The sequence below is a fragment of the Sinorhizobium fredii genome, assembly GCF_002944405.1.
GTDB classification, from domain to species: domain Bacteria; phylum Pseudomonadota; class Alphaproteobacteria; order Rhizobiales; family Rhizobiaceae; genus Sinorhizobium; species Sinorhizobium fredii_C.
In genome coordinates this window covers 2,220,855-2,275,624 of sequence record NZ_CP024307.1, presented here as the reverse complement: position 1 = coordinate 2,275,624, position 54,770 = coordinate 2,220,855, and the positions used below count along the sequence as shown (strand labels likewise).

Annotated in this window: 57 protein-coding genes and 2 pseudogenes (2 of these 59 cut by a window edge); 33 read left to right on the top strand and 26 right to left on the bottom strand. The window is 63.0% G+C overall.

The features are described from left to right. A protein-coding gene (locus tag NXT3_RS11255) for a GlxA family transcriptional regulator (RefSeq protein ID WP_012708387.1) crosses the window boundary here: on the bottom strand, positions 1–902 show its 5' portion. 103 nt of this gene lie to the left of the window's left edge; only the first 902 of its 1,005 coding nucleotides appear in the window; its start codon is at positions 900–902; the stop codon falls past the left edge of the window. Between the two features lie 78 nt (positions 903–980). Here NXT3_RS11255 and NXT3_RS11250 point away from each other — a divergent pair, with 78 nt between their 5' ends. Beyond that, entirely contained in the window at positions 981–1,145 is a 165-nt protein-coding gene (locus NXT3_RS11250; RefSeq protein ID WP_158665338.1) for a hypothetical protein, read from the top strand. A gap of 244 nt (positions 1,146–1,389) precedes the next feature. On the opposite strand, the gene NXT3_RS11245 is transcribed toward NXT3_RS11250, so the two are convergent. Further along, entirely contained in the window at positions 1,390–1,587 is a 198-nt protein-coding gene (locus NXT3_RS11245) for a hypothetical protein (protein WP_037423570.1), read from the bottom strand. 114 nt (positions 1,588–1,701) lie between these two features. After that, positions 1,702–2,046: a hypothetical protein gene (locus tag NXT3_RS11240; protein ID WP_097525071.1), complete on the bottom strand. Its 345-nt coding sequence runs from the start codon at positions 2,044–2,046 to the stop codon at positions 1,702–1,704. A gap of 131 nt (positions 2,047–2,177) precedes the next feature. Between NXT3_RS11240 and NXT3_RS11235 the strand changes: the two genes are divergently transcribed. The 3 genes from NXT3_RS11235 to NXT3_RS11225 all read left to right on the top strand — a co-directional run bounded on the left by NXT3_RS11235 (position 2,178) and on the right by NXT3_RS11225 (position 3,992). Next, the gene (locus tag NXT3_RS11235; protein WP_037423573.1) at positions 2,178–3,092 is read left to right on the top strand and encodes a LysR substrate-binding domain-containing protein; all 915 of its coding nucleotides are present in this window, start codon (positions 2,178–2,180) and stop codon (positions 3,090–3,092) included. A 72-nt stretch (positions 3,093–3,164) separates the two neighbouring features. Next, positions 3,165–3,485: an ArsR/SmtB family transcription factor gene (locus NXT3_RS11230; protein WP_104839337.1), complete on the top strand. Its 321-nt coding sequence runs from the start codon at positions 3,165–3,167 to the stop codon at positions 3,483–3,485. A 39-nt stretch (positions 3,486–3,524) separates the two neighbouring features. Continuing rightward, the gene (locus NXT3_RS11225; RefSeq protein ID WP_097538197.1) at positions 3,525–3,992 is read left to right on the top strand and encodes an SRPBCC family protein; all 468 of its coding nucleotides are present in this window, start codon (positions 3,525–3,527) and stop codon (positions 3,990–3,992) included. A 12-nt stretch (positions 3,993–4,004) separates the two neighbouring features. On the opposite strand, the gene NXT3_RS11220 is transcribed toward NXT3_RS11225, so the two are convergent. From NXT3_RS11220 to NXT3_RS31960, 7 genes are all read right to left on the bottom strand, one after another. Next, positions 4,005–6,077: an ASKHA domain-containing protein gene (locus NXT3_RS11220; protein ID WP_104839336.1), complete on the bottom strand. Its 2,073-nt coding sequence runs from the start codon at positions 6,075–6,077 to the stop codon at positions 4,005–4,007. 161 nt (positions 6,078–6,238) lie between these two features. Then, the gene (locus tag NXT3_RS11215) at positions 6,239–6,577 is read right to left on the bottom strand and encodes a hypothetical protein (RefSeq protein WP_037423582.1); all 339 of its coding nucleotides are present in this window, start codon (positions 6,575–6,577) and stop codon (positions 6,239–6,241) included. A 395-nt stretch (positions 6,578–6,972) separates the two neighbouring features. After that, entirely contained in the window at positions 6,973–7,935 is a 963-nt protein-coding gene (locus tag NXT3_RS11210) for a methyltetrahydrofolate cobalamin methyltransferase (protein ID WP_037423585.1), read from the bottom strand. A gap of 121 nt (positions 7,936–8,056) precedes the next feature. Then, positions 8,057–9,148, bottom strand: a complete 1,092-nt coding sequence (locus NXT3_RS11205; protein ID WP_037423588.1) for a methylenetetrahydrofolate reductase — start codon at positions 9,146–9,148, stop codon at positions 8,057–8,059. Further along, entirely contained in the window at positions 9,145–9,726 is a 582-nt protein-coding gene (locus tag NXT3_RS11200) for a methylenetetrahydrofolate reductase C-terminal domain-containing protein (RefSeq protein WP_037423591.1), read from the bottom strand. Before NXT3_RS11200 ends, NXT3_RS11205 begins: the two co-directional genes overlap by 4 nt. Then, positions 9,719–10,021, bottom strand: coding sequence for a virulence factor (locus NXT3_RS11195; RefSeq protein WP_104839335.1), 303 nt, complete (start codon positions 10,019–10,021; stop codon positions 9,719–9,721). The genes NXT3_RS11200 and NXT3_RS11195 overlap by 8 nt, the downstream gene beginning before the upstream one ends. 438 nt (positions 10,022–10,459) lie before the next feature. Then, positions 10,460–10,636: a hypothetical protein gene (locus NXT3_RS31960; RefSeq protein ID WP_086022790.1), complete on the bottom strand. Its 177-nt coding sequence runs from the start codon at positions 10,634–10,636 to the stop codon at positions 10,460–10,462. A 68-nt stretch (positions 10,637–10,704) separates the two neighbouring features. On the opposite strand from NXT3_RS31960, the gene NXT3_RS33240 reads away from it, so the two are divergent. Next, positions 10,705–10,863, top strand: coding sequence for a hypothetical protein (locus tag NXT3_RS33240; protein WP_158254906.1), 159 nt, complete (start codon positions 10,705–10,707; stop codon positions 10,861–10,863). 54 nt (positions 10,864–10,917) lie between these two features. Here the strand turns inward: NXT3_RS33240 and NXT3_RS11185 are convergent, their stop codons facing one another. The 3 genes from NXT3_RS11185 to NXT3_RS11175 form a co-directional block, all read right to left on the bottom strand. Continuing rightward, on the bottom strand, positions 10,918–11,142 hold the full coding sequence (locus NXT3_RS11185; RefSeq protein ID WP_234819688.1) for a hypothetical protein: 225 nt from the start codon (positions 11,140–11,142) through the stop codon (positions 10,918–10,920). A 14-nt stretch (positions 11,143–11,156) separates the two neighbouring features. Then, a complete protein-coding gene (locus NXT3_RS11180) occupies positions 11,157–11,975 on the bottom strand; it encodes a formyl transferase (RefSeq protein WP_104839334.1) in 819 nt (272 codons plus the stop codon). Positions 11,976–12,100: 125 nt separating this feature from the next. Beyond that, positions 12,101–12,721 carry a DUF1638 domain-containing protein gene (locus NXT3_RS11175; protein ID WP_104839333.1) on the bottom strand — a complete coding sequence of 207 codons (621 nt, stop codon included), beginning with the start codon at positions 12,719–12,721 and terminating at the stop codon, positions 12,101–12,103. Between the two features lie 39 nt (positions 12,722–12,760). Here NXT3_RS11175 and NXT3_RS11170 point away from each other — a divergent pair, with 39 nt between their 5' ends. Further along, positions 12,761–12,919, top strand: coding sequence for an entericidin domain-containing protein (locus tag NXT3_RS11170; RefSeq protein ID WP_083854228.1), 159 nt, complete (start codon positions 12,761–12,763; stop codon positions 12,917–12,919). 106 nt (positions 12,920–13,025) lie between these two features. Here the strand turns inward: NXT3_RS11170 and NXT3_RS11165 are convergent, their stop codons facing one another. Further along, positions 13,026–13,724 (bottom strand): cobalamin B12-binding domain-containing protein, encoded by a 699-nt coding sequence (locus tag NXT3_RS11165; RefSeq protein WP_037386375.1) that lies wholly within the window; start codon positions 13,722–13,724, stop codon positions 13,026–13,028. A 518-nt stretch (positions 13,725–14,242) separates the two neighbouring features. Here NXT3_RS11165 and NXT3_RS11160 point away from each other — a divergent pair. From NXT3_RS11160 to NXT3_RS11140, 5 genes are all read left to right on the top strand, one after another. Then, positions 14,243–15,817 carry a trimethylamine methyltransferase family protein gene (locus NXT3_RS11160; protein ID WP_037423604.1) on the top strand — a complete coding sequence of 525 codons (1,575 nt, stop codon included), beginning with the start codon at positions 14,243–14,245 and terminating at the stop codon, positions 15,815–15,817. Between the two features lie 107 nt (positions 15,818–15,924). After that, the gene (locus NXT3_RS11155; RefSeq protein WP_097524963.1) at positions 15,925–16,629 is read left to right on the top strand and encodes a 4Fe-4S dicluster domain-containing protein; all 705 of its coding nucleotides are present in this window, start codon (positions 15,925–15,927) and stop codon (positions 16,627–16,629) included. Between the two features lie 158 nt (positions 16,630–16,787). Then, on the top strand, positions 16,788–17,555 hold the full coding sequence (locus NXT3_RS11150) for a phosphodiester glycosidase family protein (RefSeq protein WP_037423660.1): 768 nt from the start codon (positions 16,788–16,790) through the stop codon (positions 17,553–17,555). Between the two features lie 118 nt (positions 17,556–17,673). Beyond that, positions 17,674–18,201, top strand: coding sequence for an RNA polymerase sigma factor (locus NXT3_RS11145; RefSeq protein ID WP_097524962.1), 528 nt, complete (start codon positions 17,674–17,676; stop codon positions 18,199–18,201). Next, positions 18,201–20,198, top strand: a complete 1,998-nt coding sequence (locus NXT3_RS11140; protein ID WP_199773278.1) for a vWA domain-containing protein — start codon at positions 18,201–18,203, stop codon at positions 20,196–20,198. Before NXT3_RS11145 ends, NXT3_RS11140 begins: the two co-directional genes overlap by 1 nt. A 218-nt stretch (positions 20,199–20,416) precedes the next feature. Here the strand turns inward: NXT3_RS11140 and NXT3_RS11135 are convergent, their stop codons facing one another. After that, on the bottom strand, positions 20,417–20,761 hold the full coding sequence (locus tag NXT3_RS11135; protein ID WP_097538202.1) for a hypothetical protein: 345 nt from the start codon (positions 20,759–20,761) through the stop codon (positions 20,417–20,419). A gap of 304 nt (positions 20,762–21,065) precedes the next feature. On the opposite strand from NXT3_RS11135, the gene NXT3_RS11130 reads away from it, so the two are divergent. After that, positions 21,066–22,991, top strand: coding sequence for an acyltransferase family protein (locus NXT3_RS11130; protein ID WP_104839332.1), 1,926 nt, complete (start codon positions 21,066–21,068; stop codon positions 22,989–22,991). An 84-nt stretch (positions 22,992–23,075) separates the two neighbouring features. Here NXT3_RS11130 and bmt read toward each other — a convergent pair whose 3' ends face one another. After that, positions 23,076–24,092, bottom strand: a complete 1,017-nt coding sequence (gene bmt / locus NXT3_RS11125; RefSeq protein ID WP_097524959.1) for a betaine--homocysteine S-methyltransferase — start codon at positions 24,090–24,092, stop codon at positions 23,076–23,078. Positions 24,093–24,203: 111 nt separating this feature from the next. After that, a complete protein-coding gene (locus NXT3_RS11120; protein ID WP_179864699.1) occupies positions 24,204–25,067 on the bottom strand; it encodes a LysR substrate-binding domain-containing protein in 864 nt (287 codons plus the stop codon). Between the two features lie 106 nt (positions 25,068–25,173). Here NXT3_RS11120 and NXT3_RS11115 point away from each other — a divergent pair, with 106 nt between their 5' ends. Beyond that, positions 25,174–25,584 carry a tautomerase family protein gene (locus NXT3_RS11115; protein WP_037423625.1) on the top strand — a complete coding sequence of 137 codons (411 nt, stop codon included), beginning with the start codon at positions 25,174–25,176 and terminating at the stop codon, positions 25,582–25,584. Positions 25,585–25,636: 52 nt separating this feature from the next. On the opposite strand, the gene NXT3_RS11110 is transcribed toward NXT3_RS11115, so the two are convergent. The 4 genes and pseudogenes from NXT3_RS11110 to NXT3_RS11100 all read right to left on the bottom strand — a co-directional run bounded on the left by NXT3_RS11110 (position 25,637) and on the right by NXT3_RS11100 (position 28,533). Then, positions 25,637–26,683, bottom strand: a complete 1,047-nt coding sequence (locus tag NXT3_RS11110) for a quaternary amine ABC transporter ATP-binding protein (RefSeq protein ID WP_037423628.1) — start codon at positions 26,681–26,683, stop codon at positions 25,637–25,639. Then, a pseudogene (locus NXT3_RS32360) lies at positions 26,676–26,774 on the bottom strand (proline/glycine betaine ABC transporter permease); the annotation flags it as partial. The pseudogene NXT3_RS32360 and the gene NXT3_RS11110, both read right to left, overlap by 8 nt. 203 nt (positions 26,775–26,977) lie before the next feature. Further along, positions 26,978–27,976 carry a glycine betaine ABC transporter substrate-binding protein gene (locus tag NXT3_RS11105; RefSeq protein WP_104839331.1) on the bottom strand — a complete coding sequence of 333 codons (999 nt, stop codon included), beginning with the start codon at positions 27,974–27,976 and terminating at the stop codon, positions 26,978–26,980. A gap of 413 nt (positions 27,977–28,389) precedes the next feature. Next, complete coding sequence (locus NXT3_RS11100) at positions 28,390–28,533, bottom strand: hypothetical protein (RefSeq protein ID WP_086022791.1); 144 nt, start codon at positions 28,531–28,533, stop codon at positions 28,390–28,392. 241 nt (positions 28,534–28,774) lie between these two features. Between NXT3_RS11100 and NXT3_RS11095 the strand changes: the two genes are divergently transcribed. Together NXT3_RS11095 and NXT3_RS11090 are read left to right on the top strand one after the other, a co-directional pair. After that, the gene (locus tag NXT3_RS11095) at positions 28,775–30,229 is read left to right on the top strand and encodes a cobyric acid synthase (RefSeq protein WP_104839330.1); all 1,455 of its coding nucleotides are present in this window, start codon (positions 28,775–28,777) and stop codon (positions 30,227–30,229) included. A gap of 146 nt (positions 30,230–30,375) precedes the next feature. Continuing rightward, positions 30,376–32,544 (top strand): CHASE2 domain-containing protein, encoded by a 2,169-nt coding sequence (locus NXT3_RS11090; RefSeq protein WP_104839329.1) that lies wholly within the window; start codon positions 30,376–30,378, stop codon positions 32,542–32,544. A 53-nt stretch (positions 32,545–32,597) separates the two neighbouring features. On the opposite strand, the gene NXT3_RS11085 is transcribed toward NXT3_RS11090, so the two are convergent. After that, positions 32,598–33,575 carry a FecR family protein gene (locus tag NXT3_RS11085; protein WP_097524955.1) on the bottom strand — a complete coding sequence of 326 codons (978 nt, stop codon included), beginning with the start codon at positions 33,573–33,575 and terminating at the stop codon, positions 32,598–32,600. Between the two features lie 763 nt (positions 33,576–34,338). On the opposite strand from NXT3_RS11085, the gene cobU reads away from it, so the two are divergent. The 4 genes from cobU (at position 34,339) to cobO (ending at position 40,837) form a co-directional block, all read left to right on the top strand. Continuing rightward, a complete protein-coding gene (cobU, locus tag NXT3_RS11080) occupies positions 34,339–34,866 on the top strand; it encodes a bifunctional adenosylcobinamide kinase/adenosylcobinamide-phosphate guanylyltransferase (RefSeq protein WP_097524954.1) in 528 nt (175 codons plus the stop codon). A 3-nt stretch (positions 34,867–34,869) separates the two neighbouring features. Beyond that, positions 34,870–35,934 (top strand): cobalamin biosynthesis protein CobW, encoded by a 1,065-nt coding sequence (cobW, locus tag NXT3_RS11075; protein ID WP_097538210.1) that lies wholly within the window; start codon positions 34,870–34,872, stop codon positions 35,932–35,934. 225 nt (positions 35,935–36,159) lie between these two features. Continuing rightward, complete coding sequence (cobN, locus tag NXT3_RS11070) at positions 36,160–40,182, top strand: cobaltochelatase subunit CobN (protein ID WP_104839328.1); 4,023 nt, start codon at positions 36,160–36,162, stop codon at positions 40,180–40,182. A gap of 10 nt (positions 40,183–40,192) precedes the next feature. Further along, positions 40,193–40,837, top strand: coding sequence for a cob(I)yrinic acid a,c-diamide adenosyltransferase (gene cobO / locus NXT3_RS11065; protein ID WP_037423672.1), 645 nt, complete (start codon positions 40,193–40,195; stop codon positions 40,835–40,837). A gap of 54 nt (positions 40,838–40,891) precedes the next feature. Here cobO and NXT3_RS11060 read toward each other — a convergent pair whose 3' ends face one another. Next, complete coding sequence (locus tag NXT3_RS11060; RefSeq protein WP_104839327.1) at positions 40,892–41,677, bottom strand: TSUP family transporter; 786 nt, start codon at positions 41,675–41,677, stop codon at positions 40,892–40,894. 462 nt (positions 41,678–42,139) lie between these two features. Between NXT3_RS11060 and NXT3_RS11055 the strand changes: the two genes are divergently transcribed. The 14 genes and pseudogenes from NXT3_RS11055 to NXT3_RS31955 all read left to right on the top strand — a co-directional run bounded on the left by NXT3_RS11055 (position 42,140) and on the right by NXT3_RS31955 (position 53,704). After that, complete coding sequence (locus NXT3_RS11055; protein WP_097524950.1) at positions 42,140–42,598, top strand: cobalamin biosynthesis protein; 459 nt, start codon at positions 42,140–42,142, stop codon at positions 42,596–42,598. A 115-nt stretch (positions 42,599–42,713) separates the two neighbouring features. Continuing rightward, complete coding sequence (gene cobA / locus NXT3_RS11050) at positions 42,714–43,556, top strand: uroporphyrinogen-III C-methyltransferase (protein WP_097524949.1); 843 nt, start codon at positions 42,714–42,716, stop codon at positions 43,554–43,556. Next, on the top strand, positions 43,553–44,848 hold the full coding sequence (locus tag NXT3_RS11045) for a cobyrinic acid a,c-diamide synthase CobB (RefSeq protein ID WP_097524948.1): 1,296 nt from the start codon (positions 43,553–43,555) through the stop codon (positions 44,846–44,848). Before cobA ends, NXT3_RS11045 begins: the two co-directional genes overlap by 4 nt. A 2-nt stretch (positions 44,849–44,850) precedes the next feature. After that, complete coding sequence (cobD, locus tag NXT3_RS11040) at positions 44,851–45,852, top strand: threonine-phosphate decarboxylase CobD (RefSeq protein WP_097524947.1); 1,002 nt, start codon at positions 44,851–44,853, stop codon at positions 45,850–45,852. Next, a complete protein-coding gene (gene cbiB / locus NXT3_RS11035) occupies positions 45,853–46,833 on the top strand; it encodes an adenosylcobinamide-phosphate synthase CbiB (protein WP_097524946.1) in 981 nt (326 codons plus the stop codon). Positions 46,834–46,856: 23 nt separating this feature from the next. Then, the gene (locus NXT3_RS11030) at positions 46,857–47,609 is read left to right on the top strand and encodes a glycerophosphodiester phosphodiesterase (RefSeq protein ID WP_097525068.1); all 753 of its coding nucleotides are present in this window, start codon (positions 46,857–46,859) and stop codon (positions 47,607–47,609) included. Between the two features lie 177 nt (positions 47,610–47,786). After that, positions 47,787–48,065 carry an acyl carrier protein gene (locus tag NXT3_RS11025; RefSeq protein WP_012708338.1) on the top strand — a complete coding sequence of 93 codons (279 nt, stop codon included), beginning with the start codon at positions 47,787–47,789 and terminating at the stop codon, positions 48,063–48,065. A gap of 115 nt (positions 48,066–48,180) precedes the next feature. Further along, complete coding sequence (locus tag NXT3_RS11020; protein WP_097524945.1) at positions 48,181–48,657, top strand: 3-hydroxyacyl-ACP dehydratase FabZ family protein; 477 nt, start codon at positions 48,181–48,183, stop codon at positions 48,655–48,657. A gap of 1 nt (position 48,658) precedes the next feature. Next, the gene (locus NXT3_RS11015) at positions 48,659–49,858 is read left to right on the top strand and encodes a beta-ketoacyl-ACP synthase (RefSeq protein ID WP_037423697.1); all 1,200 of its coding nucleotides are present in this window, start codon (positions 48,659–48,661) and stop codon (positions 49,856–49,858) included. An 11-nt stretch (positions 49,859–49,869) separates the two neighbouring features. After that, positions 49,870–51,153 carry a beta-ketoacyl-ACP synthase gene (locus NXT3_RS11010; protein WP_037423700.1) on the top strand — a complete coding sequence of 428 codons (1,284 nt, stop codon included), beginning with the start codon at positions 49,870–49,872 and terminating at the stop codon, positions 51,151–51,153. A 43-nt stretch (positions 51,154–51,196) separates the two neighbouring features. Further along, positions 51,197–52,225 carry a zinc-binding dehydrogenase gene (locus NXT3_RS11005; RefSeq protein ID WP_037423703.1) on the top strand — a complete coding sequence of 343 codons (1,029 nt, stop codon included), beginning with the start codon at positions 51,197–51,199 and terminating at the stop codon, positions 52,223–52,225. 11 nt (positions 52,226–52,236) lie between these two features. Next, positions 52,237–53,160, top strand: a complete 924-nt coding sequence (locus NXT3_RS11000; RefSeq protein ID WP_037423706.1) for a lipid A biosynthesis lauroyl acyltransferase — start codon at positions 52,237–52,239, stop codon at positions 53,158–53,160. 55 nt (positions 53,161–53,215) lie between these two features. Further along, positions 53,216–53,416: pseudogene (locus tag NXT3_RS10995) on the top strand (cytochrome-c oxidase, cbb3-type subunit III); the annotation flags it as partial. A 108-nt stretch (positions 53,417–53,524) separates the two neighbouring features. Continuing rightward, positions 53,525–53,704 (top strand): hypothetical protein, encoded by a 180-nt coding sequence (locus NXT3_RS31955; RefSeq protein ID WP_162109160.1) that lies wholly within the window; start codon positions 53,525–53,527, stop codon positions 53,702–53,704. Between the two features lie 43 nt (positions 53,705–53,747). Here NXT3_RS31955 and NXT3_RS10985 read toward each other — a convergent pair whose 3' ends face one another. The 3 genes from NXT3_RS10985 to NXT3_RS10975 form a co-directional block, all read right to left on the bottom strand. Beyond that, on the bottom strand, positions 53,748–54,101 hold the full coding sequence (locus NXT3_RS10985; protein WP_176536538.1) for a VOC family protein: 354 nt from the start codon (positions 54,099–54,101) through the stop codon (positions 53,748–53,750). Next, on the bottom strand, positions 54,085–54,516 hold the full coding sequence (locus NXT3_RS10980; protein WP_104839326.1) for a polyketide cyclase: 432 nt from the start codon (positions 54,514–54,516) through the stop codon (positions 54,085–54,087). The genes NXT3_RS10985 and NXT3_RS10980 overlap by 17 nt, the downstream gene beginning before the upstream one ends. 78 nt (positions 54,517–54,594) lie before the next feature. Further along, positions 54,595–54,770 carry the 3' end of a helix-turn-helix domain-containing protein gene (locus tag NXT3_RS10975; protein WP_097538221.1) on the bottom strand. The gene runs 631 nt beyond the window's last position, so the window shows 176 of its 807 coding nt (coding positions 632–807); its start codon lies off the right edge, out of view; the stop codon is at positions 54,595–54,597.

Here is a 54,770-nt window from a genome sequence, read left to right as displayed (position 1 = left end):
AAACCGCAGGCGACGGCCACCTCGACCACCGGCATCGACGACTGGATCAGCAGATGCCGTGCGCGGTCAAGGCGAATCTCCAGGTAATAGCGCGCCGGCGAGCGGCCCATCTCCTGTCGGAACAGCCGCTCGATCTGGCGGCGCGACAGGTCGGCGCTTTCGGCGATTTCGAGGAGCGAGAGCGGCTCTGAGAGGTTCGCTTCCATCAGTTCGATGATCGAGAGGACCTTGGCGTTCTGGACCCCCAGGCGGGCGCGCAGTGGAAGCCGCTGGCGGTCATGCGGACCGCGCACGCGATCGGTCAAGGCCTGCTCGCAGACCCGGTTGACGAGGCTTTCGCCAAAATCCTGGTCGATCAGGTTCAGCATCATGTCAAGCGAAGCGGTGCCGCCCGCGCAGGTGTAGATGTTGCTGTCGATCTCGTACAGGTCGGCATATACCTCCGCCTGCGGGAAGCTCTCGGAAAAGCCGGGCAAATTTTCCCAGTGGATGGCGCAGCGCTTGCCCGTGAGCAGGCCCGCGGAGGCCAGCACATGGGCGCCCGTACAGAGGCTTCCAACGGCGATGCCGCGATTGTAGACCTCGCGCAGCCAGGCATTGACCGATTTGTTCTGGAACTCCTCGACATAGACGCCCGAACAGACAAGCACCATGGAGGGGCGGTTTTCGCCTGCCAGGAACTTGCGCTCGTCCGCAAGCGAGGTGTTGACCTCGAGGGCAATGCCGGCCGAGGAAAAGACCTTCTGACCGTCGGTTGAGGCGAGGCGCCAGGTGTAAGCCTCGTAGCCGAGCATGCGGTTGGCGATGCGAAGCGTTTCTATCGCCGCGGAGAAGGGCAGCATTGAAAAGTTCGGCACCAGAAAGAAGACGAGCGAGCGCTTTTTGGTCAGAGGCTTGTTCATGAGGCTTCCCATGCTGGACGAGGGTGTCTATTCGTCGCTTGTAATATGTCATCCGGCTTGTCTGTTTACGACATTGGCATGGAAAGCCGCGACCGGGAAGAAATTTCGCATTGCGACATCGAGCCGCGGGCTCTTCTCAGGCGGGAGGAGTTTGCTGATTGCACGAAAGCGACAGACGTCTTGGCTGAAGTGACGCATTTCGACAAGAAACGCCGCCAAGCGTCCGATGTGTACCGCTCATGACGTTGGTTGCACATTTTGTAAATTACGACTTTCTCGGGGAGGGGGAGACGATGTCGGTATCTGACAAGAGCCGAGCCGGGGCTGCCTTAGCGAGGGTCATGTGCGGGACCACACCTCCGATCCAGCATGATCGGATTGCCTCGGAAGGTGGCGCAACGCAAGAAGGGCACTCCGGTCGGGAATGCCCTTCTTCATTTCATCAGCCCCTGCCAGGCGCGGGGCTTTCGACAGGTCGTGTCGCTGTTCATTGTTCCGTCTTGTGCACCGCGTCGTCGACGGAAGGGAAGCCGATATCCTTCAGCGTGTCGTAGGAGAGGTTCTCCAAGATGCGCTCGTTACGGTGCCGCTTCCAGGCGGCCCAGGCGCGGGCGCGCAGGCTGAAAAGACCGGGCAAAGCCGCAAGGCTCTGGCTCGACGATGAAGAATGTTGGTTCATAGACATTGCTGGTTCCTTCTGAGCTTCTCAAAAGGTCGCGACCATGTCTTGGTTATGGCGCAACCTGATTGATCAATCAAACGAATATGTTTGATGTTTTCCATCAAACATGGTGATCTCTTACTGCTGCACGTAACAGCTTGTATCAGGGCTCCTGATCACCTTCTGTTCCGCTTGTAACAGGTCATTTCTGACCCTTGCCGGCAGTTTCGCCAATTGGCGCCGGGTTTCCACTCGGTTTCTGGCGAGCTTGGTCGCGCGCCTTCTCTCCGCGATCCGCTCGATGAAGACCTGGGCTCGCGACAGCATTGCGAGAACGAGATCGCCGTCGTCGCCTGCATGCCGGACGACGTGATTGTGTTGCGGCGCAGATCCGCCGATCGGGTCCTTCCCGAATGAAGGAGTGCCACTGATCCGTCGTGCGGTTGCGGCGACGTTGTCGATCGCCAAAGATAGGGCGGTCATGACCTTGCTCCTTTGTGTTTTGCGGGTGCTTCCCCGCTTCCTTGCGAGCTTGACTATCGCCCCGATGTAATATTCAATCAAACGAAATGGAGTTAAGCTATCTTTCAGTTTTTCTGAATGAGGAGGCCGCCATGAACATGATCCTGCGCCACGCGCTTCCGCTTCTCGAAATGGATGTGTTGAAGACCTTCGTCGCCATTGCCGAAACCGGCAATTTCACGACTGCGGCCGAAGCCGTGTACCGCACACCCTCCGCGGTCTCGATGCAGATCAAGAAGCTCGAAGAGACGCTGGGCTGCACGCTTTTCCTGCGCGACGCGCGGTCTGTCTCATTGACGCCGAAGGGCGAGTTGCTGCTCGGCTTCGCCCGCCGGCTCCTGTCGCTCAACAACGAGACCGTGTCTCGCTTCCTGCTGCCCGACATGAACGGCGTCGTCCGCGTCGGCGCGCCGGAAGATGTGGGCGAGCGCATCCTTCCGGATGTGCTGAAGCGTTTTGCCGAGACCTACCCGAATGTCACGGTCGACGTGTCGATCGGGATGAGCAACGCCATGCGCAAGCGGGTCGACGAGCACCGGCTCGACATTGCCATTTATAACAGCCTTTCCGACGAGGCGTCCAAGGACGGCGAAATCCTGATGCAGGAAAAGCTGGTTTGGGCCGGGGCCAAGTGCGGCAACGCGCATCTGCGCGATCCCCTGCCGGTGTCGATGTGGGAGGACGGATGCGTATGGCGCGCCGATGCGGTCGAGAAGCTGTCGCGGGCCGGGCGCAAATTCCGCGTGGCGTTCCTGAGCGCCTATACGACGGGACAACGTGCTGCGGTGCGCGCCGGCCTCGCGATCGCGCCGCTGCCGCGCTATCTAGTCCAAGGGGAGATGGTGCAGCTCGGCGAGCGAGACGGGCTGCCCGATCTCGGCCATTACGATATCGGGCTGAAGGTGGTTGAGGATGCACCGGCACCGGTACTGGCGGTTGCCGAACACGTCCGTGAGGCTTTCGCCGAACTCCAACTGCATACGGGCAGGATGGCCGAGGCCGTTTAGCCGAGGCTCTTGCGGCCTGCGACGAGGCCTCGTCCTGGCTTGACGGACATAAGTAGCAGCTTATAATAAGCCATGACTTATGAAGCTAGAGTCTTTGCTGCGCTGGCCGATCCGACACGAAGGGCGATTTTCGAGCGCCTTGCAGCGCGTGGGCAGTCCGTTTCCGAACTGTCGCGCACCATGCCCGTATCGCAACCGGCGATCTCGCAGCACCTGAAGGTCTTGAAGGAAACACGGCTCATTCGTGAGGAACCCGCGGGGGTGCGGCGGATCTACTCCATCGATCCCGTTGGGTTGGGACCCTTGCGGCAGTGGCTGGACCGCTTCTGGACTGACCAACTCGCCGCCTTCAAATCCAATGTCGAAGCGGCGGCCGATCAGGATAAAGACTGAACGACTATCTAAAAGAGGCACACGACCGGGAGAAACCTCATGCACAGGATCGAACCGGTCCCGGTCCGCAAATCGGTTGCCGTCCGCACGTCTCCGCAGAAGGCCTTCGAGTTCTTCGTGAACGGCATGGGTGGCTGGTGGATCAAAGAGCACAGCCTGACGGAGTCCGGACAGAAGACGGTGATCGTCGAGGCCAGAGCGGGCGGCAGATGGTACGAAGTCGGGAATGCCGGCGAGGAGCGCGAATGGGGCCGCGTCATCACCTGCGATCCGCCGCACCGCATTCTTCTCGCTTGGCAGCTCAACGCCGATTTCGACTTCGAGCCGAAATTCCAGACGGAAGTCGAAGTCTGGTTCGAGGCGAAGGGCGAAGGCGAGACGATCGTCACGCTGGAGCACCGCGATCTTGGCAATTATGGCGTTAAGGCCGAGGATCTGCGCGGCGTGCTCGACTCTGAAAAAGGATGGGGTGGGTTGCTGGCGTCGTTTGCCGCGAAGGTGGCATAAGCGGCTCTGCAGCTACTCCCGGCTCCTGCGCCTTCTGCGCCCACCGCCTTCGCCGTCATCGGCCAGCGCCTTGCGCTCCGGTAGCGCCACGACCTCGGAGAGCTTCGGAAAGGCGTCGACCTTGTTCGGCATCGCCATGGCGTTGACGAAGTGCTCCTGAAATTTCGATTCAAGAGCCGTTTCTATCTTCTCGATCTTTCTCACGGTTTCCTCGATCTCGCGGCGGTGACCGCGGTTGAGGAGGGCCATAAGGGCGCCGGTGCCGGCGGCATTTCCGACTGCCTTCACCTCGGCGAGGTCGCAATCCGGGATCAGGCCGAGCACCATGGCGTATTTCGGATCGATGAAGGAGCCGAAGGCGCCGGCAAAGCGGATCGTGTCGACATGCTCGACGCCCTGCTTTTCCATCAAGAGCTTGATGCCGGCATAGAGCGCAGCCTTGGCGAGTTGGATCGCTCGGATGTCGTTCTGCGTCACGGTGATGCGCGGTTCGCCGTCATGCAGCAGGTAGGAGAAGGTGCGGCCGTTCGGAACGATACGCGAGCTTTTAGCAGCCATCGCACCGTCGACGACGCCGTCCTGCGAGATGATGCCGGTGAGATACATTTCAGCGACCACCTCGATGATCGCCGAGCCGCAGATCCCGGTAACGCCCACCGCTGCGGCGGCCTCGCCGAAGCCCTCCTCGTCCGACCACTTGTCAACACCGATGACGCGGAAGCGTGGCTCGAGTGTCTCCGGGTCGATGCGGACGCGCTCGATCGCGCCGGGTGCGGCGCGTTGGCCGGAGGAAATTTCAGCTCCCTCGAACGCCGGGCCCGTCGGCGAGGAGGCGGCGACGACGCGGGCGCGGTTGCCGAGGACGATTTCGGCATTGGTACCGACATCGACGAGCAGCATCATCTTGTCCTGGCGATGCGGACCCTCCGAAAGCGTCGCGCCGGCCGCATCCGCCCCGACATGTCCGGCGATGCAGGGGAGCATATAGAGCCTCGCGCCGCGATTGACCTCGATGTCGATCTCATGCGCCCAATATTGCAGCGCGCCAGAAACCGCGAGTGCGAAGGGCGCTTGGCCGAGTTCCGTCGGGTCAATGCCGAGGAAAAGGTGATGCATGATCGGGTTGCCGACGACCACCATGTCGAGGATGTCGTGCCGATCGACGCCGCCTTCGCTGCAGACCTTGCCGATCAGCCTGTTCACCGCTTCCCGCACGGCCTTGGTCATCGCCTCGCGGCCATCCGGGTTCATCATCACATAGGAGACGCGGCTCATCAGATCCTCGCCGAAGCGGATCTGCGGGTTCGATGCGCCCGAAGAGGCAACGATTCGGCCGGAGAGCAGCGACACCAGGTGCATGGCGATCGTCGTCGAGCCGATGTCGCAGGCTATTCCATAGGCCTCGTTCTTCAATCCCGGCCAAAGGCCGACGATGAAGGGGCGGGAGGAATCCATGTCCCGATGGATCGCGGCGGTCACCGCCCAGTTGCCCTTGCGCAGGATGCCCTGAACCTGCGGGATCAGGTGCGGCGCGATCAGCAGATCCTTCCAGCCCCAGTCTTTCTCCAGAACCGCCTTCATCCGGTCGAGATCGCCGAGCGGCTTGTGCATGTCCGGCTCGTCCACTTCGACATAGCAGAGCTGGACGGCGGCATTGCGCTCGATCAACCGGTCGGTTGCGGCCTTGCGCACCACCTGGGCATTGATGACGGTATCCTGCGGCACGTCGATGACGAGATCGCCGAGGATCTGCGCCGAGCAGGAGAGGCGACGACCATCGGGCAGTTCGCGCACCGTGGCGTAGCGCTGCTCCTTGGGGCCGATCGGGGAGAGGTGTTCGTTCGAGGAAACGATCTTGTGCTTGGCGAAATTGCCTTCCTGCACGGACACCTGACAGCGTCCGCAGGTGGCGCGGCCGCCGCAGACGCTTTCGACATAAACGCCAAGCTTGCGCGCAGCATCGAGCACTGGGGTGCCGACCGGGAAGCGGCCGCGCTTGCCCGAAGGCATGAAAAGCACCAGAGGATCCTTCTGCGCGGCTTCGGTCATATTGGTCTCGATTTCGGAAGTGCTTTCGATGCGCATGCTGGTCGGTCTCTCGTCAGGTCCGCTTCAACCGGGGAGCGAAGCGCGGGTAGACCGCTTCAGACTGCACCGGAATGACGCCTGATAGTTGTCAGATCCCGACATGAAAAGATCTGTCAGCACATTTCAGGAGGGTTGCCGTGCGCTGGCGAACGGGACGGTTACGGTTTCCTGCGCGATAGCCGCCGGGCATTGCTGCGCACCCGCTTGCCATAGGGCTTGAGGGCGGCCGCGGCAATAGCCGTCCCATGGTGGGAACCGCTGCCGGTCATCAGCCGCATCGTGCTGTCGAGAGCGGCCTTCCAGAGGGCCAGGTTCACGGCCATCCCGCTCTCGGCCGCCGCTGCGACCTTTTCGGAAACCATGCGTTGGAGCTCGGCTACGTCGTGCGTCTTTCCGGTCATTGCCGCAAGCTGCATCTGCTGCAGCCGAAGCGCGATGACGAATGGAGCATCGAACCAAAGCGTGGCAGTGTCCAAGCGGAGGCGGCGCGGTGTCATTGGTTATCTCCACTCTTCGGCCGGATGCGAGTTCCGGATTTCGCTATGGTGCCACAGTTAGCTTCACGACTGCGAATGCATAGGCGACTGCCGTGGCCAACAACATCGAACCACCTCAAAAGCACAGGTTTATGACCCGTTCTTAAGATCGCAGATTGATTCTATTCGTAAAAGCCAAGCCAAATACAACGGCAAGCACCGCGAAGTTTAGAAACACAAGCGGCAGAACATAGTTCCAGAGTGCACCGTAGAACCTTCGAAACTCGTCCGCATCCTCAAACAGCATGTATCTGGCGAAGAGGATCAAGGGGATGAAAACCGCAAGGAACCGAAGATGGTTCCTGGTTCCTCAAGGCAATTCCCCTTGATAGGCAGTGCAGCGTCGAAGCAGGATATTACTCTCGCACCGCTGCGGCGCCAGCCCGCGCCGCACGTCCGCCACGACGTCCACCGCCGGCAGCCGGTGCCGCGGCGGCCGCCACATGTCCGCCTTCGGCCGGCTTGTGGTCGCGATAGGTCATGATCCAGTTGGTGCAGTTAGCGTCGGTACCGTTCAAGACGTTCGCGGCGCGCACCGCTTCCATTTCCTGCGGGCGGCAGGGGTTCATGATTGCCGACGTCATGCCGGCACCGATTACCATCGGAATGAAGCCGGCATTGATGCCGTGGCGATGCGGCAGGCCGAAGGAGATGTTGGAAAGGCCGCAGGTGGTGTTGACCTTGAGCTCTTCACGCAGGCGGCGGAGCAGCGCGAAGACCTGCCGGCCAGCATCGCCCAGGGCGCCGATCGGCATGACGAGCGGATCGACGACGATGTCGTGCGGCTTGATGCCGTGATCCATGGCGCGCTCGACGATCTTCTTGGCGACAGCAAAGCGGACGTCGGGATCCATGGAAATGCCGGTCTCGTCATTTGAGATCGCGACAACCGGAACGTCGTACTTCTTAACGAGCGGAAGGATCGCTTCCAGCTTTTCCTCTTCGCCGGTGACCGAGTTGACGAGCGGGCGGCCCTTGGCAACGCGCAGGCCGGCTTCGATCGCCGCCGTTACCGAGCTGTCGATCGACAGCGGTACATCGACGAGGCCCTGGACGATTTCCAGCGTCTTGACGAGCAGCGGCGGTTCGGTCTCGTTCGGGTTGACAGCTGTCACGCCCGCATTGACGTCGAGCATGGTCGCACCCGCGGCAACCTGCTCCAGCGCGTCCTTGATGACCGTCTCGAAGTTGCCCTCGATCATTTCGGCGGCGAGCTTCTTGCGGCCGGTCGGATTGATGCGCTCGCCGATGACGCAGAAGGGCTGGTCGAAGCCGATGACGATCTCGCGGGTGGCGGAAGCGACGATGGTGCGGGTCATATAAGATCCTCTGATCCTGGAGCCTGGGGCTATGTAATAGACCCCATTCGTGTTTGTCAGGCGCGGGACGAGCCGAAGCGCCGGTTTTCCTCTGTTAAAGCCGCTGGCCGCGGCCCTGTTCTCAATGCGGATGGTGTGCGGCGGCCTCCGCCATCTGCTGCTGGTTTTCCTCGATGCCCCCGCGAAGATGCTCGAGCCGCTCGGCCACAAGCGTTTCCGTCGGCGTCGCTTCGTGTTTCCATGGCTTGCGACCCTTCAGGACGCCGGACTCGTGGACGATCTCCGCCACATATTCCTCCTGGCGATAGGCCATCACGTGCACGCCCGAAACGCCCTCGATCTCCTTCACCTCGTTGATGATGTCGATGCAGAGCTGCTTGCCTTCCTTCTTCTGGTCCTGGGCGCCTTCAAGGCGCGTGATGATCGAATCGGGAATATGGATGCCCGGCACGTTGGAGCGGATCCAGCGTGCGGTCTTGGCCGAGGCCATCGGGCCGACGCCGACGAGGATGAAGCATTTCTCGTGCAGGCCGAGGTCGCGCACCTTCTTCATGTACTCGCGGAACATCGGCACGTCGAAGCAGTACTGGCTCTGGACGAATTGGGCGCCCGCTTCGATCTTCTTTGCCAGCCGGTAGGGCCGGAAATCGTAAGGCGGCGCAAAGGGGTTGATCGCGGCGCCGAGGAAAACCTGCGGCGGCGTCGTCAGCTTGCGGCCGGAGAGGAATTTCGAATTGTCGCGCATGATCCTGACGGTCTCGAGCAGCGACATGCAGTCGAGGTCGAAGACGGGCTTGGCACCCGGCTGGTCGCCGGCCTGCACACCGTCGCCTGTCAGGCACATGATGTTCTGCACGCCCATGGCCGAGGCGCCGAGCACGTCGCCCTGGATGGCGATGCGGTTCTTGTCGCGGCAGGCGATCTGCATGATCGGCGCATAGCCCATGCGCGTCAGCAGCGCACAAATACCGACCGACGACATGTGGCAGTTGGCGCCCGAGGCGTCGACGGCGTTGATGCCGTCCACCCAGCCGTCGAAGATCGCTGCCCGTTCGTAGACGTCCTGGGGATTGGCGCTGTCTGGCGGATTAAGCTCGGCCGTGACGGCAAATTCGCCGCGGCGCAGCACCCGCTCCAGCCGGCCGCGCGAAGAATGGCCGGGCAGGGGGTCGAGCGGCGCACCGGGGTCGAAGGGGTTGATATCCGGGCTCATCTCTGGCCTTCCTTCTTCGCCTCTTCGAGAGCCGCGGCCTCGGCCGTCACCCGCAACCACGACGAGGTTTCTCGCAGCGATTGGTTGACCGGTTTCTGGACATTCATGATCGCGTTGCCCTTCACCATGTTCTGCGAACCCTTCCACGCTTGCACCCAGACACAGGGCATATCCGGTTCGACCTCGCAGTTGCCGTTGGCACGGACGCCGCCGCAGGGGCCGTTGCGGAGCTGCTTCGGACAGTTCATCGGGCAGGACATGCCGGTCGAGGACAGCGCGCACTGGCCGCACATGCGACAGTCGAAGAGGAAACCCTTGACGTGGCGTTCGACGAAGGTCACCGGCCGCTCGACGCGGTTGTAGCCGATGGCGTTCCAGAGCGGATGGAGCATCAGGAACATGTCGGCAAAGCGGTTGTAGAACCATTCGAGAAAGCGCGAATGGCGGACCGCCCAGAGCCGGACCGTGTATTTGTGGCGCGAGCGGCGGCTCGGCGAGACATTTGTCGGCGTATAGGCGCCCGTGGCCGCCTTCTTGGCGGATTCGGCGTTGCCGGTGACGACCTTGGGGTCAGGCATTGTCCCGCCCTCCGGCTTTGACGAGTGCAACGAGCCGCTCCCTGTCGTAGGCGGCCTCCAGTTCGGCTGCTGCCTTGTCGGCCTCCGCCTCGAGATCGTCTGAAACCGGGACCGGATCGGCCCTGCGCCATTCGGCCAGGTAGTCGTCGGTCTCGGCAGCGCCGGTCCGCATGGCGCACATGTCGATCGCCTCGGTGAAGCGCAGCGAAAGCTCTCGCTTGGCACTCTTGCGGCCCTGTTTGATGATGACCTGGGCGGGGATATCGCGCCAGTAGACGATGATGCGGTCTGCCATGGGATTCCTGTTCTCCTCCACAGCCCCGCGCCTCTTGTCAGACGCGCAGAGGTCGCTGTAGCCCTTTGAATTACTGCATGTTTTTATCCTTACGTCGATCGCGATCCAAGGAACATGCAGAGCGCATGATGCCGAAGGCCGAAATCGGTCTTCGGACAGGCTTCTACGCCGAGTCAAAGTGTTGCAGCGTTCTTTGCGCGTCTGTTCTGACGAGCGGTGCTGTTATGCCGACAATGCGCATGTCTATGCGCCGTGGCTTACCTTGGCACGACGTCGGATATGTCAAAAAACGACGCTCCCCCGGTTCGCATGAAGAGCGGAATGCACCGCGGGTATCTTGACGCGGCCCTTGGCATTCGGAACGCGGAAGCAGGGTCCTGGCAAACACCTTGGCCGCAACCGTGCGATCGCGCCAAACCGGGCTCCTCGGCTACGGCCTCAATAGCCGGAGCTTCCGCTCCCCTGGCTGCCGCCGCCCATGCCGCCACCGCCGGAGGCGCCGGTTGAACTTGGTGGAGGAGGGGCGGCGTTCTGCTGGCTCGTCTGGTTGCTGACGCACCCGGCGATCGCCAAAAGTGCGATCAAGGCGATGAGTATCGATGGTCCGTGCGGCATTTTCTTCTCCAATCACGGATTGGAACTGCGCAGCCATGTTCTTCCCGTCGACTGTTGGAGGCAAGTGCATGCGTGCGCTTGATTTCGTACAAAAGCGCGTCATTTCCATCGAATGTGCAGATGCCCCGGAGAGTCCTGATGTCAAGAACAGTGATCGCAATGTTGTGCCTCGCGCTTCTCGCGCTTTCTTCCTGCGCGAACACGGCGCGCGGATTCAGGCAGGATAGCACCCAGACCGGCCACGCTGTGGATAGTGCTACCAAGCGCGTCCTGGGGGCTGCTCAGTAGGACAGCGCCTTCGCCATCCGGCGACTACGCCGCATCCTCGGCTGCGGTCGGGGCTTGCGCCCGACTGCGATGAGCACCCTGAGAGCTGCTTCCGCTTCAGCCTCGGTGAACCCGGCTAGTAGCTGGTCCGCAAATACCGCCGGGACACCGGTCAGGTTGTCCCACACGGTCCAATGGTCGGTTGGGTCGAGGATGAGTTCGTAGCGGTCCTGTTGCATCGGATTCCTCTCGTTTACCAGATCCCGCGTCGCAGGCCATTCCAAAGCCAAGCCCAGACCGGCGGATGATACCATTGCCGCGACGGAGCGGCGATATCGAAGGGTCGGAGGTATCCGGCGAGCGCGTCCTCGACCGCCCTGATCGCAATGTCGGTCGAGGCGGCTGTCTGGAGCAGCGGATAGGTATGGATCGTATCGGCGCGGCTTGGTATCTGCCGCGACTGGTAAAGAATGCGGCCGGTATCGACGCCCTCATCGACGAGATGAACGGTCGCGCCGAAATTCTCCAAATCATTGCCGACGAGCGCCCAGTAGCCGCCCATCAGTCCGCGATACTGCGGATTGATGCCCGCATGGAAGTTCAGGACGGGGCAGGGGATTGTTGCCAGCGTTGCGGGCTTCAGCATCCGGCAACTGACGAGAAAGACGACGGCGGGCTGAAGCGCCGTCAGCCGTGCGCGGCCTTCGGCATCGTTGATCGAAGCGATCTGGTGCACCGGGATGGAGGGGGGCTTGTCGACAGACACGCCGTAGCTGCGCAGGATTTCGGCCGCCCGCCGGCGCGTGAGCCGTTTGCGGAAACGCGAGGCGATCATCATGGCGAGCTGGCCCAAAGCCGTCGCCCATCCGAGCTTCCGAGCCCGCCGTCTGACGAAGAGCGCCTTGGATTCCGGCTGCTCCTGCAGGACGACGATGTCGGGAAAGCGGGCGGCAAGCGCATTGATCAGGATGTTCGGATTGTCGCCCCCTGCGGTAACGACGACGATGCGCCGGCCGGTCGAGGCGGCCGTTGACGTTTCACTTTCCGTGAGGGCGCTTTGCGATCGGTACATAGGTCGGCAAGGGTTGTCTGAGTATCATCTGCGGCGTCCAGACACAGTCGCGCGCAGAAACAGATATGCCGACACAGGCGTTACCGTGGTCTTAAGCGGGTAGCCAATAATATATCACGGGAGCATTACGCCTCAATCAACGACCGGCTGAGATCGCCGTAGCCGGTAAAGCGGTACTCATAGGCGAGGCCGAGATAGTCGGCGGCGCGGCGGGCCTTCTCCTTGAGGGCCTCGTCTTCCACCTGCGATAGATAGACGAGCTTGCGGTAGTGCCCGAAATACATGTCGCGCAGTTCCGGATGCCGGTCGAGGCCGAGCGGCTCGACGACGAATGCTTCGAACTGGCGGGCGAGGAAGTCGGTGAGAAAGAAGGCCGTGAGGTCGTCGTCCCAACGGGCGGCGAAATCCGCATTGCCGGCGAAGAAGGAATAGCAGTGCGGGCCGGGAATCCGCTCGACGCCTTCCTCCTCGCAGAGCCGATCGATGAGACCGCCCGTACCGCAATCGGCATAGGCGATGAAGATGCGCTCGAAGCCGTCGGAACGGGCGCGGGCGATCGCGTCGCGAAGGCCCGGCACGATCTTTTCCGGCGTGTTGTGCCAGATGGCGGGAAGACAGTTGAGCTCGATATGGTCGAGCTTGTTGGCCACGCAGATCGCAAGAATTTCACGCGCGATGGCGCCGCAACCAATGACGTGAACTTTCTTTGGCTGTGCACGTTCTCTTGCCGACGGTGCGTTTTCCATCTTTATTCCGCCTTGTATCAACACAAAGGAATCACGGTCATGACAATAAGGTCCATTGCGATGATCGGCGCTCTTCTGGTAGCGCTCTCAACCCTGAGTTCCTGCGCCAATACGATCCGCGGCATGGGGCAGGATACTGCGAATACCGTGAACGCCACAGAGGGAGCCGGGCGCCGGGTCGCCCGAGCGGCCAATTGACCGCCACGCGGCTGTAGGGAGGCGTAGCGGCCTCGCTTTATAATAAACAAAGACGCCGGCTGTCGGTTTCATCCGCACAGCCGGCGTTTTTCTGCATCAGTTGGACTCAGCCGGCGGCAAGCTGGTTGTGCTTGCGCCGCATATAATCCTTTGCGGTTTCGACGGCGACCGCCGCGTCGCGGCAATAGGCGTCGGCGCCGACGGCCTTGCCGAATTCCTCGTTGAGCGGCGCGCCGCCGACGAGAACGACGTAATCGTCGCGCAGGCCCTTCTCCTTCATGGTGTCGATGACAACCTTCATGTAGGGCATCGTCGTCGTCAACAGCGCCGACATGCCGAGGATGTCGGGCTGCTCGCGCTCGAGCGCTTCCAGATAGTTCTCGACCGGATTGTTGATGCCGAGGTCGACGACGTCGAAGCCGGCGCCTTCCATCATCATGCCGACGAGGTTCTTGCCGATGTCGTGAATGTCGCCTTTGACGGTGCCGATTACCATCTTGCCGAGCTTCGGTGCGCCGGTTTCGGCGAGCAGCGGCCGCAGGATGGTCATGCCGGCCTTCATCGCGTTTGCGGAAAGCAGAACTTCCGGCACGAAGAGAATGCCGTCGCGGAAGTCGATGCCGACGATGCGCATGCCTTCGACGAGCGCCTGGGTCAGGATGTCGTAGGGCGTCCAGCCGCGCTTGAGGAGGATGCGGGTGCCATCCTCGATTTCCTCCTTGAGACCGTCATAAAGGTCGTCATGCATCTGCTGCACGAGTTCCTCGTCGGAAAGGTCCTCGAGAATGATTTCATCATCTGCCATAGTAGGGTCCTCGGTTCCTGGCATAGTCGTTTCGCGGGAGTGGCACGATAACACTCCGGACGCGTTGTCCCATCCTTAACGGGCGGCGCCTAAAAATCTCTTTTCGAAAGCGACGTCGCATATGGTGAAAAACGACGACGCGGTGCTTCCCATCGTTTGTCATGCCAGTCGTATCGCATAATTCACCGATGCGGAATCCGCCGCCCGGTAAAATTATGCAACAGTTCAAGGTGTTAGTTTAGGCAGCTGAGCAAGCGTTTAGGTAATGGCCGGCACACAGCCACGGTTTCACGCGGCACCAACGGACCGTGTGGACGGGGCCGGTCGAGTGTCTAAGTTGCGCCACCTGTTGGCGCATTGAGACCCGTACCGATCCGGCGGCTTGGTAGCATTAGGCCAAATCCATGCCGGGCGCATGGTGCCGCTACTGGATTCGACCGGCGGAAAGGACTATGCGCCCACCTACCGAAATGTTGCGCGTCCTTCGTGCGAAGACGTGGCGGGAGAGGAATGAGCGAATGAGCGACGTTACAGAACAAGGCGCGATCGAAGGCGGCGGACGCCGCGCGCGTGGCGAGGGACGTGGGGCGGCAGCCCGCCGGGCCTCCCGCACCGGCGGCGGTCCGGGACCGTCTCTGCCCTATATCCAGCGCAAGATTCGCGAGTACGAAGTTCTCGACGAGGAGGGGTTGCAGCTCATCGAGCGCAATGCCGACATCGTTCTGGAAGAGATCGGCATCGAATTCCGTGACGATCCGGAAGCGTTGGAGCTCTGGAAGGCGGCGGGAGCTGATGTGCGCGGCGAGCGCGTCCATTTCCCGAAGGGCCTCTGCCGCGAGCTTTTGAAGACCGCGCCGTCGAACTTCACCTGGCATGCGCGCAATCCGGAGCGCAACGCCCATATCGGCGGCAAGGCGACGGTTTTCGCACCGGTCTACGGCCCGCCCTTCGTCCGCGATCTCGACGGCAACCGCCGCTATGCGACGATCGAGGATTTCCGCAATTTCGTGAAGCTTGCCTACATGGCGCCGTCCGTCCATTCCTCGGGCGGCACGGTCTGCGAGCCGGTCGACATCCCGGTCAACAAGCGCCATCTGGACATGGTCTACAGCCATATCCGCTATTCCGACAAACCCTTCATGGGCTCGGTGACGGCGCCGGAACGGGCCGAAGACACGATCGCCATGGCGAAGATCGTCTTCGGCGACGATTTCGTCGAGAACAATACGGTGACGCTGAACCTGATCAACGCCAATTCGCCGATGGTCTTCGACGAGACGATGGTGGGCGCGCTCAAGGTCTACGCGCGCCATAATCAGGCCTGCGTGCTGTCGCCCTTCATTCTTTCCGGCGCGATGAGCCCGGTGACCGTCGCCGGGACGCTGACGCAGATTCTGGCCGAGGTTCTTGCCGGCGCCTCGTTCACCCAGCTGATCCGCAAGGGCGCGCCGGTGCTTTTCGGCACCTTCGCCGCCTCGATCTCGATGCAGTCGGGTGCCCCAACCTTCGGCACGCCGGAGCCGTCGCTTGTCTCCTATGGCGCCGCCCAGCTTGCCCGCCGCCTCGGCCTGCCGTTCCGTACCGGCGGTTCGCTCTGCGGCTCCAAGGTTCCGGATGCCCAGGCGGCACACGAATCGGCGAACACGATCAACATGACGCTGCTCGCCGGCACCAACTTCGTGCTGCACGCGGCCGGCTGGCTCGAAGGCGGTCTGGTCTCGTCCTACGAGAAGTTCATGATCGACCAGGATCAGCTCGGCATGATGCAGAAGATGGCCGAAGGCGTCGATCTTTCGGAGAATGCGCAGGCGCTCGACGCGATCCGCGAAGTTGGCCCCGGCAGCCACTATCTCGGCTGCTCCCATACCCAGGCCAATTTCCAGACGGCCTTCTACCGCTCGCCGCTCGCCGACAACAATTCCTTCGAACAGTGGGAAATCGAAGGCGAGAAGCGGATCGAGCAGCGCGCCAACGCGCTCGCCCGCTCGTGGCTCGAACACTACGAGGCACCCTATCTCGATCCGGCGATCGACGATGCGCTCAAGGACTATATCGCCAAGCGCAAGGATTCGATGCCGGACGCCTTCACCTGAAAGGCTCCCGAGCGAGCCAGGGAGCAAGGCGGCGCGGCGCAGGTGGCCGACATGATCCAGAAGGAGGTCTGGCGCCCGCATTACGAAACCCAGGGGCCGAAACCGAAATGACGGCGGCCTCCGCTTGTGACGACAATCTTGTTCAAATGCTCCGTGCGGCTCTCGAGCCGCACGGTCTTTTTTTGCGTGGCACTGTGAATTTTGTGGCCGGCGAGGCGGCTCCCCAGCTAAAGGGCGGCGCGCCTGCCGCGAGCGTCCTGCTCGTCGGCAATATCGGTGGCTCACTGTGGGAGCCGTTCAGCCGTTGGCGAGCAGACCAGCCGGATCAAGGCGGCATGGATCCACTCGACAATTGGTCGAAGCAGATAATCCAACCTGTCGCGGAGCGGCTCGACGCCACCGCCTATTACCCGTCCGATCCGCCCTGGCAGCCATTCCAGCGATGGGCAATGCGCGCCGAGGGCTTGAAACCATCGCCGCTCGGCATCCTCATCCACCCCAAATATGGTCTCTGGCACGGCTATCGCGGTGCGCTCGGCTTTGATCGGGTACTTCCGCAGACGGACAAAGTTTCAACTGGCCATCCTTGCGATGCTTGTGTGGGAAAGCCGTGCATTTCGGCCTGTCCGGCTGATGCCTTGGCCGCCCGCGCATTCGATGTCGCTCGCTGCCGCACGCATTTGAGGTCAAAGGAGGAGCCTGGCGGCTGCCTCGCGCTTGGCTGCCTTTCGCGCGATGTCTGTCCGGTAGGGCGAGACTTTCGCTACCCGGATGCGCAACTCCGTTTCCATATGGCGGCACTGAGGCTTTAGACTGGTTGCTCTCAGTCGGCCCCAGTCGGTCATGATGGACCGTGAAAATGCCCTCCTGCGCCGTGATTGACTTGCCAATCCGGAGCACTCAGCAATCGCGCATCAAACCGCCGCAATCCATGCGATGTTACGTCACGATCCGCTTCGAGTCGCGAACCATGCCACTGTTTCCAAAAGGCCTTCTCATCGGCGCCGCACTTCTCACGGGCGGCTTTGCCAAATCCGCGCCGGCCGACGCTGCAGGCACTTCCTGCCGCAACGTGAGCCACCGTGGCGAAGACTACATCGCCTGCAGCTTCGATCCCGCCGCAAGCGACATTCGCCTCTACAACAAGGACCATGCGGGCGTTCCGTTCAGATCCTTCAAGGCGCTGTCGCTCGAATTGCGCCATCGCGACGAATATCTCGTCTTCGCCATGAATGGCGGCATGTATCACGAGGACCTTTCTCCGGTCGGCCTGCACATTGAAGAAGGCGGAGAGCAGGCCCCGCTCAACACCAATCCGGGTTGGGGCAATTTCCACCTGCTGCCGAACGGCGTCTTCTACGTGACGGACGGCAAGGCAGGCGTTATGGCGGCAGAGGCTTACCGCGACGCCGGCATCACACCGCGCTTTGCCACGCAATCCGGGCCGATGCTGGTGATCGACGGCAAGCTTCACCCGCGCTTCCTGCCGGACAGCGACAGTTTCAAAACCCGCAACGGCGTCGGTGTGACGACGGAAGGCCAGGTGGTTTTCGCGGTCTCGAAGCGGCCGGTGCGCTTCCACGATTTCGCGACGCTCTTCCGGGACGCGCTTGACTGCCCCAACGCGCTGTTCCTCGACGGCACGATTTCGAGCCTTTATGCGCCGGAGATAAACCGCCACGACCGGCTGTTTCCGCTCGGGCCAATCATCGCCGTCGTCGCGAGGTTTCCGCATTGAGCGCACCGCAAAAGAATTTGTCGGCTCCACCCAAGGAATGGCGGTCGGCGACCGTCTAAGCTTGAAATAGGACAGAGCGGGCAGGGATTGTGCGTGCAGGGATTGGGCGGGCAGGGATTTGGACGCGGAACTCGTTGAACGGGCGGTGAGCGGCGATCGCGAGGCCTTTGGCCGATTGATCGAGCGCCACTATGACTTCGTTCATGCGGTCGCCTGGCGGTGGTCGGGCAATGAGGCCGATGCGGAGGATATTGCCCAGGAGGTCTGCATAAGGCTTGGCTCGGCGATTCGCGGCTTCCGCGGCACCAGCCGGTTCCGCACCTGGCTCTATGCATTGACGCTGAATGCGGCCCGTGATCACCGGCGCCGGCGGGCGCGCGACGAGCGGAAGATGCAGGCCTATGCATCCGATTCGGCGCTCTCCGCAATGTCCGATGGCGATGACGAGGAGCGGCGCGAGGCGCTGTGGGCGGCGGTGCGGGCGCTGCCGGAAAAGCAATGCGATGCCGTCCTGCTCGTTTATGCCGAGGGTCTGAGCCATGCGGCAGCCGCCGACGTGCTTGGCTGCTCGGAAGCGACCATCTCCTGGCACGTCCATGAGGCGCGGAAACGCTTGCGGACGCTGCTCGGCAAGGAGGCTGTGTGATGACCGACGAACTCGATATGCTGTCCGGACGGACGCCGCCGAAGCCGACGGACGAGGCACGGGCGCGGGCCCTCGCCGCCGCGATGCAGTCCTATGACGCGGCGGAAAATATGTCGCCTGCCCAAGGATCAACGAAGCCCGCGCGTCAAAGCTCCATCCTCAACCGGATATGGAGCCCTATCATGAACCGGAAATTTCTTGCCGGATCGGCCCTGGCGATGCTGATCGTCGTCCCGGCCGCCGCTTTCCTGACGCTGGAACTGGTTCGCAGCGATTTTTCACGCGACGCGGAGGTGCAGGTGGCCGCCAAGCCAGTACCGCGCCCGCAGCCGAAATCGACTGCGCCCGCGACCATCGAGCGGGGAGAGCTTTTCCCCGGGTCCGGCTCGGACCTCAGCGAGGTGCCTCGCGAGGCCGCCGAAAACGAGGCGACGGCAAGCGCTGCGGCCGATACGGCCGCAGCGCCCGCTGCCGAAGGCGGGACGGTGGGCTTTGCCGCGCGTGGCCGCGCCGCACTCATGCCGGCGCCGGCCGTGCCAGGCGATATCCTTCCGCCGCCGACAGAAAGCCGCGAGCGCTTCGGCAACGCCGATGCCAATCCAGTAAAAAGCGTTGCGACCAAGCCGGTCTCGACCTTCTCCGTCGATGTCGATACGGCCTCTTACGCCTTCGTCCGCCGATCTCTGATGGAGGGCGAGATGCCGAACCACGATGCCGTACGCGTCGAGGAGATGATCAATTATTTCCCCTATGATTGGCCGCGCCCGACGACGGCTGCGGAGCCGTTCAAGCCCACCGTCACAGTGACGCCGACGCCATGGAACGCAGCAACGCGGCTGATGCATGTGGCGATCAAGGGCTATGAGGTGGTTCAGCAGGAGGCGCCGAGAGCCAACCTCGTCTTCCTGATCGACGTCTCCGGCTCCATGGACGAACCGGACAAGCTGCCGCTTCTCAAGAATGCTTTCCGGCTGCTGGTCGAACGGCTGAGACCGGACGATACAGTGTCGATCGTCACCTATGCCGGCAATGCCGGCACAGTGCTTGAACCCACGGCGGTCAAGGACAAGGCGAAGATACTGGCGGCGATAGACACGCTGCAACCGGGCGGCTCGACGGCCGGTGCCGAGGGCATCGACGCTGCCTATCGGCTGGCGGAGAAAGCCTTCGTCCAGAACGGCGTCAATCGCATCCTGCTCGCGACCGACGGCGACTTCAATGTCGGGCCGTCGAGCGACGAGGAATTGAGACGCATGGTCGAAGCGAAGCGCAAAAGCGGCGTCTTTCTCTCCGTTCTCGGCTTCGGTCGGGGCAACTACAACGACGCGCTGATGCAGACGCTCGCCCAGAACGGCAACGGCGTTGCTGCTTACATCGACACGCTGGCGGAGGCGCAGAAAACGCTCGTCGAAGAGGCGGGGTCGTCGCTCTTCCCGATCGCCAAGGATGTGAAGCTGCAGGTGGAGTTCAATCCGGCGGCGATCGTCGAGTACCGGCTGATCGGCTACGAGACGCGGGCGCTGAAGCGCGAGGATTTCAACAACGACAGGATCGATGCAGGCGACATCGGCTCCGGCCACAGCGTGACGGCGATCTACGAGGTGACGCCCAAGGGCAGCCCGGCCGTGCTCAACGACGAGCTCCGCTATGCGACCGCCGAAAAGCCGGCAACAGCTGCGGCTCACGCCGGCGAACTCGCCTTCCTGAAGATCCGCTACAAGAAGCCGGACGGCGACAGGAGCGAGCTGATCACCACGCCGGTCACCGAGGGAAATGCGGTGCCGAACCTCGCCGAGGCGTCGGCTGACGTCCGCTTCTCCATCGCCGTCGCGGCGTTCGGCCAGAAGCTTGCCGGAAATTCAGCCCTTGCCGACTATTCCTATCCGGCGATCGCCGATCTCGCCGCCGCCGCCAAGGGCACCGATCCGTTCGGCTACCGCGGCGAGTTCGTCAATCTGGTGCGGCTGGCGAAAGGGCTTTCGGGCGCAAAGCAGTAGCTGCCTACTGCATGTCTCCTTATCGACCTCGATTTAAGGACAAAGGCATGCAGCAAATTCAAAGTGCGACAGCGACCTTTGCGCGTCTGATAAGACGCGCGGCGCTGTAGGGCGGGCAACTCCTGCGCGCCGAGGATCATCAGGAATGGCTGGGCGGCACCGTACACCACCGTGACGCGCCGGAGTTTTGCGGATGCTGCCTGCCCACGCTGTTTTTCTCAAGCCTTTGGAAAGGCGCGCTGCAATCCACCGGATTTGATCAGCCCGTTCCGGAACGCCTGATAGGCCGCATGCTGGCTGGAGCGGGCCACCTCCATAAGGCGCATCTGAAGACGCGGCGGCGCCTCGTTGCCGAGCCATTCTCCGACTCTTTCGAGTTTCAGCGTATTCAGGAACCGCGCTTCGGCGGCAAGGTCGAGGTGGCGGTGCAACCCCTCGATCAGATTTTCATCCTGTTCCGGATTTTCCATCAGCAGCTTGACGAAAGCCTGCTCCGCTTCGCCGAAGCTCGAAAGCTTGACGGCGGTCGTGTCCCGGTCGGGGAAGGCGGCTGGCGTGCTCATGGATTTATCTCCGTTGGTCGCACATCCTCGGATAGGCGACTCTCCCTCCATCTGCAATTGATAGCTTGCGGTCGTCTTTGCCGAACTCCCGAACCTCTACCAGTGGAGCGCGCGGACAGCGCGCTGCGTCAGCCTAGTCCGCTTATCAAGTCGGCCGTGCCATAGAAATCACACCAATGTGGATATACCCGACCGCGCAGTGGCGGCTTCGGCAGGGCCATGTTAACCGGCAAGCTCTGAACGAGGTGCTCCACCGTTGCTACAATACAGACCCGAAATTGATGGACTGCGCGCGCTCGCGGTCATGCCCGTGCTTCTCTTCCATGCTGGTTTTGGCTTCATCGGGGGCGGGTTTGCTGGCGTAGACGTTTTCTTCGTCATCAGTGGTTATCTGATCACGGCGATCATCCACCGCGAAATCCGCGACGGTAGCTTCAGCATTGTCGGATTCTACGAACGCCGCGCGAGGCGTCTTGCGCCAGCTTTGCTCTTCATCTGCACCGTTTCGACCGCGTTCGCCGCTCTTTGGATGCTGCCGCAGGAGCTCAACAATTTCGGCAAGAGCCTTTATGCGGTGAGCCTTCTCGGGTCGAATTTCCTGTTCTGGGGTCAGACCGGGTATTTCGCGCCGAACACGGACTTGATGCCCCTTCTGCACACCTGGTCACTGGCCGTCGAGGAGCAGTTTTACATTGCGTTGCCCCTGCTTCTACTCGCGCTTCGCCGCTACTCGGTGGCTAAGGTGATGAAGCTTCTGGCGACTGGCGTTATCCTCAGCTTTGGAGCCACGCAGATTCTTGCCCGCATCGATCCGGCCGCAAATTTCTACCTGCTGCCGAGCCGCTTTTGGGAGCTCGGCATCGGTGCAATGCTGGCGATTGCCAATGAGAGGCAATTCGATTTTCCCCAACGAATGCGTGAGATCCTGGCAGCGCTCGGTCTTTGCGCCATCGCCGCCAGTTACATCCTCCTCCAAGGAACGGCTTACTACCCCGGCTGGACGACGCTGCCGGTGGTGCTGGGAACTACTCTCGTGCTCGCCTTTGCACACGGAGACACGGTCGTGGGCAAACTGCTTTCGTGGCGGCCCTTGGTGGCGATCGGACTTCTAAGCTATAGCCTCTATCTCTGGCATCAGCCGGTCTTCGCCTTCGCGCGCTTGCGTTGGATCGACGAGATTCCACGTTTCGGTTACTTGCTGCTGATCGCGATTTGCTTCGTATTGGCCTATTTCAGCTGGCGCTATGTCGAGCAGCCGTTCCGCAAACGAGCCCGTTTCGGACGGCGCGCCGTCTTTAGTTTCACGATCGCCTCTGGTGCCGTGGCAATCCTTTTGGGCCTGGGCCTTGATGGGACGGACGGGATGGTTGCGCAAAAGCGGGACTTGGCGCGGCTGACCGGCTCGAGTGTCGGCCTCGGCAAGCGGTGCGATGCGGCGGTCGATCTCAAATGCGCTACAAGCCACACACCCGAAATGGCCGTTTGGGGCGATTCCTTTGCACGACATCTGGTTGATGGCATCATTGCCTCGAAGCCTGACGTCCGGTTGCTACAACTTACCAAAAACAATTGCGGGCCGTTTCTCGACCTGTCCCCGATGGCGCCGCGGCTTGGCCCGAGCTGGCCGAAGGAATGCGCCCAGCATAATGATGATGTGCGGCGTTTCCTGGTAGCGAACAAGTCGATCCGCTATGTCGTCCTGTCATCGCAGCTTAGCCAGTACCTGACGGAAGAGATGGTGCTCGTCGAAGGAAGGCGGGAAGTCCCCACCGAGGTGAAGACCCTCACCACCAGCCTGCGCTCGACGCTTGCCTGGCTAAAGGCAAATGGTTTTGAGGCCGTGTTCGTCGCGCCGACGCCGCATGACGGCCGCGACACCGGCCTTTGCGTTGCGCGGGCAAGACTCTTGGATCAACCGATTGAGCGCTGCGAGTTGCCGCTCAAGAATGTTCGCGTCCACGACAAGGACATACTACAGGTCGTCGCCGATATCGCCGACGAGTATCCCGTTGTCAGCTTCATGGATTATCTTTGCGATGCGGATGCCTGCAAGGTCGAGGATCAGGGCGTAGAGCTTTTCGAGGACCATGGGCATTTCTCCGCGCAAGGATCGCGACAGATGGGCCGCGCGCTCAACTTCTACCGCTCCTTTGTCGATGCAGCGAAGAGCGATCCGGTATCCGCACAGGTCTCACCGGCGCAACCTTCGCCCCCATCGGCAGCCCTGTGATCGATCGGTCAGGCGAAAACTTCCCGCAACCGGAGGCCGCTATCGCCTCCACGAGAAGAGTTACGCTCTGAAGACCGGGGCAGGCTATGCGCGGCGACTTCTCCGTTCGCGCACCGGGGAGGCGGCGCCCTCATTGGCCGTCTTGTTGCGCAAGGGGCCGATCTTTTCGACGATGACCTCAAGCGTCGGGCGCTCGCCCCTGGTGTGATTGTCGAGGGCAAGACGCATCGCGGCGAGGTGATTGCAGGACGTGCCGCAGCAGCCGCCGATGATCTTGGCGCCGGCATCGACGGCCAGGCGCGCATATTCGGCCATCAGCGGCGGTGTGCCGGAATAGTGGATCTCCGATCCGCGGAACTCGGGAATGCCGCAATTGCCCTTGACGACGACGGTGCCCTGGGGATTGGCGGCGGTCATGTCGAGGAGCGAGGACAGAATGTCGGATGCGCCGACGCCGCAATTGGCGCCGACCGCGACCGGGCCTTCGCCGATGTCTGCCGCGACCGTGTGAAGGTCCTTAGGGTGCAGGCCCATCATCGTCTTGCCGGCAGTATCGAAGGAACCGGTGTAGACGAAGGGCAGGCCGACCTTGGTGGCGGCCTCGGCGGCTGCCCGGATCTCGTCCGGCGAGGACATCGTCTCGATCCAGGCGACTTCCGCGCCGCCGGCCTTGAGGCCCTCGATCTGCTCGACAAAAGCTGCGACCGCGTCCTCATAGGAGAGGGCGCCGAGCGGCACCAGCAACTCGCCGGTCGGGCCGACGGAGCCGGCGGTGATGACCTTGCGCGGCGCCTTGTCGGCGACGGCACGGGCGATCTCGGCGGCGCGCTTGTTGAGCGCATGCACCCGGTCTTCCGCCTGGTGGAGCTTCAGCCGGTGGCGCGTGCCGCCGAAGGAATTGGTCAGGATGATGTCGGCGCCGGCCTCGACGAAATCCTGATGCAGCTTGGTGATGTTTTCCGGCCTGGTCTCGTTCCAGAGTTCCGGCGCTTCGCCGGCCTCGAGACCCATGGCGAAGAGCGACGTCCCGGTCGCGCCGTCGGCAAGCAGAACGCCCTTCTGGGCGAGGAGGTCGGAAAGGGCACTGGCTGCGATCGACATCGGCGTTTCCCGGCTGAATGGCTTGTAGCAAGATATAAACATATCTTTATGTGTTTGCGCATGAGGAAGCAAGCTAAATGTGTATCGAACCTCGCGGCTGACCATTGGCGACTACGCGCCCGCCGAAAGCCGCGGCAGTTCATCCGCCAGAAGACGGGCGAGGTCGGTCGAGGCGGGTTCTGCGTTGGGGCGCAGGCGCAGGCTGAATTCCGAGTCGGGCAGCGGCGGCAGATCGAGGTGCTTCGGGGCGGCCGTTATCCCGGTGCCCAGGAAACGATCGGTGCGCGCCGTCACTGCGATGCCGCTGAGGACCGCGGCCCGCAGACCCGAAAGACTCGGGCTCGTTGCGGCCAAGCGGAAGGGGCGGTTGATCGCCTCGAGCGCGGCAATCGCGGCAGCGCGGAAGCCGCAGGGCGGGTCGAGTACAGCTATGGGGAGATCGGCGTCGGGCAAAGTCAGGCCCCTCTCGGCACACAACCAGATCATCGGATCGCGCAAGACAAGCAGTTCGTCTGCCGAAGGCCCTTGCCGCATCGCCAGGACGATGTCGATCTGGCCTTGCTCGTATGCGGCCGCCAGTTCCTTCGTGCGGCCGATCCGAAGGTCGAGGCGAACCCGCGAATGCGAGCGGGCGAAGCGGCCGAGCAGATCCGGAAGCGCCGTGTCTGCAAAATCCTGGGTGCTCCCGATCGCCACGCGGCCGTCGGCGCGAGCGCCCTTGAGGCTCAACCATGCGTCACGATGGGCGTCGAGGATGCGACGGGCATGACCGACGAATTCCTCACCCACAGGTGTCAAGGAGCGTCCGCGCCCGGCCGGTGCGAGAAGCGCCTCGCCGACCAGCGCTTCCAGCCGCTGCATCTGCGCCGTCACGGCCGACGGCGAACGGCTGACGACGTCCGCGGCCCGGGCGAGCGAACCGCCCTCCGCGAAGGCAAGAAAAGTGCGCAAGAGTTCCGGGTCGATCATCCTCATGGTTCAATAATACAGAATTGTAGATGCCGCACAATTCGATTTTATGGATGCAATGATGATGACAGGCTTACTTCGTCACCGCATTCATCCCGAGAAAGGAACTCTCATGCCGATCATCAGCATCGCCGTTGCGGCTTCGCCGAACTCAAGCCTCTCCGCGCAGATCGCGGCATCCGTCAGCGAATTGACGCGCCTGCACCTGCGCAAGGATCCGACCGTGACGGCCGTTACGATCAGCTATATCGATCCGCACCATTGGTTTGCCGGGGGGAGGTCGATCGCATCACAGCAGACCTCGAGTTTCTGGCTCGATATCAAGGTTGTCGACGGCACCAATACGAAACAGGAGCTCGCAAGCTATATCGAGGCAGTCTATGCCGGGTTCGAGGGCCTGCTCGGAACGATTCATCCCGAAAGCTACGTGCTTGTTCACGAGGTAGCGGCCGCAGCTTACGGCTTTGGCGGCAAGACTCAGGAGTTTCGCTTCATCAGCGGCAATTTGCAGCCAGCCGCTTAGAAGTGGGAGAGGGGCAACCGCCTCGGTCGCCCCTCTAAGCCGGTGAAGGCGCTCATGCCGCCTTTCGGTCGCCGTGACTTGTCGGCGTCACCATGGCACCGATGATCGTATGCAGGTCGATGGCCCCGATCGGGCGGCCATTGGCGTCGACGACGTGGGCGGTGTTGATATGCGCACTCGTCATTGTGCGGGCGGCCGCCTCGAGGACCGTATCTGCCGCGATCGCGAGGCCCTCCGGATTGCCGGACAGCGGCCGCATGATCGTCTCGACATGAACGACCCGGCCGCGGTTTACCTCCTTGACGAAGGCGGTGATGTAATCGTCCGCCGGCGCAAGCACGATTTCCTGGCCGGTTCCCTGCTGCACCACACGGCCGTCGCGCAGGATGGCGATCTTGTCGCCGAGGCGCAGGGCCTCGTCGAGATCGTGCGTGATGAACACCACGGTCTTCTTCAATTCCTTTTGCAATTCGAGAAGCACCGTCTGCATGTCCACGCGGATCAGCGGGTCGAGCGCCGAATAGGCCTCGTCCATCAGCAGAATCTCGGCGTCGTTGGTCAGTGCCCGGGCCAGTCCGACGCGCTGCTGCATGCCGCCCGAAAGCTGGTTCGGATAGTGCTTCTCGAAGCCCTTGAGGCCTACGCGGTCGATCCAGCCAAGCGCCCGCTTCTCGCTCTCGCGCTGATCGATACCCTGAATTTCCAGGCCGTAAACGGTGTTTTCGAGCACCGTGCGGTGTGGAAGCAGCGCGAACTTCTGGAACACCATTGCTGTCTTGTGGCGACGGAACTGGCGAAGGTCGTTCTGGTTCATCTTGCAGACGTCGACGCCGTCATAGAGCACTTCACCGGCGGTCGGGTCGATCAGCCGGTTGATGTGGCGGATGAGCGTCGATTTGCCGGAACCGGAAAGGCCCATAACCACCGTTATGCAGCCGCCGGGCATCGAGATGTTGATGTCCTGCAAACCGAGAACATGACCGTATTTCTCGTTGAGCTCGGCCTTGCTCATGCCGTTCTTGACAGGATCGATATATTCGTGCCCGCGCGGACCGAAGATCTTGTAGAGGTTCTTCACCTCGATTGCGCGACTAGCCATAAACTACCTCCGAATGCTTCTGCAGCCACCTACCGAAGGCTTGGCTTGCACGATCGAAAATGATGGCGCTGCCGATTAGTGCAACACCGCTGGAGCTGCGTTCCGCCGTTGCGCTTCTTTGGGCGCGTGCACGGGCGCAACCGCTTCCAGGTTCCCCTTGAGCAATGTGACAGCGGAACAGGTCCACTGCTGTGCTGTTTGCGACGCGGGGCGCGGCCGCTTCGTCGCGAAACATTCGATCCGCAGCGCGACCGAGTGCAAGAGGTCCCGTCTCGGTCCACAGCAAGGACAGCCTCAAAGCGCCGCCTTCACCTTTTCTGCGACGTCCGGGCTCACCCATTTCGCCCAAATGTCCGGAAAGTGTTCGAGAAAATACCGTGCGGCGTCCTCGTTTGTCGCGCGGTTCTGATCCATCCAGGCGAGAATTTTATTGACCGTCGCGTTGTCCCATCCGCGGGCATTCACGTAATCCATGGCGATGCCTGCCTTTTCGGCAAAGGATTTGGTCACCACGGTAAACACGTCCGAAACCGGATAGGAGTTGACCTTTGGACTTGGACAGTTCGGCACGGCCGAGCAGGAGTCCCATTCCGCCCTGTCGTGGTCGACGCCGAAGGAGAGCCGGATCATTTCATATTTGCCGAGGATTGCCGTCGGCGCCCAATAATAGCCGAGCCAACCCGTCTTCTTCTCGAAGGCTTCGGCAATGGAACCGTCAAGCTCGGCTGCCGAAGCGGGGTCGACAAGCTTGAAGCCCGCCTTCTCCGCACCGAGTGCCTTGTAGAGATTGGTTGTCGAGATCCGACAGTTCCAGCCGGAGGGGCAACTGTGGATCGCTCCCTTGGCGGGATCGTCGGACGCGGGGAACAGATCCGGATGCTTCAGGGCATCTTGGACGGTTTTGATCTCCGGATGGGCATTGGCGAGGAATCTTGGAATCCACCAGCCTTCGACGCCACCTTCACTGAGAATCGGGGCAGCCTGAATAAGGCGGCCTTCCTTGACTGCCGCTTCGAGCTGGGTGCGCACGGAATGGATCCAGAGCTCCGGTGCCATGTCAGGCTCGGCCTTCTCGTTCATCGATGCAAAGGTCCGCATGGTGTCGCCGGCGACCAGGGAGACGGTGCAGCCATAGCCGTTCTCGAGAATAAGTCTGTCGACATGGGCGGCGATGCCTGCCGAAGCCCAATTCATTTCGGCAATGCTGATCTCGCCGCACTCGGCGGCCCGCGTCGGCCCGGCCAGGACCCAGATGCCAGCGGCGGCGAACGTGATTGCGAGGAGTTTCGTCATGTTCCCAGGCCTCCCGCCCTTACGCGGCCCACGACCAATCAGCCTAGGTGTTTTCGAAGAGAAATCAACCTCTTCAAATGATCTGGAATGGAGTGCCGTTCGAGGCACTGCTATTAAGTAAGGCGCGGCCGCGCCGGTTGCTCTTTCAACGGAGGATCGCGCGATGAACTCGAAAAAAGTGCGAATTCATGTTTGGTTAAGCTCTCACTAACCATCCGGTAAGAATGTCAGGCTAATTGTTTGCTGCGGCGGGCGACTGCCGCAGGTCCGGTTCAGGTGTTGCGTACCGGACCTGCCTCCCTGGCCAGCTCGACACTTTGCGGGCAAGGCGCGCCTTCGAGCGATCGCCGCGATAGTATGCGGTCCATTTGAAAGACGCAGAACGTCGCCAAAGTCAGAGCACGAAAGGCCGTTTACCCGACGTTCGACGTGCGGATGAAGCCGAGCGGGCCGAATGGCGCGTCGGCCGGGATGTTGCGTACGCGGGATTGGCTGCGCGGCGCCTGTGCGTTCCAGGCGATTTGAACAAAATTCGGCTTGCTGAAGATGAACAGCATGGTTTTTCCTGCCTTCGAGAGTCCGGTTCCCGGTTGTTGCGATGGCGGCGATATAGGCGTGGGACAGGTATTTTTCGATCCTGGACTCGGCATCGCATGTCGCATTTTGACTAGGGCTCCAATGTTCGTCGCACGCTTGATGAGCGGGTGACGCGGGCCGTGATCGCGGCTAGCGCAAATGCCGTGAAATAGCGTCGAGACAGGACTTTGCGGCAGAGTGTTTCGATGCTACGGAGACCGCATGACACACGCGATCATGCTCCAGGGGACCGGCTCGGATGTCGGAAAATCGGTATTGGTGGCAGGCCTCTGCCGGCTCGCCGCCAATCGCGGTCTGAAGGTGAGGCCTTTCAAGCCGCAAAACATGTCGAACAATGCGGCCGTCTCCGATGACGGCGGCGAAATCGGCCGGGCGCAGTGGCTGCAGTCGCTCGCCGCCCGCGTGCCCTCGTCGGTGCACATGAATCCGGTGCTCCTGAAGCCGCAATCCGATGTCGGAAGTCAGATCATTCTGCAGGGCAAGGTCGCGGGGCAGGCCAAGGGCAGGGAATATCAGGCCCTGAAGCCTAAGCTGCTCGGCGCCGTGATGGAGAGTTTCGAGCACATCTCGGCCGGCGCCGATCTCGTCGTTGTCGAGGGCGCCGGTTCGCCGGCCGAGATCAACCTCCGGGCCGGCGACATCGCCAATATGGGTTTCGCCACGCGCGCCGATGTCCCGGTGGTTCTCGTCGGCGACATCGATCGCGGCGGCGTCATCGCATCGCTGGTCGGCACCCATGCAATCCTGCCGGAGGAGGACCGGCGGATGGTCACCGGTTATCTCATCAACAAGTTTCGCGGCGACGTCAGGCTTTTCGACGATGGCATCGCGGCGATCGGCCGCTTCACCGGCTGGCCTTGTTTCGGTGTCGTGCCCTGGCTGAAAAGCGCCGGGCGGCTGCCGGCCGAGGATTCCGTCGTTCTCGAGAGGCTGGCGCGCGGCGGTGGCAAGGCTTTGAAAGTCGCCGTGCCCGTCCTGTCACGCATCGCCAATTTCGATGATCTAGATCCGCTTGCGGCAGAACCGGAGGTCGAACTCGTCTTCGTTCGGCCGGGCATGCCGCTCCCCGACGACGCGGGGCTTGTCGTCATCCCCGGTTCGAAATCGACGATTTCGGATCTCAAGGATTTTCGGGCGCAGGGCTGGGACCGCGATCTCGAGCGTCACGTCCGCCGCGGCGGCCGGGTGATCGGCATTTGCGGCGGTTATCAGATGCTCGGCCTCCGCGTCACCGATCCGCTCGGCATCGAGGGAAGCGACCGCGATATCGCCGGGCTCGGCCTGCTTTCTGTCGAAACCGAAATGGCGCCGGAAAAGACCGTGCGCAACAGCCGTGCCTGGTCGCTGGAGCATGACGTGGCGCTTGACGGCTATGAGATCCATCTCGGCAAGACCGTCGGGGCAGATTGCGAACGGGCCCCGGTGACGATCGACGATCGCCCCGATGGCGCCATGTCGCCGGATCGCCGCGTCATGGGAACCTATCTGCATGGGCTCTTCGGTAGCGACGCTTATCGCGCCGCACTGCTGAAGAGCCTTGGAATTGCAGGCGGAGGCGCCAACTATCGCCAGTCGGTCGACGGCGCGCTCGACGAGATTGCCTCGGAGCTAGAAGACGTGCTCGACCGCGCCTGGCTTAACGGCCTGCTCGGCTAGCTGCCGTGCCGCCGGCGGGTGACACTCATCTCTTTGGTCGATATTGCATGGCCGCTGCGAAGGATGCAGCATGGCGGGCGAGGCGGCAGACCGGTTTTCCAGAAAAATACAAGTCTTGCCGCCGCCCGGCACAAAGGTCGGCGGTCATGACACGCGCCCAGCTGGTCGGCGTCCTTATCGGACTGGCAATTGTCGCGGCTCTGACGGTGCTGCGGGCAAGCGATCCACAACTGCTGAGATTCGCCCGCGAAATCACCTTCGACGAATACCAGCGCCTGGCGCCGCGGCCCTTCGAAAACCTGCCCGTGCGGGTCGTCGATATCGACGAGGCGTCGCTGAGCGAGTTCGGCCAGTGGCCTTGGCCAAGGGATCGATTGGCTGCGCTGGTCGACAGGCTTTCGGAAATGGGCGCCGCCGTCATCGCCTTCGACATCCTGTTCGCCGAGCCCGATCGACTGTCGCCGCGCACCGTTCTGCGCGACGTCAGCGGGATCGATCCGGCTTTGCTGGAGCGGCTGCCGGACAATGACGAGATCTTTGCCGGGGCGATTGCCGGCAAGCCGGTGGTGCTGGGTTTCGGCCTTTCGAATGCGGGGAGTTACCGGCCGCCGGTAAAGTCCGGCTTCGCCTTCACCGGCGAGAGCCCTTTCGGAGCGCCGCCGCGCCTGACTGCCGCAACCCCGCTTCGGCCGGCGCTCGAGGCCAATGCAGCCGGCATCGGGCATATCAGCCTCAATCCCGAGAGCCCGTCGGCGGTCGTACGGGCGGTGCCGCTCCTTCTCAGCGACGGCGCGCAGCTCTATCCGAATTTGGCGCTCGAGGCGCTGCGTGTCGCACAGGGGGCTTCCACCTATCTGCTGGCCGGCGCGACGGAGGTGCCCGATACGATAACCCGGATCAAGATCGGCGATTTCGCCGTGCCGGTCACGGCGGCCGGCGAGCTCTGGCTTTATGTCAGTGAGGACCGGGCGGAAAGATATGTATCGGCCGGGCGCGTGCTTGCCGCATCGGGTGCTCCCGACGATGTCAGGGCGGCCGTCGAAGGCAGCATCGTCTTCGTCGGCACCTCGGCTGCCGGTTTGCTCGATATCCGCACCACGGCTCTCGGCCATAATGTCCCGGGAGTCTCGCTTCATGCCCAGGCCGTCGAGCAGATCCTGTCCGGTCGCTTCCTCTCGCGCCCGGACTGGGCCGAAGGGCTCGAGATCCTGTCGATCGCCATTGCAGGCACCCTCCTCGTCATGGTGACCACCTTCGTCAGCCCCGGCGTGGCGCTCGCCTGCGGGTTGCTGATCACCGGCTTGGCTCTCGCGGCCTCCTGGACTGCGTTTCTCTACGCGGGACTGCTCTTCGACCCGCTTGCTCCGATCTTTTCCGGATTGGTCACGCATTTCGCCGCGACGGCCTATCGCTTCCTGGTGACCGACCGGGAGCGTCGCGTCGTCCGGCGCGCCTTCGGCCAATATTTGTCGCCGTCGCTGCTTTATCGCGTCGAGCACACGCAGAACGCACTGAGGCTCGGGGGAGACGATCGTGAGCTGACGATCATGTTCGTCGACGTGCGCAACTTCACCGAGATCAGCGAGCGTTTGGCGCCGACCGAGGTTGTCGGGTTCCTGAATACGCTTCTCGATGCGCTGAGCCGACACGTCATCGAAAACGAGGGCACACTCGACAAGTTCATCGGCGACTCGATCATGGCCTTCTGGAACGCCCCAGTCGATGTCAGAGATCATCCTCGCAGGGCCGTTCGCGCGGCTTTGGCGATGCGAGAAACGCTTGCTCGTCTCAATGACAAGGATGCCTTCGGTTTCGGGGCGGGGCAAAGCGTTGCCATCGGCATTGGAATCCACACCGGCCTTGCCTGCGTCGGCAACATGGGCGCCGAGACGCATTTCAACTATTCGGCGGTCGGGGACACCGTCAATGTGGCGGCGCGCATCGAATCCGCCTGCAAGGAGATCGGCTACGATATCCTCGTGTCGGAGGCGACGGCAAATTTGGCTGGCGGCTGCGCCCTGCTGGAGGCCGGAGCATTGGGGCTCAAGGGTAAGAGCACGCGAACGAGGCTCTTTGGAGTCGTTGGCGACGAGCGACTGGCCGAGTCGGATGAATTCGCCGAGCTCTTCGAAGTTCATCGGCGGCTGGTCGACGCTTTGCGCGCACGGTCCCCCGAGAGCCGGCGCATGCTGGGCGTGGCAAAGCTCAAGGCGTCCGCGCTGACGCCCGGCTTGTCGGAGTTCTATCGGCGGATTTCGCGGCGCGGCGAACATTTCATTGGTGAGCCGACGGCGAAGGATGCGGCTGGCGAATAGGTGCTTCGCCGACTGATGCAAAAGGCGCCGCTTTTCCGGCACTTCAATTACAGTCACCGTCGTCCGAACGAACGGTCCTTGCTCCGCTCGTGCGAGTAATCACGGTTGCGCGGCCTGTCCGACCTGTCGAACTTGTTCGGTTTATCGTGCCAGCTCTTGTCGTGTTTGTCCGGCTTGCCCGGCTTTTCTGGTTTTTGGGGCTTGTCCGGTTTGTGAGGCTTGTCGGGTTTGTGAGGCTTGTCGGGTTTGTGAGGCTTGTCGGGTTTGGGTGGCTTGGGTTGGGGCGGCGTCTCGACAGGCGGAGCCGGTTCGGGTGGCGGTGCGACGAGCGGCCGGACCCGATCTGGACGGATCTGGATCTCAGCTGAAAGGCCGCAGCCGGTGCCGCTCCATCCGGGCGACAGCTGCTGCCTGCCGGAGAGGAACGGCAAGGCCTGCTGGTTGCCGAGTGTCCTGAGGATGCTTCGGTCGACCCGTCGCGTATCGGTCATATCGCCATTGGGACGGGCGACCACGCAGTCGCAGCGCCGCGTCAGCTGTTGACAGCCGCCTCGGCCGCAAAATTCGGCAGCGCCGCTCAGGAGCACCACTGCCGTCGTGCCGTCTCCGCCGACGTAAAAGTCGAAGACCGTGCCTCGAACGCCGATGGTTCCGGCCGGTGTCAGGATCTGGTAGGCCGAGTGCCCCGAGTTGCCGCTGATCCAGCGAAACGTTCCCTTCGCCGCCGCGACGGTCAGCTTCTGCACCGATCTCGAGTCGTCGAAGACGAATTTGTCGATGACGACCGACGAGCCGGCACCGACGGCAAGCTTGCTTCCATCTCGGAAGACGAACTGGCCAAGGCCGGATCTGGATGTCCGAATCCGCTCGTCGCGGTGCACCGGGTCCGTGACGACCAGTGGTCCGCTCGCTCCGCTGACCTCAGTCTTGATCCGGATCGCCTGACCAATCGGTTCGGCGGCCTTGCTTGGCATGGAGCCGTAAAGCGCGACACTCAGCGCGACAAATGCGGCACGACGCAGATATGCCATCGCACCCCCTCCAGGCTGAACTGACAAATTCAGTGCCGTGGACATAATCGAACACCGTGGCGAAGCATCGGAGCCGCCTCGGGTTCGAATGCCCGTTTTATCACGCGCTTGGGACGGGCGTCTGCCTACCCGTTCGGATTAGGAGAAAGGCGCCGAGTTGGCGACGCACCTCGCGCTGCCGCAACTTGCCGACCTCGCGTCGCAGACCGTCGATTGACTTTGACGCATCCGCTTCATAATTAACGCATTGGATGGTTCCCCCGCACCGAAGCGGCGCGGGAGAGTAAATGGGAATGTGACGGGCGGACCCACACCGGGCGCCCTTATCGCAGCCGACCCCGCGACTGTAGAACGGTCAGGGTTCGCCATCGGGCATGCCGCACCTCTTCCGGTGAAACTGCATGGGGCAGTTGTCGCGGAATTGGAGGCACGCCGGAAAAGCCACTGGCGTGGCATCGTGAGCAGCCGGGCTGGACGCCTCTCTTTCTACGAATCGTCCGCCTTCACGAGCCAGCAGACGCCGGGAAGGCGAGGCGGACCCGTTCGGGCCCAATAGCGCTGGGCACCGCGTGCGCAGCGCTTGCCCGTGACGCCGAGAGCCAGGAGACCTGCCGTCCATCAGGGCATCGCCCGGGGGAGTCCTCCCCAATGCCAGCACGGAGGTTGTCGTGGCTTATTTATCGTCTTCTGCGCGTGCCCGTCACGCGTCCGCTTGCTATAGTTGCTTTGTCCCCACCAGTTTCCTCGCAGGGGATCTGGTCGGATGACATTCTCCAATGCCGGTCCGGTCTTCGTGCTCGGCGGCGCGCGCTCCGGGAAATCCAGTTTCGCGGAGAAGCTCGCCGAAGCCTCGGGGCTCGGGATGCACTATGTTGCGACCGGCCGCGCCTATGACGAGGAAATGCGCGATCGTATCGCCCGCCACCAGGCCGCGCGGCAGGGCAAGGGCTGGGCAACGCACGAGGAACCGCTCGATCTCTCCGGCCTGCTTCGTCGACTGGATGCACCGGAGCGCGTAATTCTTGTCGACTGCCTCACGCTGTGGGTGACGAACCTGATGATGGAAGAGCGCGACATGCCGGCCGAGTTTGCGGCACTTGCCGGCTTGCTGCCTGCCATGCAGGCGCGCGTCATCATCGTCTCCAATGAGGTCGGTCTCGGCATCGTGCCGGAGAACCGCATGGCGCGAGACTTCCGCGACCATGCCGGCCGCCTCCATCAAATCGTCGCGGAGAAGTCCGCCGAAGTCTATTTCGTCGCGGCTGGGTTGCCGCTGAAAATGAAGGGTTGATTCATGACACTCGCAAAGGCCCAGTCGGGCAAGATCCCCGCCACGGTCATCACCGGCTTCCTCGGCGCCGGCAAGACGACGATGATCCGCAACCTGCTGCAGAACGCCGAGGGCAAGCGGATCGCATTGATCATCAACGAGTTCGGCGATCTCGGCGTCGACGGCGACGTGCTGAAGGGCTGCGGCGCTGAAGCCTGCTCGGAAGAGGACATCATCGAGCTCACCAATGGCTGCATCTGCTGCACCGTCGCCGACGACTTCATTCCGACCATGACCAAGCTGCTCGAGCGAGAGAACCGCCCGGATCATATTGTCATCGAGACCTCCGGCCTTGCGCTGCCGCAACCGCTGGTCGCCGCTTTCAACTGGCCCGACATCCGCAGCGAAGTGACGGTCGATGGCGTCGTGACCGTCGTCGACAGCGCCGCCGTTGCCGCCGGCCGTTTTGCCGACGATCACGACAAGGTCGATGCGCTGCGCGTCAATGACGACAACCTTGACCATGAGAGCCCGCTGGAAGAGCTCTTCGAGGACCAACTCACCGCCGCCGACCTCATCGTTCTGAACAAGACCGATCTCATCGATGCTGCGGGCCTCAAGTCCGTGCGTGACGAAGTCGCCTCGCGCATCAGCCGCAAGCCGGCGATGATCGAGGCCAAGAACGGCGAGGTGGCAGCCGCGATCCTGCTCGGGCTTGGCGTCGGCACGGAAGACGAGATCGCCGACCGCAAATCGCATCACGAGATGGAGCATGAGGCCGGCGAGGAACATGATCACGACGAATTCGACAGCTTCGTCGTCGAACTTGGCCCGATTGCCGAACCGGCGGCCTTCATCGACCGGCTCAAGGCCGTCATCGCCGAGCACGACGTTTTACGCCTCAAGGGCTTTGCCGACGTACCCGGCAAGCCAATGCGTCTGTTGATCCAGGCGGTCGGCAGCCGGGTCGATCAATATTACGACCGTGCCTGGGCACCCGGCGAGACGCGCGGCACGCGCCTCGTCGTCATCGGCCTGCACGACATGGACGAGGCGGCCGTGCGCGCGGCGATTTCGGCGCTGGCGTGAGGTTGTTTTGAGCGCGTGTGAGAAGAACCCCTCCCCAAACCCTCCCCACAAGGGGGAGGGGCTCGGCTGGCATTTGCGGCGGCGCTTTCGTTCCCAAAGGGGGGCGGCGTTATGGCACGAACGGCTGATACTCGGGGAAAGAGTGCGTGTGGCACGACCTAACCCCTCCCCATTGTGGGGAGGGGCTGGGGAGGGGTCTCTTCACGAGCCCAGCGGGAAGCAACAATGCATCTCCTCCTAGCCCAGAAAGGCACGATCGCCGACGGCAACGAAGCGATCGATCTCGGGCAAAGCCCGGCCGATATCCTGTTCCTGTCGGCGGCCGATACCGAGCTTGCGTCGATTGCCGCCGCGCATCGCCGGCGCGCGAGCGGGAAGAGCCTGCGCATCGCCAGCCTCATGAACCTCATGCATCCGATGTCGGTCGACACCTACGTCGAACGTACCGCGCGACATGCGAAGCTGATCGTCGTCCGGCCGCTCGGCGGCGCCAGCTATTTTCGCTACGTGCTGGAGGCGCTCTATGCCGCGGCGGTGGCGGGCAAGTTCAAGATTGCGGTGCTGCCGGGGGACGACAAGCCGGACCCGGGCCTCGAGCATTTCTCGACCGTTGCAGCGGAAGACCGTGAGCGTCTCTGGGCCTATTTCAACGAAGGCGGCGCGGACAATGCCGGCCTGTTCCTCGACTATGCCGAGGCGCTGATCGATGGCGCCGAAAAGCCGCAACCGGCGCGGCCGCTGCTGAAAGCCGGCATCTGGTGGCCGGGCAGGGGCGTGATCGGGGTTGACGAGTGGGTGCGTATCGCCGGCGATGTCGGGGGAGCGCAGACTTCCGAAGGGAAGAAGGAAGCTCGTCCCACAGTTGCCATCTGCTTCTACCGTGCCCTCGTGCAGAGCGGCGAGACCAAGCCGGTCGAGGCCCTGATCGAGGCGCTGACCGAGGAGGGCATGCGCCCGCTTCCGGTCTTTGTGTCGAGCCTCAAGGATCAGGTGTCGGTCGGTACTCTCGAAGCGATCTTTGCCGAGGCGGCGCCGGACGTGGTGATGAATGCCACCGGCTTTGCCGTCTCGGCGCCCGGCGCCGACCGGCAGCCGACGGTGCTGGAATCCACCGGCGCGCCGGTGCTGCAGGTGATTTTTTCAGGCTCCTCCCGCGAAGCCTGGGAAGCCTCGCCGCAAGGGCTGATGGCGCGCGACCTCGGTATGAATGTCGCGCTGCCGGAGGTGGACGGACGGATCCTTTCGCGCGCCGTCTCCTTCAAGGCGGCATCGGTCTACGACCCGCTTGTCGAGGCAAACATCGTCGGCCATGAGCCGCTTGCCGGCCGCGTGCGCTTCGCCGCCCGGCTCGCCGGTAATTGGGCAAGGTTGCGGCGCGCGAAGCCGCAGGCGCGGCGCGTCGCAATCGTCATGGCGAACTACCCGAACCGGGACGGACGTCTCGGCAACGGCGTCGGCCTCGATACACCCGCCGGCACTGTCGAGGTGCTGAAGGCGATGGCGGCGGAAGGTTATTCGACTGGCGATCTGCCCGAAGGCGGCGAGGCGCTGATCCGCTTCCTGATGGCCGGACCGACGAATGCCGCAAGCCGCGGCCGGGAAATTCGCGAAACCATTTCCTTGAATCACTACAAGGACTTCTTCTCCTCTCTTCCGGAAAAGATTCAGGCGGAAGTGGGCGTGCGCTGGGGGACGCCGGAGGCCGATCCTTTCTTCCTCGACGGCGCCTTCACCCTGCCGCTTGCCCGGTTCGGCGAGGTCATCGTCGGTATCCAGCCGGCGCGCGGTTACAACATCGATCCGAAGGAAACCTATCACGCGCCGGATCTCGTGCCGCCGCACGGCTATATCGCCTTCTATGCCTATCTGCGCCAAACCTTCGGCGCTGACGCGATCATCCATATGGGCAAGCACGGCAATCTCGAATGGCTGCCGGGCAAGGCGCTGGCGCTTTCCGAGACCTGCTACCCAGAGGCGATCTTCGGCCCGACGCCGCATCTCTATCCCTTTATCGTCAACGACCCGGGCGAGGGGACGCAAGCGAAACGCCGCACCAGCGCGGTGATCATCGATCACCTGACGCCGCCTCTGACACGCGCCGAGTCCTACGGACCGCTCAAGGATCTCGAAGCGCTGGTCGACGAATATTACGAAGCGGCGGGCGGCGATCCGCGACGGCTGCGTCTGCTCAGTCGTCAGATCCTCGATCTCGTGCGCGACATCGGCCTCGACCACGACGCCGGCATCGACAAGGGCGACAGCGACGACACGGCGCTCGAAAAGCTCGACGCCTATCTCTGCGACCTCAAGGAAATGCAGATCCGCGACGGGCTGCATATCTTCGGCGTGGCGCCGGAAGGGCGGCTGCTGACCGACCTGACGGTGGCGCTTGCCCGGGTGCCACGTGGCTTGGGCGAGGGCGGCGATCAGAGCTTGCAGCGCGCGATCGCGGCGGACCTGGGGTTGGGTGATGCCGGGCGAGTACCCCCCTCTGTCCTGCCGGACATCCCCCCCACAAGGGGGGAGAGCAGGGATGCGGGTTCTTCCCTCCCAAGTACTGCCGCGCTTGCAACCAACTCCTCAATAGACCGCCCGATCGCCGCCGGCGGAACCAGGGAAACGGACGGGCGCCCCTCGCCAATCTCCCCCCTTGTGGGGGAGATGTCCGGCAGGACGGAGGGGGGTATTCCCGCACAACGTTTCGACCCCCTCGACTGCGTTCTCTCCGCGCCCTGGCTCGGCTCAAAGCCCGATCTCCTCGCCAACATCTCGGATGCTTCCTGGCGCACCGCCGGCGATACGGTTGAGCGCATCGAGCTTCTCGCCACGAAGCTGGTGTCGGGCGAGATCGCTTGCCCCGACGGTTGGACCAACACGCAAGCCGTGCTCGACGAGATCGAGGCACGGCTGAAGCCTTCAATAGAACGGTCGGGTGCTGCCGAGATCACCGGCCTGCTCACCGGTCTCGACGGCCGCTTCGTCGCGCCTGGCCCATCCGGCGCGCCGACACGCGGGCGGCCGGACGTGCTGCCGACCGGCCGCAATTTCTATTCCGTCGACAGCCGCGCCGTGCCGACGCCGGCGGCCTACGAACTCGGCAAGAAATCGGCCGAACTGCTCATCCGTCGCTATCTGCAGGACCATGGCGAATGGCCGTCCTCCTTCGGGCTTACGGCTTGGGGCACCTCTAATATGCGCACCGGCGGCGACGACATTGCCCAAGCGCTGGCGCTGATCGGTGCAAAGCCGATCTGGGACATGGCGTCGCGTCGGGTGACCGGCTATGAAATCGTGCCGCTCGCCGTGCTCGGCCGACCGCGCGTCGACGTCACACTCAGGATTTCGGGCTTCTTCCGCGATGCCTTCCCGGAGCAGATCGCGCTGTTCGACAAGGCGACCCGCGCGATCGGCGCGCTGGAGGAGGACGATGCCGACAACATGATCGCGGCACGCATGCGTGCCGAAGCGCGACGCCTCGAGGAAAAGGGCGTCGAGCCGATGGAGGCGGCAAGACGCTCCTCCTATCGTGTGTTCGGTGCCAAGCCGGGCGCCTATGGCGCCGGTCTACAGGCGCTGATCGACGAGAAAGGCTGGGAAAAGCGCGGCGATCTCGCCGCAGCGTATCTCACCTGGGGCGGCTATGCCTATGGTGCCGGCGAAGACGGCAGGGCGGAACGCGGGCTTTTCGAGGAGCGCCTGCGGACCATCGAGGCGGTCGTCCAGAACCAGGACAATCGCGAGCACGACCTGCTCGACAGCGACGATTACTACCAGTTCGAGGGCGGCATGAGCGCTGCGGCGGAATATCTCAGTGGAGAGCGTCCCGCGATCTACCACAACGACCATTCGCGTCCGGAAAAGCCGGTTATCCGCTCGCTGGAGGAGGAGATCGGCCGCGTGGTTCGCGCCCGCGTCGTCAATCCGAAGTGGATCGCCGGGGTGATGCGTCATGGTTACAAGGGCGCCTTCGAGATCGCCGCGACTGTCGATTACATGTTCGCCTTCGCCGCGACGACCGGGGCCGTGCGCGACCATCATTTCGAGGCGGCCTACCAGGCCTTCATCGCCGACGAGAAAGTCCTCGATTTCCTGCGCGACAAGAACCCGGTGGCACTTGCCGAACTCGCCGAGCGGTTCCTGGAGGCGGTCGACCGAGGTCTCTGGAACCCGCGCTCCAACTCGGCGCGATTTGAACTGAACAGTCTGTCGGGCGCTCAGCCTGAGCGCCCGCGCGCCGGCAACGAATAGGGAGGATGCCATGAGCGACGAAACCGCAAACACCGGCGAACCGGTTGCCGAGAAGGACGAAGCCCGTCACGCCATGAAGATGGCGAAGAAGAAGACGGCGCGCGACAAGATCATGGCGACGAAGACCGACGAGAAGGGGCTGGTCATCGTCCATACGGGCAAAGGCAAGGGCAAGTCGACCGCCGGCTTCGGCATGATCTTCCGCCATATCGCCCATGGCATGCCCTGTGCCGTCGTGCAGTTCATCAAGGGCGCCATGCAGACCGGCGAGCGCGATTTGATCGACAAGCACTTCGGCGACCTCTGCCAGTTCTACACGCTGGGCGAGGGCTTCACCTGGGAGACGCAGGACCGCGCCCGCGACGTGGCAATGGCCGAGAAGGCCTGGGAGAAGGCCAAGGAACTGATCCGTGACGAGCGCAATTCCATGGTGCTGCTCGACGAGATCAACATCGCGCTGCGCTACGACTATATCGACGTCGCCGAGGTCGTTCGCTTCCTCAAGGAGGAGAAGCCGCACATGACGCATGTGGTTCTAACCGGCCGCAACGCCAAGGAGGATCTCATCGAGATCGCCGATCTGGTGACGGAGATGGAACTCGTCAAGCATCCGTTCCGCTCCGGCATCAAGGCGCAGAAGGGAGTCGAGTTCTAGCGGTGCGAATCCGGCCTGTTCACGCGCCGGCCGTGAACAGGCAGGCCGGCGCGATCAGATGCCCAGCCAAATCCTGAGCGGATGCGTTGGATCCGCTAGCAGCCGGACTGCCAGCGCGATCGAGACGATGACGAGCAGCGGCTTGACGATCTTCGCGCCCTTTGCCATCGCATAGCGGGAGCCGACCTGCGCGCCGAGAAACTGGCCCGCTCCCATCAGCAGCCCAACCTTCCAGAGCACGACGCCGTAGAGAACGAAAACGATGAAGGCGCCGAGATTGGAACCGAAGTTCAGGAACTTCGTGTGGGCCGTCGCCTTGAGGATGCCGTAGCCGGCAAGCGAAACAAAGCCGACCATGAAGAACGAGCCCGTGCCCGGTCCGAAAATGCCGTCATAGAAGCCGATCAGCGGTACGAAGGTGAGGGTGAAGAGAAAAGCCGACAGGCGGCGGTGCTTTTCGACGTCGCCGATATTCGGTTTGCAGCCGAAATAGACGGCAATCGCGATCAGCAGAAAGGGCAGCACGCCCTTCAGCGCATCGGCTGGAACGACTGTCGCGACCAAGGCGCCGAGCACCGAACCCGCGGCCGACATCAGCGCCATCGGCAGCTGCTCCTTCAAATTCACATGGCCGTGTCGCGCATAGGCGATGCTGGCGGAGCCCGAACCGAAGAGCGATTGCAGCTTGTTCGTGCCGAGTGATTCGAGCGGCGGAATGCCGGCGATCAGCATGGCAGGAATGGTGATCATCCCGCCGCCGCCGGCGATCGAATCGATGAAGCCGGCAATGAAGGCGGCTACGAACAGAAAGAGCAGCAGGTGGATGGCGAGGTCGGTCACGGAAAGCTCGAGACGAAACGGAATTGCTTCCGCCTTGTGTCAGAGCCGGGCGTGAAAAGCAAAGGCTTGTCGTCGGCAATTTCCGCAGAAAATGCCATTCTGCTGCTGCAAGCTCCCTGTCTTCGCCCGCCGGAGCGGCGGCGCTCGGTTATGTGTTTACGACGCCGTGATGGCGCAATCTGGTTTGACCGCCCGGATGCCCTTCGGTAGAAATGAAGATCATGCGACGGCGTCCGTGCGAGCGGATCGAAAGAGCGTCCGGTGCGGCCGACCCATTCAGGGGGCCAGATCCGGTGCTGTCCTGACCGGTGCGGCTGTCTGCCCAGGCCGGCGCTTCGTGTGGAACGCCGACCGCTGCGCGGCTCCCAACCCCAAAGGCATGGGACTATCGCGCAATTACACTGATTTGCAGCTGCTCTGTGCCCCCGGGCCGTGTGGCGCTGCAGGGGAGCAGCACTGCAGATGTCTTTGGTCACGGGGCCAGTTTCAGCCGCACGACTCGTTCTCGGCCTCGGCTGCGAGCGAAATACAGCGCCCGGGGAAGTGATCGCGCTTGCCGAGCGGGCACTCGCCGACGCCGGCGCGTCGAAGAGCGATATTGCATTCGTGGCTTCGCTGGACGCGCGCGCCGAAGAGCCGGCCATTCACGCGGCAGGCCGGCATTTTTCCGTGCCCGTCCGCTTCTTCGACGCTGCGACGCTCGAGGCAGAAGCCGCGCGACTTAAGAATCCGTCCGAGATCGTCTTTGCCCATACCGGCTGCCACGGCGTTGCCGAGGGCGCTGCATTGGCGGGGGTCGGGCGTGACGCAGTGCTGCTCGTTCCAAAGATCCGCTCGGCCCGGGCCACGGCAGCGATCGCAGGACCGCGGCACCATGCCTTCACCTGCGAAACCGAAGCCGGCGCCACGGGAGGCGGCTGATGCCTTGCGCGGGCACACACGTGTTGTCATTTCATATGCAGATTCAATGTTCTGCCATCATTTCCTACGAGAGAGAATAAGCTCAGATGTTTCGCCAGGACCGGAGTAATAAGGGGTGACGGATATGTTTTTTGCCGGCCTGCCGAAGCTCGAACCCGGTTCCGTCTGGCTGGTCGGTGCCGGACCCGGCGATCCCGGTCTTTTGACGCTCCATGCCGCCAATGCGCTTCGCCAGGCGGATGTGATCGTTCACGATGCGCTGGTCAATGCCGATTGCCTGAAGCTCGCCAGCCCGGACGCCAAGCTTGAATTTGCCGGCAAACGCGGCGGCAAGCCGTCGCCGAAGCAGCGTGATATCTCGCTGCGCCTGGTCGAGCTCGCACGCGCCGGGCTCCGGGTACTACGCCTCAAGGGCGGCGATCCCTTCGTCTTCGGTCGCGGTGGCGAGGAGGCATTGACCCTTGTCGAACACGGTATTCCATTCCGTATCGTGCCCGGCATCACTGCGGGGATCGGCGGACTGGCCTATGCCGGCATCCCGGTGACCCACCGCGAAGTCAATCACGCGGTCACCTTCCTCACTGGCCACGATTCCTCCGGCGTTGTGCCAGACCGGATCAACTGGGAAGGCATCGCCAAGGGCTCGCCGGTCATCGTCATGTACATGGCGATGAAGCATATCGGACAGATTTCGGCGAACCTCATCGCTGCCGGGCGTACGCCCGACGAGCCGGTTGCCTTCGTCTGCAATGCGGCGACGGCCGAGCAGGCGGTGCTCGAGACCACGCTTTCCCGCGCCGAAGCCGATGTGGCGGCATCCGGGCTGGAGCCGCCGGCAATCGTCGTCGTCGGCGAGGTCGTTCGGCTGCGTCCGTCGCTTGATTGGCTCGGCGCACTCGATGGCCGCACACTTGTCGCCGATCCGTTCGCGAGCCAAATCCGCCGGGACCCGGCATGAGCGGTCTGATGATTGCCGCCCCGAGCTCCGGCTCCGGCAAGACGACGGTGACGCTCGGTCTTCTGCGGGCGCTGGCGCGGCGCGGCGTCTCCATTGCGCCGGGCAAGGCAGGCCCAGATTATATCGATCCCGCCTTCCATACGGCCGCAAGCGGCAAGGCCTGCCTCAATTATGATCCCTGGGCGATGCGGCCGGAACTGCTACTCGCCAACGCTGCGGCTGCGGCGAAGGATGGCTCGACGCTGATCGTCGAGGCGATGATGGGGCTCTATGACGGCGCTGCGGACGGGACCGGATCGCCGGCGGACCTCGCCGCGACGCTGGGGCTGGCGGTGGTCCTGGTCGTCGATTGCGCCCGGCTCTCCCACTCGGTCGCGGCGCTGGTGCGCGGCTATATGGATCATCGCGACGATATGCGCGTCGCCGGCGTCATCCTGAACCGCGTGGGCAGCGACCGCCATGAGGCGATGCTCCGCGATGCGCTCGACCGCGCAGGCGTGGCAATTTTCGGCGTGCTGCGCCAGCATGCCGCGTTGAAGCTGCCGGAACGGCATCTGGGCCTTGTCCAGGCCGGCGAGCACGGGTCGCTCGAAGATTTCATCGAGCACGCCGCGGCGCGCGTCACTGCGGCCTGTAACGTCGAAGCCCTTCTCGCAACAGCGTCTGCCTTGCGGGGGAAGCCGGCGCAATGCGCCCGGATGCTGAAGCCGATCGGCCACCGGATTGCCGTTGCCCGCGACGTCGCCTTTGCCTTCAGTTACGAGCATGTGCTGGCCGGCTGGTTGAGCCAGGGAGCGCAAATCTCGTTCTTTTCGCCGCTGGCCGATGAAGCGCCCGATGCCGGCGCCGACGCAATCTATCTGCCGGGCGGCTATCCGGAATTGCACGCCGACCGGCTTGCCAGGGCTACTCGTTTCCGAGCCGGGATCCATGCCGCGGCCGATCACGGTGCGCGCATCTTCGGTGAATGCGGCGGCTACATGACGCTCGGCGAAGGTCTTGTCGCAGCGGACGGCAAGCGTTACGAGATGCTCGGGCTGTTGCCGCTGGTCACCAGTTTCGCGGAACGCAAGCGGCATCTCGGCTACCGGCGCGTGGCGCCTTTCGACAATGAATTTTTCGAGGGACCGATGACGGCGCACGAATTTCACTATTCGACCATCGTTTCCGAAGGGGCGGCCGCGCCGCTCTTCGCCGTTTCTGATGCGGCAGGTGTAGACCTCGGCCATGCCGGCCTTCGCCGCGGCAATGTTGCCGGTTCCTTCGTGCATCTCATCGATCTTTCGGAGTGACGATGACCGCGCCGATCGTCCATGGCGGCGGGATCACCGAGGCCGCAGCCCGCTTCGGCGGCGCGCCAGACGATTGGCTCGACCTTTCAACCGGCATCAATCCGTGCCCGGTCGCGCTGCCGAAGATCGACGCGCGAGTCTGGCATCGGCTGCCGGATCGCCACCTGGAGGAGGCAGCCCGCGCAGCCGCATCCAGCTACTATCGGACCGGCGACCTCATGCCTCTGCCGGTTCCCGGAACCCAGGCTGTCATTCAGTTGCTGCCGCGGCTTGCCGACTTGAAAAGGCGCGCCGCTATATTCGGGCCGACCTATGGCGAATATGAGCGCGTCTTGACCGGCGCCGGCTTTGCCGTCGACCCTGTCGCGAGTGCCGATGATCTCTCTGCGGCCCACGGGCTCGCGGTCCTGGTAAATCCCAATAACCCCACGGGCCGGGTTTTTCCGCCCGACCAAGTGCTTGCAATGGCAAGGGAGATGGAGGCGAGCGGCGGACTGCTCGTCGTCGACGAGGCCTTCGGTGACCTCGATCCGGAAACAAGTGTTGCGCCGCATGTCGACGCACAGCACAACCTCGTCGTCTTCCGTTCCTTCGGCAAGTTCTTCGGCCTTGCGGGCCTGAGGCTCGGCTTCGTCGTTGCAAACGCCGCGGTCACGGAATCTTTCCGCGAATGGCTTGGCCCCTGGGCGGTGTCAGGCCCGGCACTTGCCGTTGCGGCGAGGCTGATGGAAGGCGACACGGAGGCGGTCAGGGAAGGTATTCTCGAACGCAATGCGGCTCTCCATGCGGTGCTTCGTGGCGCCGGCATGGACGTCATCGGTGGTACCGGTCTCTTCGCGCTCGTCGACCACGAACGGGCAAACGATCTTCATACGGCGCTCTGCGGGGAGCACATTCTGACGCGCAAGTTCGACTACGACCGGCGCTGGCTGCGGATCGGCCTGGCCGCGGATGCGAATGGCGACCGCCGTCTTGCCGAAGCCTTGCAGCGAGCAGGAGTTTAGATGTCGGCTGAAATTTTCCTCATCCTCGTCGTCGCGCTGATCATCGACCGCATCGTTGGCGATCCAGATTGGCTTTGGGAGCGGTTGACGCATCCGGTGGTACTCTTCGGCAAGGCCATCGGCGTTTTCGACGCGGCGCTCAATCGCGGTGGGCACGGTGGCTGGCTAAAAATGCGGGGCGTTGCGGCCATCGTCATCCTTGTCGCAGCAAGCATGCTGCTCGGTGTGGTGCTCAATCGGCTGTTCGATGTTCTCGGTGCGCTCGGTTTCGTCCTGGAGGCGCTGACCGTTGCGGTTTTCCTGGCCCAGAAGAGCCTCGCCGATCACGTCCGCCGCGTCGCCGACGGATTGCGCCGTGACGGCCTGGAAGGGGGCCGGAAGGCCGTGTCGATGATCGTCGGCCGGGACCCGAAAACGCTTGATGAGCCTGGCGTCTGCCGTGCGGCTATCGAGAGCCTTGCGGAGAATTTTTCCGATGGGGTCGTCGCTCCCGCCCTTTGGTATGCGATTGCTGGGCTCCCCGGCCTTTTCGCTTACAAGATGCTGAATACGGCCGATTCGATGATCGGCCATAAGAGTCAGAAATACCTTCATTTCGGCTGGGCCTCGGCGCGGCTCGACGACCTCGTCAATCTTCCGGCCGCACGGCTTTCGGCTCTTCTCATCGCCGCAGGGGCTCGCTTGAAGCGCGGCGCCGAAGCGGCGAAGGCCGCAATCGAGGTGGCCAAGAGCGATCACGCTTTTCACCGCTCGCCTAACTCCGGCTGGCCCGAGGCGGCGATGGCCGGCGCGCTCGATATCCAGCTTGCCGGGCCACGGGTCTATGGCGGGGCGCGCGTCGAGGAGCCTATGATCAACCGCCCCGGCCGCGCAGTCGCGACGGCAGCCGACATCGACGACGCGGTGATCGTCTTTTACGGTGCCTGCAGCGCGCTCACCTTGAGCGCCGCCGTCCTGGTTCTGCCGTTCCTGCTTTTCTGAAACTCCAGCAGCAGGCGACGATGATGCCCTCTGAGTTCTGGTTTCGTCGCTCCGGCCGCAAACCTCTCATCATCGCGCATCGCGGCGGCGCGGCGCTTGCTGCCGAAAACACCGCGGAGGCGCTGCATGCCGCCGCAGGCGCTGGCGCAGATGCCATCGAGACGGACATTCGCCTGACGAAGGACGGCGCTCTCATTTGCATGCACGATGACGATCTTCGACGGCTCTGCGGTGATGGACGCACTGTTTCGGATGTCGATTTGGAAACGCTCAGGCGCCTGCTGCCGGCCACGATGACGCTTCGAGAGGCGCTGACCGCCTCGGGCTCGCTAGGGGTGCTCCTGGATGTCAAGCTTTCCGACCCGCAGCACGTCCAGCGCATCGTCGACGAGGTCACCGGTGCGAGTGCGACCGAGCGAACGATGCTTGGCCTGCGCAGCCTCGACCTCATCGCTGCAGTCCGCTCCGCCAGAGCGGACATCGCCATTCTCGCTTTCTTGGAGGAGCCGGACTCCGCCACTCGGGCTCGGCATGCCGGTGCAGACTGGTTCAGGCTATGGCAGGGCGCAGCGAGCCCCGAACGTGCGGCGATCGTTCGCCACGCCGGCCTGCTCCTCACGGTGATGGTGGGTCAGCCGCGTTCGATTCCGATGCCGGAATACCCGCCGTTTCCGGTCGGGCTGGTCGACGGAGAAGGACTTGAGCGCCTGCGCGCGATTGGGCCTGACGCCATCCTCTTGGACGATCCGCGCCTGGCGGCAGGTCATTTCGGATAAGGCCGTGAGGAAGCGGATCAGCTGTCAACGGGCACGACACCTCAGCCGACCGGCACTCGGTCGCCGATTAGCAACACCGTTTTTCAAATCTGGGTCGCAAAACTCCGCGAGGCATTGGCTTTTGCGGTGCATTTTTCTATAGGGATCGCCAAGACTCGATTTTCAAGAGGTAAGCGCGTGACAGCTACATTCGACAAGGTTGCCGACATCATTGCGGAAACGAGCGAGATCGACCGCGAGACGATCAAGCCGGAAAGCCACACGATCGATGATCTCGGCATCGACAGCCTGGACTTCCTCGACATCGTCTTTGCGATCGACAAGGAATTCGGCATCAAGATTCCGCTTGAGCAGTGGACCCAGGAAGTCAACGAAGGCAAGGTGTCGACCGAGGAATACTTCGTGCTGAAGAACCTCTGCGCCAAGATCGACGAGCTTCGCGCCGCCAAGGCCTGATCGCCTCGCCGCCGACACGGTTCGATCCGTTTACCGATGCCGCCTGCTGCGTCCTTCGCTTGACAGGCGGCATCGGCATTTTTACTTGAGCCCGAAACGAACGGGATGAGCCCTGATGCTCCTTGAATATTTCCAGATGATCGATCGGATCGAAACCGTCGATCTCGCGGCGGGCCGGCTGACGGCGCGGTCCATCGTGCCGGAGAAGAGCCCGGTCTTCGAGGGGCATTTTCCCGGCTATCCGCTGGTTCCCGGCGTGCTGCTGATCGAAACCATGGCGCAGGCCTCCGGCTTTCTCGTGCTTGCTGTCACCAAATTCGTGGCGATGCCCTTCCTGATGTCGGTCGACGGCGCCAAGATGCGCACATTCGTCGAGCCTTCCGCCGAGCTCGAGATCGAAGCATTCCTGGAGCACGAGGGCTCGGGTTTCGCGGTGACCAAGGCCAAAATCGCATCGGGCGGCAAGAAGATCTGCGATGCCCAGCTAAAGTTGAGGACGATGCCGTTCGATCAGGTGCCGCTTGGCGAGATCGTCCGCAGGCGTGCCGAGGAAGTGGGACTGATGGCCGCTGCGGCCGCTTCGGAGAAATAAGATGACCAAATCCGCAAACGACGTGGTGATCACCGGCGTCGGCATTGTGACGAGCCAGGGCGTCGGCGCCGAGCCGCATGTTGCCCTGCTGAGTTCCGTCGAACCGCCGAAGGCCCGGGTCGAGACCGAGCGCTTTGCGCCTTATCCGGTCCATCCCCTGCCGGAGATCGACTGGTCGGCGCAGATCGCCAAGCGCGGCGATCAGCGGCAGATGGAGAACTGGCAGCGCCTCGGCGTCTTCGCAGCCGGGCTCGCGCTGGACGACGCGGGGCTCAAGGACAATCTCGAAGCCTGCGGCAGCATGGACATGATCGTCGCTGCCGGCGGCGGCGAACGCGATATCAATGTCGACTCGCTGATCGTCGATGAGGGCCTGAAGCGCAATGATCGCGAACAACTCCTGAACGAGAAGCTGACGACGGAGCTCCGCCCGACGCTCTTTCTTGCCCAGCTCTCCAATCTTCTGGCCGGCAACATCTCGATCGTCCACAAGGTGACGGGCTCGTCTCGCACCTTCATGGGCGAGGAGGCGGCGGGCATTTCGGCAATCGAAACCGCCTTTGCCCGCATCAAGGCCGGGCAGTCGACGCATACGCTCGTCGGCGGCGCCTTCTCGGCCGAACGCCTCGACATCATCCTGTTGATCGAAGCCATCCAGGGACATGCGCTTGGCGAGTGGCAGCCGATCTGGTCGCGCGATCCCGAGAACGGCGGCGGCATGATCCTGGGGTCCGTCGGCGCATTCCTCGTTCTGGAATCGCGCGAATATGCCGAAGCCCGCGGCGCCCGCATCTATGCCACGATCGATGCGATCGAAGGCGATCGCGGCAGCCGCGAAGACGGCCGGTTCGAGGCACGGCTCCGGGATCTGGCACGACCTGCCGCAGAACTTGAGCCGCAGTCGACCGTGGTGTTTTCCGGCACCAGCGGCTTCCACGACCTGGCGCGCCGCGAGAAGGCATTCCTCGACACGGAGTTCGCCGGACGGCCGGTCCGCGCCTATGGCGGTCTCGTCGGTCACGGTATCGAGGCGCAGTTCCCGGTCGGCATGGCTTTTGCCGCGCTCTCGCTCGGGCATGCGGCGAAGGTGCCGCCCTTCGATCCTGCCGAGGCGCCGATGACGGCGTCCGCCAAGGCGGCGATCGTCACGACCATCGGCCATTCCCGCGGCGAAGGCGTCGCCGTGCTTTCCGCGGAATAAGGAGCTCAAGCATGAGCAAGGCTTACACCGATCACCTCGGCCGCCCGATCGTCGCCATTACCGGCATGGGCGTCATCACCTCGCTCGGCCAAGGGCTGGAGGACAACTGGGCGGCGCTCAGCGGCGGCGTTTCCGGCATTCACAAGATTACCCGCTTCCCGACGGAGGGCCTTTCAACCCGCATCAGCGGCACGGTCGATTTCATCGAAATTCCGGCCGACAACGCCGTCGAACGCTCCTATGCGATGGCGCGCGAGACGACCTTGGAAGCGCTCGCGCAGGCCGGTCTTTCCGGCGATTTCAACGGCCCGCTCTTCCTCGCAGCGCCGCCGATCGAACCGGAGTGGAACGCGCGCTTCGAGCTCGCGGACCGGGCGCCGGCCTCGGAACGGCCGGGCGACGCCTATAACCGCTTCCTCGCCGCGATGCGCCAGAAGGCCGATCCGGTCTTCCACGAGGCCGTGCTCTTCGGGTCGATTTCCGAGCGGCTTGCCGATCGTTTCGGGACGCGCGGCCTGCCGGTCACGTTGTCGACGGCTTGTGCCTCGGGCGCCACCGCGATCCAGCTTGGCGTCGAGGCGATCCGCCAGGGCCGTACCGACCGGGCGCTGACGGTTGCGACCGACGGTTCGGTTAGCGCCGAGGCGCTGATCCGCTTCTCGCTGCTTTCGGCGCTCTCGACCCAGAATGATCCGCCGGAAAAGGCCTCGAAACCCTTCACCAAGGATCGAGACGGCTTCGTCATCGCCGAAGGCGCGGCCACCCTGGTGCTGGAATCGCTCGAAGCGGCACTCGCCCGCGGCGCCCGCATCTACGGCATTCTCAAGGGCTGCGGCGAAAAGGCGGATCTCTTCCACCGCACGCGCTCCTCGCCCGATGGTGGGCCGGCGATTGCGACGATCCGCGCGGCGCTTGCGGATGCCGGCATCGATGAAACCGGCATCGGCTACATCAATGCCCACGGCACCTCGACGCCGGAGAACGACAAGATGGAATATCTGTCGATGTCGGCCGTCTTCGGTGAGCGCCTGCCGTCGATACCGGTTTCGTCCAACAAGTCGATGATCGGCCACACGCTGACCGCCGCCGGTGCGGTCGAGGCGGTTTTCTCGATCCAGACGATGCTCACCGGCACGCTGCCGCCGACCATCAACTACCAGAACCCGGACCCGGCGATCGTTCTCGACGTCGTGCCGAACGCGAAGCGCAGCCAGCAGGTCACCGCGGTCCTGTCGAATTCCTTCGGTTTCGGCGGCCAGAATGCCAGCCTTGTCATGACCGCCGAGCCGGCCTAAGCCGCTCGACGATCGAATACCTGCCTTCCGCAAAGGAAAGACCATGCGCGCCCTGCAACTGCTCGATGACCGCAAGCTCGAAATTACCGACCTGCCGGAACCGGAGACGCCCGGTCCGGGCGAGGTGACGCTGCGGGTCAAGGCCGTCGCGCTCAACCATATCGACGTCTGGGGCTGGCGCGGCATGGCCTTTGCCAAGCGCAAGATGCCGCTGGTCATCGGCGCGGAAGCGTCCGGCGCTGTCGAGAGCATCGGACCGGGTGTGGCAAATGTCCTGCCGGGCCAGCTCGTTTCGATCTACGGTGCGCGCACCTGCGGCCTCTGCCGCCCCTGCAAGGAAGGGCGCGACAATCTGTGCGAGCATGTCGGCGGCGTGCACGGTTTCCATCTCGACGGCTTCGCCCAGGAGAAGATCAATCTGCCGGCTCGCCTGCTGGTCCCGGCGCCGCCCGGTGTCGACGCGGTCGGTGCGGCACTGGCGCCGGTCACCTTCGGTACGGTCGAGCACATGCTGTTCGATAATGCCAAGCTCGAGCCGGGCGAAACGATCCTTGTCCATGCCGGCGGCTCCGGCATCGGCTCGGCGGCGATCCAGCTCGCCAAGAAGATCGGCTGCACGGTCATTACCACGGTCGGTTCCGACGACAAGATCGAGAAGGCGAGGGCGCTCGGCGCCGACCACGTCATCAACTATCGCACCGACCGTTTCGAGGGCGTGGTACGCAAGCTCACCAAGAAGAAGGGAGTCGATGTCGTCTTTGAGCATGTCGGCAAGGACACCTGGGCGGGCTCGATGCTGTCGATGAAGCGCGGCGGCCGGCTCGTCACCTGCGGCTCGACCTCGGGCGTCTCGACCGACATGAATCTGATGATGCTCTTCCAGCAGCAGTTGAAGCTGCTCGGCTCCTTTGGCTGCCGCATGGAAAACATGGCGAACGCCATGCAGAAGATGGCGCGCGGCCTCGTTCATCCGGTGATCGATACCGAAGTCGGCCTCGCCGACATCGATCGTGCGCTCGAGCGGATGGAGTCTCGGCAGATCTTCGGCAAGATTATTCTGCGGATGGATTGATCCCGGTGCGGATGCTGATCACACGGCTGGTGCTCGCTGCCGATCGCTTCCGGCAATGGCTGATCGCACAGCTCGTCTTCCTGCTTCTCAATGTTTTGAAGCTCTTTCCGGCGGATGCGGCGATCAATTTCATGGATCGCGTCGCGCGCTGGATCGGTCCGAAGACCCGCCGCCATAAGCTGACGCTTACCAATCTGCGCAATGCCTATCCTGAGAAGAGCGACGCCTGGATAAAGGAGACCGCGCTCGAAAGCTGGGGCAATATGGGCCGGCTCGCGGCCGAATATGTCTTCCTCGACCGGCTCTTCGACTTCGATCCGCACCGCGCCGAGCCGGGCAGGGTGGAGGTCTCGGGCATTCCGCTCTTCCTGGAGCTGCGAGACAATCCGCGGCCCTTCATCGTCTTCACGGCGCATAGCGGCAATTTTGAGATGCTGCCTGTGGCGGGCTCCGCCTTCGGGCTGGACGTCACCGTTCTCTTCCGGCCGCCGAACAATCCTTACATGGCCGACAAGGTCTTCCAGTTCCGCCAGGAGCGGATGGGCAATCTCGTGCCCTCCCATGCGGGCTCCTCCTTTGCGCTCGCCCGCCAGCTCGAACGCGGCGGCGGCGTCGGCGTGCTGGTCGACCAGAAATTCCGCAAGGGCCTGAAGACGAAGTTCTTCGGCCAGGACGTCCAGACCAATCCGCTGCTCGCGAAACTTGTTCGCCAGTTCAATTGCGAGGTCTATCCGGCCCGTTGCATCCGCCTCCCCGGCGGCCGATTCCGGCTGGAACTCGAGCCGGCCGTCGAAATTCCGCGCAGGGCCGATGGCAGCGTCGATGTCACGGCGACGGCGCAGATGCTGAACGACAAGGTCGAGAGCTGGGTTCGCGAATATCCGGGCCAGTGGCTCTGGTATCACGACCGGTGGCGTATCAAGCGCAGTCTCTGAAGCAATCTCATTCGATTTGCGGGGCGTTCTCCGCGGTTCCGAGCCGCCAGGCTGCGCGCCGGCGAAGGGCAATCGCGAGATGGGGGCACCCAATCTGGCGGACGCGATCTGGTTGAACGGGGAGGGCGAGCGGGCGATCGTCAACCGGATGAAGGCACCGAAGCATGGCGTCATGCCAGCCTGGCTGCCTCGCATGGGCGATACGACAGTCAAGCAACTCGCGGTCTTCGTCCACTCCCTCGGCGGCGGCGAGTAGCAAAGCAACCCGAGAAAGCGCGCTGCGAGCCGCGCGTCCTTCTGGGCGCGCGGCTTTTCGTGCGCAGTTCAACAGGAGATGCTAAACTTTGCCGGCGGCGGGATGCCCATGGAAATTGGCAGTTGCCGCGAGGGGCCTGTGCCGCGGCGCCGCTCCTTACAGCTATCCATTGTGGCGGTGGTCACGCGGGAGGAGAAGCGGATGTCACAGGAATGGCCCATGTTCATCCTCCAGTGCATCGTCGTCTTCGGCCTCGTCAGCGCGCTTTTCATCCGCTTCGGCGAATAGCCCTTCGCCGTCCACTCCGCCCGTCGAACATTTCGAACTGCCGCTATTGCTTGGACCAGACCGCCAGCTCGTAACCGTCCGGATCGGCAAAGTGAAAGCGCCTGCCGCCGGGGAAGGTGAAGATCGGTTTGACGATCCTGCCGCCGGCGCCCTCGACGCGGGCGAGCGCGCCTTCCAGCTCATCGGCATAGATGATGACGAGCGGCCCTCCGCTGCGGACCGGACCGAGCGTCGTGAAGCCGCCGGTCAGCCGGCCGTCGGCGAACTCGCAATATTCCGGACCGTAATCGGTAAAGGTCCAGCCGAACGCGCTGCCGTAGAAGGCCTTGCTCGCCGCGATGTCCGCCACGTTGAATTCGATATAGTCGATCCGTCGGTCGCTACCGGTCATGGCGATGTCCTTTGCCGTCTTTTGATTCTTCCAGAATGGTCTTCAAGGTGTCGAGATCCTTTTGAACGCAGGCGGCATCCGCCGCTAATTGTTCGTCACTCATGTCGAACTGTCTCAGCAGGGTGAACATCACTTCCGCGCCGTCGCCATTCGGCACCACCCGGAGCGCGTTGTGGATCTTCGCGCCGTTCTCGAGCTTCACCAAATGGTCCACGACGCCGAACTCATTGGCGGGAGGGAAACGAACACGGGCATTGCCGAGCGGGCCCGGCGCGATCCATTCGTCGCCGTCACGCGCAAGCCCCGTCGAGAGCCCGGAGGCCCAAAGCGGCATCTTTTGGTGATCGGCCATGAAGGCGTAGACATCGCGCCAGTCTCGCTCGATCGAGACGTGGATAATTCTGGCGGCCATCGTGGTCATGCGCGTCTCCGTTTTGAGTTCGGATAGCACCTCGTTGTGCAATGGTCTTGAACGAAACGGCCAATCGTGCTGCTGAAATCACCCCTTCGATTTCTCTGATGGGTCTGGAGCGAATTGCCGCAGGATTTCGCCGGGCGTCAGCGAGGTGAGCTCCCTCGTTTCCCGGGTAAGGTGTGCCTGGTCGGCATAGCCGGCATCGGCGGCGAGGGCCGCCAATTTGTCCTGCGGCCGGCCGCGGCCGGCAGCCAGGAAGC

What these genes read in the sequence shown, in the direction of transcription:
- NXT3_RS11180 (WP_104839334.1), bottom strand. Translation starts at nt 11,975, where the DNA reads ATGTACCGATCGCAAAGCGCCCTCACGGAAAGTGAAACGTCAACGGCC.
- NXT3_RS31955 (WP_162109160.1), top strand. Translation starts at nt 53,525, where the DNA reads ATGGAAATTGGCAGTTGCCGCGAGGGGCCTGTGCCGCGGCGCCGCTCC.
- cobN (WP_104839328.1), top strand. Translation starts at nt 36,160, where the DNA reads ATGCATCTCCTCCTAGCCCAGAAAGGCACGATCGCCGACGGCAACGAA.
- NXT3_RS11150 (WP_037423660.1), top strand. Translation starts at nt 16,788, where the DNA reads ATGCCACTGTTTCCAAAAGGCCTTCTCATCGGCGCCGCACTTCTCACG.
- NXT3_RS11095 (WP_104839330.1), top strand. Translation starts at nt 28,775, where the DNA reads ATGACACACGCGATCATGCTCCAGGGGACCGGCTCGGATGTCGGAAAA.
- NXT3_RS10980 (WP_104839326.1), bottom strand. Translation starts at nt 54,516, where the DNA reads ATGACCACGATGGCCGCCAGAATTATCCACGTCTCGATCGAGCGAGAC.
- NXT3_RS11185 (WP_234819688.1), bottom strand. Translation starts at nt 11,142, where the DNA reads ATGCAACAGGACCGCTACGAACTCATCCTCGACCCAACCGACCATTGG.
- NXT3_RS11160 (WP_037423604.1), top strand. Translation starts at nt 14,243, where the DNA reads ATGAGCGACGTTACAGAACAAGGCGCGATCGAAGGCGGCGGACGCCGC.
- NXT3_RS11155 (WP_097524963.1), top strand. Translation starts at nt 15,925, where the DNA reads ATGACGGCGGCCTCCGCTTGTGACGACAATCTTGTTCAAATGCTCCGT.
- NXT3_RS11085 (WP_097524955.1), bottom strand. Translation starts at nt 33,575, where the DNA reads ATGGCATATCTGCGTCGTGCCGCATTTGTCGCGCTGAGTGTCGCGCTT.
- NXT3_RS11220 (WP_104839336.1), bottom strand. Translation starts at nt 6,077, where the DNA reads ATGCGCATCGAAAGCACTTCCGAAATCGAGACCAATATGACCGAAGCC.
- NXT3_RS11210 (WP_037423585.1), bottom strand. Translation starts at nt 7,935, where the DNA reads ATGACCCGCACCATCGTCGCTTCCGCCACCCGCGAGATCGTCATCGGC.
- NXT3_RS11195 (WP_104839335.1), bottom strand. Translation starts at nt 10,021, where the DNA reads ATGGCAGACCGCATCATCGTCTACTGGCGCGATATCCCCGCCCAGGTC.
- NXT3_RS11230 (WP_104839337.1), top strand. Translation starts at nt 3,165, where the DNA reads ATGACTTATGAAGCTAGAGTCTTTGCTGCGCTGGCCGATCCGACACGA.
- cbiB (WP_097524946.1), top strand. Translation starts at nt 45,853, where the DNA reads ATGTCGGCTGAAATTTTCCTCATCCTCGTCGTCGCGCTGATCATCGAC.
- NXT3_RS11175 (WP_104839333.1), bottom strand. Translation starts at nt 12,721, where the DNA reads ATGGAAAACGCACCGTCGGCAAGAGAACGTGCACAGCCAAAGAAAGTT.
- NXT3_RS33240 (WP_158254906.1), top strand. Translation starts at nt 10,705, where the DNA reads ATGCGTGCGCTTGATTTCGTACAAAAGCGCGTCATTTCCATCGAATGT.
- NXT3_RS11015 (WP_037423697.1), top strand. Translation starts at nt 48,659, where the DNA reads ATGACCAAATCCGCAAACGACGTGGTGATCACCGGCGTCGGCATTGTG.
- NXT3_RS11045 (WP_097524948.1), top strand. Translation starts at nt 43,553, where the DNA reads ATGAGCGGTCTGATGATTGCCGCCCCGAGCTCCGGCTCCGGCAAGACG.
- NXT3_RS11010 (WP_037423700.1), top strand. Translation starts at nt 49,870, where the DNA reads ATGAGCAAGGCTTACACCGATCACCTCGGCCGCCCGATCGTCGCCATT.
- NXT3_RS11055 (WP_097524950.1), top strand. Translation starts at nt 42,140, where the DNA reads ATGTCTTTGGTCACGGGGCCAGTTTCAGCCGCACGACTCGTTCTCGGC.
- NXT3_RS11235 (WP_037423573.1), top strand. Translation starts at nt 2,178, where the DNA reads ATGAACATGATCCTGCGCCACGCGCTTCCGCTTCTCGAAATGGATGTG.
- NXT3_RS11105 (WP_104839331.1), bottom strand. Translation starts at nt 27,976, where the DNA reads ATGACGAAACTCCTCGCAATCACGTTCGCCGCCGCTGGCATCTGGGTC.
- NXT3_RS11130 (WP_104839332.1), top strand. Translation starts at nt 21,066, where the DNA reads ATGCCCGTGCTTCTCTTCCATGCTGGTTTTGGCTTCATCGGGGGCGGG.
- bmt (WP_097524959.1), bottom strand. Translation starts at nt 24,092, where the DNA reads ATGTCGATCGCAGCCAGTGCCCTTTCCGACCTCCTCGCCCAGAAGGGC.
- cobD (WP_097524947.1), top strand. Translation starts at nt 44,851, where the DNA reads ATGACCGCGCCGATCGTCCATGGCGGCGGGATCACCGAGGCCGCAGCC.
- NXT3_RS11135 (WP_097538202.1), bottom strand. Translation starts at nt 20,761, where the DNA reads ATGAGCACGCCAGCCGCCTTCCCCGACCGGGACACGACCGCCGTCAAG.
- NXT3_RS11215 (WP_037423582.1), bottom strand. Translation starts at nt 6,577, where the DNA reads ATGACACCGCGCCGCCTCCGCTTGGACACTGCCACGCTTTGGTTCGAT.
- NXT3_RS11020 (WP_097524945.1), top strand. Translation starts at nt 48,181, where the DNA reads ATGCTCCTTGAATATTTCCAGATGATCGATCGGATCGAAACCGTCGAT.
- NXT3_RS11200 (WP_037423591.1), bottom strand. Translation starts at nt 9,726, where the DNA reads ATGCCTGACCCCAAGGTCGTCACCGGCAACGCCGAATCCGCCAAGAAG.
- NXT3_RS11000 (WP_037423706.1), top strand. Translation starts at nt 52,237, where the DNA reads ATGCTGATCACACGGCTGGTGCTCGCTGCCGATCGCTTCCGGCAATGG.
- NXT3_RS11170 (WP_083854228.1), top strand. Translation starts at nt 12,761, where the DNA reads ATGACAATAAGGTCCATTGCGATGATCGGCGCTCTTCTGGTAGCGCTC.
- NXT3_RS11100 (WP_086022791.1), bottom strand. Translation starts at nt 28,533, where the DNA reads ATGCTGTTCATCTTCAGCAAGCCGAATTTTGTTCAAATCGCCTGGAAC.
- cobW (WP_097538210.1), top strand. Translation starts at nt 34,870, where the DNA reads ATGACACTCGCAAAGGCCCAGTCGGGCAAGATCCCCGCCACGGTCATC.
- NXT3_RS11205 (WP_037423588.1), bottom strand. Translation starts at nt 9,148, where the DNA reads ATGAGCCCGGATATCAACCCCTTCGACCCCGGTGCGCCGCTCGACCCC.
- NXT3_RS11090 (WP_104839329.1), top strand. Translation starts at nt 30,376, where the DNA reads ATGACACGCGCCCAGCTGGTCGGCGTCCTTATCGGACTGGCAATTGTC.
- NXT3_RS31960 (WP_086022790.1), bottom strand. Translation starts at nt 10,636, where the DNA reads ATGCCGCACGGACCATCGATACTCATCGCCTTGATCGCACTTTTGGCG.
- NXT3_RS11110 (WP_037423628.1), bottom strand. Translation starts at nt 26,683, where the DNA reads ATGGCTAGTCGCGCAATCGAGGTGAAGAACCTCTACAAGATCTTCGGT.
- NXT3_RS11030 (WP_097525068.1), top strand. Translation starts at nt 46,857, where the DNA reads ATGCCCTCTGAGTTCTGGTTTCGTCGCTCCGGCCGCAAACCTCTCATC.
- NXT3_RS11245 (WP_037423570.1), bottom strand. Translation starts at nt 1,587, where the DNA reads ATGTCTATGAACCAACATTCTTCATCGTCGAGCCAGAGCCTTGCGGCT.
- NXT3_RS11120 (WP_179864699.1), bottom strand. Translation starts at nt 25,067, where the DNA reads ATGAGGATGATCGACCCGGAACTCTTGCGCACTTTTCTTGCCTTCGCG.
- NXT3_RS11115 (WP_037423625.1), top strand. Translation starts at nt 25,174, where the DNA reads ATGCCGATCATCAGCATCGCCGTTGCGGCTTCGCCGAACTCAAGCCTC.
- NXT3_RS11165 (WP_037386375.1), bottom strand. Translation starts at nt 13,724, where the DNA reads ATGGCAGATGATGAAATCATTCTCGAGGACCTTTCCGACGAGGAACTC.
- NXT3_RS11250 (WP_158665338.1), top strand. Translation starts at nt 981, where the DNA reads ATGGAAAGCCGCGACCGGGAAGAAATTTCGCATTGCGACATCGAGCCG.
- NXT3_RS11005 (WP_037423703.1), top strand. Translation starts at nt 51,197, where the DNA reads ATGCGCGCCCTGCAACTGCTCGATGACCGCAAGCTCGAAATTACCGAC.
- cobO (WP_037423672.1), top strand. Translation starts at nt 40,193, where the DNA reads ATGAGCGACGAAACCGCAAACACCGGCGAACCGGTTGCCGAGAAGGAC.
- NXT3_RS11225 (WP_097538197.1), top strand. Translation starts at nt 3,525, where the DNA reads ATGCACAGGATCGAACCGGTCCCGGTCCGCAAATCGGTTGCCGTCCGC.
- NXT3_RS11140 (WP_199773278.1), top strand. Translation starts at nt 18,201, where the DNA reads ATGACCGACGAACTCGATATGCTGTCCGGACGGACGCCGCCGAAGCCG.
- NXT3_RS11240 (WP_097525071.1), bottom strand. Translation starts at nt 2,046, where the DNA reads ATGACCGCCCTATCTTTGGCGATCGACAACGTCGCCGCAACCGCACGA.
- cobU (WP_097524954.1), top strand. Translation starts at nt 34,339, where the DNA reads ATGACATTCTCCAATGCCGGTCCGGTCTTCGTGCTCGGCGGCGCGCGC.